Source organism: Nocardia sp. NPDC055053, assembly GCF_053608285.1.
This window is the reverse complement of the sequence record NZ_JBSGVD010000012.1, coordinates 111,307-168,561: the sequence shown is the minus strand read 5'-3', so window position 1 is coordinate 168,561 and position 57,255 is coordinate 111,307. Positions and strand designations below refer to the sequence as shown.

Here is a 57,255-nt window from a genome sequence, read left to right as displayed (position 1 = left end):
TCGTCGCGCTCAATCCCTCACCCGTGCAACCGCTGCCCGCCGCCTTGTGGGCCGACGTCGACCTCGCCATCGTGAATTCGCTGGAGTCCGAGCAATATTCGGCCGACCTCAACCAGGTACCGCATGTGGTGCGGACCCTCGGCGGCGACGGTGCGGTGTACCGATCCAGCGACGGCACCGAGTTCACGGTCGCCGGGCGCACGGTCGATGTCGTCGACACCACCGGCGCGGGCGACGCCTTCACCGGCGCCCTCGTCGCTACCTGGTCGACCGGGCCGCACGCCGCGGTGACCTGGTCCAATGCCGCGGGTGCGGTGGCGACCACCCGTCTCGGCGCGAGCTCCTCGATCCCCGGCCGCGCCCGGATCGAGGCCGCGCTCGCGACGGACTGATCGGTTCGGTCCTGCGGTTCGCGTAGCTCCCCTGCCGCGCGGTGAACGCAGTCCGATGCTCGGCGTCACCGGGCAAAATTCACGTGCGCGGCACGGTTCGCGGTCCTACCGTTGGTAGTACATCAAGGAAAGGACCGACCATGTTTCCCGTCGAGCTGCGCGGTACCAGGGCGCAGACGCTCATGTGGGCCAACGAGCACGAGATCGAGCAGTCTGCGCTGCGTCAGCTCCGCAATATCGCGGAGTTGAAATGGGTGTATGGACTGCGCGTGATGCCCGATGTGCACCTGGGTAAAGGCGCGACGGTGGGGTCGGTCATCGCCATGCGGGACGCGGTCGCGCCCGCTGCGGTCGGTGTCGATATCGGGTGCGGGATGGAGAGCGTGAAGACCGGGCTCACCGCCTCGGATCTGCCCGATGATCTGCGGTCGCTGCGGTCGCGGATCGAGCGGGCGGTGCCGGTGGGGTTCAACGCGCACAAGGAGGCGGTGAACGTCGGTGCGCTGCATGCCGGTTCGCACGGGCAGTCGGCTCGGACGAAGGGCTGGGATCGGTTCTGGCGTGGGTTCCGCGAGCTGCATCCGGGTGTGTCGTCGCTGGAGTCCAAGGCGCACAAGCAGATCGGTTCGCTGGGGTCGGGTAATCACTTCATCGAGGTCTGCCTCGATCAGGACGACGCCGTGTGGATCCTGTTGCACTCCGGGTCGCGCAATATCGGCAAGGAGCTGGCGGAGCGGCACATGGCGATTGCGCGGGGGCTGCCGCACAACCAGTCGCTGCCTGATCGCGATCTGGCGGTATTCCTCTCGGGTACACCGGAAATGGATGCCTACCGGCGTGATCTCACCTGGGCGCAGGAATACGCCGCGCGGAATCGCGCGGTGATGCTGTCGCTGGTGTGCCGGGCGGTGCGCGACGAATTCGCCGGCCGCGAGGTGCGTTTCGACGAGCCGATTTCGTGTCATCACAACTATGTGGCGGAGGAGATCATCGACGGCATGCCGATGCTGGTGACCCGCAAGGGTGCGGTGCGGGCGGGCGCGGGTGACCTCGCGTTGATTCCCGGATCGATGGGGACGCGGTCGTATGTGGTGCGTGGCAAGGGGAATCCGGCCTCGTTCCAGTCGGCGTCGCACGGTGCGGGGCGGCGGTTGAGCCGGACCGCGGCCAAGAAGCAGTTCACCGTCGCGGATCTGGTTGCCCAGACCGAGGGCGTGGAGTCGCGCAAGGACGCGGGTGTGGTCGACGAGATTCCGGCCGCGTACAAGGACATCGACGAGGTGATCGCGGCCCAGGCCGACCTGGTCGACGTGGTGGCGACGCTGCGTCAGGTCCTCTGCGTGAAGGGTTGAGTCATCGTCGGCGCAGGGTGCCCGCCACACCAGCGCCGACGAGCAACAGCCCGAGGACGAAGGTGAAGCCGCTGGTGATCCACGCGTTGAGCGCGATATGCAGCTCGTCGGTCATCAGCGGCAGATCCCCCACCAGCCGCCAGGTGCTCTCCGGCGACACGAAGTAGGTCAGCCCCGGCAGCACACCCCACACCAGCCCGGCCAGGATCGTCGCGATCGGCGTGAACCCCGACAGCGCGCTGACCAGCAACAACAGCACCGCACCCGCGATGATCTGCAGAGTCGAACCAAGCCGATCGGCAGCGTCACCGAGGATCACCCACCGGCTGGTGTCCAGCGCACCATGCGCGGCCAATGCCATCCCGACGGGTGTCACGACCAGCGCTAGAAAAGCACCTGCCACCGTGCGAGACGCACCGGAGTTCGTCCGGAACTGCGACCCGGGCGGCGTCCACCCGGCAGGCGGATCGAATCTATTCGCCATGGAGCCCCTCCGGCAATCCGGTAACTCGCCCTATTGTCCTCCCCTACCGGGCATTTCGCAGACCGAATGCCTATGGTCCGTATCCGGGGCGGGTCCGCACACGTGTGGACCGATTACACCAGCGACGACGAGTTGTCGACGGGCAAGTTCGCAGTCAAGCCCGTCCAACTGCCAGCAGCGGCGCTCGAGATCCTCGCCGCCCGCGTCCACCACATCAAAACGGTCCGCCTCGCACTGCCACCCAAACCCGACGATGCCGACTGGCCCGATGACTTGCTGTTCTTCGATCTCGACGACGGCGGGCCACGCAACCTCAAATCCATGAGCCGCCGGTGGCGACGCCTGGCTGCCGCGCTGGGTCTACCGGACGGGGTGACTCCATACAGTCTGCGTAAACACGTAGGAACCGAAGTCGTCGCGGCCGGGCTCGACGCCACCAAGGTCGCCGACCAGCTCGGCAACACCGACCGCGTTCTACGCAACGCCTACGTGCGACGGCACCAACCGCACGCCGACGTTACCGCGTTGATCGGGAACCGACTCGGACCAGCGTTGGAAGAGGTGGCCCGCCGCCGGGCCAGCTAGGCGGGGCTCCGGACTGGTCAGATTGCGTATCGACTGTCGCGAGTTCGTCGTCTTGGGGCAGGCATGCGGCTTCATGAGATCGTGAGCGAATTGGTGGGACACGTCGATGAACATGACCGCTTTCGCGAGAACGCGACTTCGTCGGAGCCCTGCCCGAACCCGAACATGCTGCGGCAGTTGACAATTGGATGCATCTCGATCAACATCAACGGCGACTTTGAGATAGCGACATGCTATCACCGGTTGGTTATGATCAGTCCCGCAACACCAGCCTCGAAGCAAGCTATCTGCGTCCAGTTTCCCAGGGGGAACCCAGGGAAACCTCAAATCCGCCGCTCGCTCAACACCAAGATTGAGGATCGCACATGAGTGCCTGGGATAGCTACATCGACAATCTCATCGCGCAGACCACAGACAGCAATGGGACTGCTCACTGCGACCGCGCCTGCATCGTCGGTTTGGACGGATCGCCCTGGACGAGCGCGGCCCATCCGAATGCCCTGAAGCTGCACGGCAATGAAGCGGCCACCATCGGGCGCGCCTTCAAGAGCAAGGACTTCTCAGCGCTCCAGGCATCCGGCATCGTCGCCGAGGGGCTGAAGTACCAATTTCTCCGCGAGGAGGACGGCGTGCTCGTCCTCGGCAAGAAGAAGGACAGCGGCGCGATCACGTGCCAGGCATCGAAGACCGCGATCGTATTCGGCCACACCAAGGAGGGTGCCGCGCAGGGGTACACGAACAAGGGTGTCGCCGTGATCGCGGAGTACCTCGAGTCGCTCGGCATGTAGGCCGCCCTATACCCCGCACGGCGCGAGCGTTGCGGGGTGGAGCCAAACGGTGTGCTGTCAGGAGTAGATCGGCCGTGCGGGAAGTGGATGCCACCCAACGCGCGGTTCTAGCATCTGAACACGAACTCCGAAGGTCACCCCAGCGCCATGGTGTGGCCGTCAAGGACTTCTCCCTCGAGGAAAGCGCGCCGGGGCTGTGGCCGACACGGCGAGGGAAAGGGCTGGCACCAACCGTGAACAACGGTAGTGCCAGCCCCTTACTCATGCCCCGCAGCGCGGTGCCCAGGTGCGCCTGGAGTTCTCTCCCAGTAGCCGCGCTGCGACATCGACCTCCACACACCCCACCCCGGACCCGCCGGGAACCTGTCGGCCCTGTACCGGTGATCGAACCTGTCGGTGGGGTCGGGCAGCATGGGGCGCATGACCTCAGCGACCGGCAACGACGTGCTCGATCTGACGGCTCCCGACCTGCGCGAACGCGCGGAGGAGTTGTTGCGTGAGCTGGCCGGATCCCAGGCGCGGTTGCGGGAGGACCAGTGGGTCGCGATCGAGGCGCTCGTGGTGCAGCGCAGGCGCGCGCTGGTGGTGCAGCGGACCGGCTGGGGCAAGTCGGCGGTGTACTTCATCGCGGCGAAGCTGCTGCGTCGCGCCGGGCGGGGGCCGACGGTGATCGTGTCGCCGCTGCTGGCGTTGATGCGTAACCAGGTGGCGGCCGCCGAGCGGGCCGGGGTGGTGGCGGACACGATCAACTCGGGCAATGTCACCGAGTGGGACGAGATCCATCAGCGGGTGGCCGATGGCGCGGTCGATGTGCTGCTGGTGAGCCCGGAGCGGTTGAACAACCCTGACTTTCGTGATCAGGTGCTGCCGCGCCTGGCCGCGGATGCCGGGCTGGTGGTGATCGACGAAGCGCACTGTGTGTCGGACTGGGGGCATGATTTCCGGCCCGACTATCGCCGTATCCGCACGCTGATCGCCGACCTCGGCTCCGACGTGCCGGTGCTGGCGACCACCGCGACCGCCAACGACCGCGTGGTCACCGATGTGGCGGGCCAGATCGGTACCGACACGCTGGTGTTGCGCGGCACGCTGGATCGTGAGTCGCTGCACCTGTCGGTGGTCCGGTTCGACGATGCCGTGCAGCGCACCGCCTGGCTGGGCGGCCAGCTCGACCGGTTGCCCGGCTCGGGCATCATCTACTGCCTCACCGTGGCCGCCGCGCACGATCTGGCCGACGTGCTGAATTCGCACGGTCACACCGTCGCCGCCTACACCGGCCAGACCGACCCGGCCGAACGCGAAGTGCTCGAGGGCGCTCTGCTGAACAACGAGGTCAAGGCGCTGATCGCGACCTCGGCGCTGGGTATGGGTTTCGACAAACCCGATCTCGGGTTCGTGGTGCATGTCGGCGCGCCGTCGTCCCCCATCGCCTACTACCAGCAGGTCGGACGCGCGGGCCGAGGTACCGAGCGGGCCGAGGTGGTGTTGCTGCCCGGGGCGGAAGACAGCCGGATCTGGAGTTACTTCGCCTCGGTGGCGTTCCCGCGCGAGCACATCGTGCGCGCGGTGCTGGCCGCCCTCGACACCGACCGGCCGATGTCGACGATCGCGCTGGAACCGCTCGTCGAGCTGAACCGGTCGCGGCTGGAGATGGTGCTGAAGGTGCTCGACGTCGACGGTGCGGTACGCCGGGTGCGCGGTGGCTGGCTGTCCACCGGCGAACCGTGGACCTACGACACCGAGCGCTACGAACGCCTCGCCGCCGCCCGCGACACCGAGCAGCAGGCGATGATCGACTACCAGGCGACCACCGCCTGCCGGATGACATTCCTGCGCCGCCAACTCGACGACCCCGGTCTCGGCGCGCTCGAGGCCGCGACCCCCGACTGCGGGCGCTGCGACAACTGCACCGGCACCCGCCCCGACACCACCGTCGACGCGGCCGCCGTCGCCGCCACCAGGGCCAGGCTGGACCGCCCCGGCCTCGACCTGGCGCCGCGCAAGCAGTGGCCCACCGGCATGGCGAAGCTGGGAATCCCGTTGTCCGGCAAGATCTCCGCGGGCGCCGACACCGGTCGTGTCCTCGGCAGGCTCACCGACCTCGGCTGGGGTCAGCGCCTACGCGCCCTGCTCGACGGTCCCGACGCCCCGGTGCCCGACGCCGTCTTCGACGCGTGCGTCGCCGTGCTGCGCGACTGGAACTGGGCCACCCGCCCGACCTCGGTCCTCGCCCTGGAATCGCCCCGCTACCCCCAGCTCACCGCCAGCCTGGCCGCCCGGCTCGCGCAGGTGGGCAGGCTCGACAACCTCGGCATCCTGCACACCAGACCGGACCGGCCACCGGTGTCGGCGGCGAACTCAGCGCACCGGGTGGCGGGCCTGTTCGACTCGTGGGAGGTGCCCGACCTCACCGGCGTCGACGGCCCGATCCTGCTGGTCGACACCCTCACCGACACCGGCTGGACCATGACCGTCGCCGCCGACGCCCTGCGCACCAGCGGCGCGGACGCCGTACTGCCGTTCGCCCTGGCCACCCCGACCTGATCCCCGTCCCGCACTCCGGTCGCCGCCGGTCGGCGGCACGCCGCACTCGAGATGAGGCCGCGGCACTTCGACAACGTCTCGCGCTACTGACGAAGTCCGCCGGTGCACGGCTGTCGGGCCGAGCTGCGACTGGCGGCGGCGGCGAGAATGTGTTCAATATTGCTGTCGGAGAAGAACTGTGCCGGTGAACTCGCTCCCCCGTAGACCCTCGCGAAGCTGTCCATTGCTTCCTGGTCGTCTTGCATTGCCTCCAGCAATTGCGTGAGTTGTGCTGACGGGGGGTCGAGGCGGGCCAGTTGGCAGGTGAATTCGTACATCGGTTGGGCGTGTGCGTCGCGCGCGATGTGGTAGGCGGCCATCGCGTCTTCGTAGGGGCGAGCGCCGGAAAGTGCCTCGTCCACGGCGGTCGCGCACAGTTCGGCGGAGTGAAAGGCATCGGTGATGCCCTGGGCCGTGATGGGGTCGCGGGTGTATCCGGCGTCTCCGACCAGCGCCCAGCCTGGGCCGAAGGGCTTGCGAAAGAAGTTCGGTAGGGTCGTGCCGACGAAACGCGCCTCCCGAGTGGCAGCACCGATCCGCTTGGCGAAGGATGGCGCCAGATCGAACATCAGGGAGAGGGTGCCTTCGATGTCGGTTCTGTTGACGTTGAACTCGGCGTAGGGCCAGCAGCCGACGACCAAAGTCAGGTCGTCGTGGGTGGGGATCGCGGTGAACGCGCGCCGGTCCCGGATGTAGGTCTCGACCCGGCCGTTCATCGGCAGCCCGCTCCAGTAGCTGTAATAGGCGGTCTGCAACCTCGGCTGGACATGATATCGCTCAGATCCCACGGCCTTGGCGATGGTCGAGTACACGCCGTCTGCTCCGATGGTCACCTGTGCCCGCTCGACGACAGGCGAGCCGTTTCTGCTCTGACCGCGGATCCCGGCGACCTGGGTGCCGTCGAAGTGAACGCCGGTGACGCTGAATCCCTCCCGGACTTCTGCTCCGGCTTCGGAGGCGGCGTCGACCAGGATCTTGTCCAGCACGGTTCGCCGGGGCGCGTACGCGACAGGTGCCTGCTCGATGCTGGGGGAGCCGCAGATGGTGAGGGGGCCGAAGTCGAAGGCATAGGTGGTAATCGGTGGGCATCTCGTAGCTTGCAGCCGTCCGAGCTGGCCCCATCGGTCCAGGGCCGCGACTCCCGGAGGGTGGATGGCTTGAGTAGAGATGGTGTCACTGGGAAAGTTGGTCCGGTCGACGAGGAGAACCTTGTACCCCTTGCGGGCGAGGAGCATCGCGGTCGGGGATCCGGCGCAACGCCCGCCCACAACGATCACGTCGTACTGATTCTTGGGCACCTTGATGACATACCTGCCGTTCGCTCGTTATCGGCTTATCGGGCGCGTCGCCTGGCGCAGTAGGTCGGCCAAGTGCTTCGAGCGCGTGGTGCTGCTCGAAGCACTTGGCCGGTGGCGTCTGGTGGTCAGATGCCCAGCAGTGAAGCGTTCAGCCTGCCTTCGCTGTACGCCTCCACCGCGGCGGACAGTTCATCGATGGAGAGGTACCCGTCACCGTCGGCGTCGATCTGGTTGAAAGTGTCCGCGGCATCGGTGTCGGCGCCGACCGCGTGCAACCACTTGGCGAACTCCGCTCGGGTGATCTGGCCGTCGCCGTCGGTATCGCAGAGCTGAACCATCGCGGTGATGTGGGGACGCACCACAGCTGCCCATTGCGCGGCGCCACCGGCGACGATGTCCGCTCCGACACGCTCGAACTGATCGCGTGATATCGAGCGGGTCCCACCGGCCTTGTCCGCGAGGTAGTTCCAGAGGTCGTTGTATCCATTCATGACGGCGTGACCGCGTGGTGAGTTTTCGGTCTCCCCGAACGCCTGGAGGACCCGGCGGCCCTCGGCTTCGAAGTCGCTGCGCTCGAGTTGGCCGTTGTGGTCGGTGTCCCAAAGGTTGAACCTGGCCGAAAGTCGATCCTGAACGGGTTGCGCTGCCATGTCACCACTCCCATGTGTCAGGTACCGCGAGCCGCGCGGTTGCGGTCGCTGGCGGTGATGATTCAACCCGAAGAGTTTTGCCTGGTCAAGGGCACTCCTGTGGTGTGGTGGGCGAACATTCCAACCTGGTCGGCGCTTGGACCCGGCGCTCGTCGTTGCCGGAATACAGGCCGAGAGCCGAGTACACGGCCGACGGAGCCCGCGACGGCGCGTTGATCCGAAAGCAGCTGGTCAGGCCGCTACGCTGGCTCGCGCACCGACCCGCTCGCGCGCCCGGCATCGGTGTCGGTGAATGCGCAACGACAGTCCATCGTGGCGCCGAGCGCCCCAGGAGAGCCGAAGCGAATGCCACAAGGGAAGGGACTTGGCCCATGCACGAGGTAATGGTCCTGCGTGACAGCCGGCAGGCGGCGATCGCGAAGCACGAGTTCTTCGAATGGCTGCACGGCAGCCCCGTGACAATCGAGGACCGGTTGAAATTCGCGCCGATGGCGGCGTTCTTTGTCATGCAGTTCCGGGATATGAACCGCTGGGTGCTGCGTTTTCCACAGGCACGCAACGAGTTCGAATGGGTAATCAACCTGGGAACACAGGAAGACGAGCGGCACTCGCGGATGTTTCTCGAGGACTGGCGCGAACTGAACCTCGACGATCATCTGGGCTGGACGGCAAGCGACACGCTGTGGTGGCTGTTCCTCTCACCCGATCAAGAGATCTTCCGCCGCAGCGGGATCGAGTTCACCTCGCTGGCAGTCGAAGACGGCGATGACGCCTTGATCCGGTTCGGGCACTCCGAGGCAGGCGAAGCCACCGGGCACGTCATGCTCAGCAACACCGCGACGATCGCCGCGACTCTCGCCGACAAGACCGGCCTGAACTACCGCTACTTCGGTCCCTACCACCTCGGCCTGGAGTCCGGGCATGTCGCCAACACCGAAGGCGTATTCGAGGGCGCCGTACTCGATCCGGACCGGCGTGCACGCGCCATCGAACTCTGCGACCGTATGTTCGATATTTTCGACCGCATCTTCGACGGATTCCTGCATTACGCCCGAACATACGTCGATGCCCAGACGGTTCCGGGCCGCCCAGCCGAACCCGCACGCGCGACGAGCGAGTGGAGCGCGCCACCGCTGATGATCAAACCGGGCAACCAGCGAGAGGCCGAGGTCGCCCGTCGGCTGTCGCAGCGAAAGGCTCAGGTCGCTGCCCACCCCTTCTACGGCTGGCTGCGCGAGGACAACGGCCTTTCCCCAGCGCAGAAGCTCCAGCGATTCATCCCGATGTGGGTGATGGACATCCTCGGGTACCGCGACCTGAACCGATACGCCATGACGTACCCGGACCCGCAGAACGCGGCCGAGGAGGCGATCAACGCATGGGCGAAGAGACTCTCCGCACACAGTGGCCTGTTCCTGTCCGACTGGGATGCCTTGGACCTCGATACGCTGCTCGGGCATTCCGCCAGCAATACGCTGGAGTTCCTCTTCCTCGACCAGGACATGGACCTGCACCGGGAGAACATGATCGAGTTCGTCAAGCTTGCCCAGCGCTACCGCGACCCGGCCGTCCGCTGGTGGATGATGGCCGCGCTGGAGTCGACCGGCGAGCAGTTCTTCGCGCACACCCAACCGCTCGCCGCCACCGTCGAAAACGAAACCGGCCTCCGTCTGGACTATCTCAGCGGCAGGCACGACGCCTCGGACATCGGCGCGAACACCGGTGGCGAAGTGGACGGAGCTGCGCCGGCGCGGCTCTCCGCGGAAGGACTTCACACCGCCCTCGCAGTGGTCGACCACGTGTTCGACTCGATGGAGGCCCAGCTCTGGCGTTCGCTGGCGGTGGCACGCGCCAACAAGTTCAACGTTGCCTGAGTGCCACCGGGTAGGTAGCCCGTCGCTTTCCGCGGCGGGTTGAGAATCATCGCCCCCCGACTCGGGGCTCGTCGGCCCACGCCGTCGAGCCCCGACGAGAAGGTCGGCACGTCGACTCCCCTCCTCGACACGCCGCCGTCGATTGTGGGTCCGACCCGCCAGCAGTGCTTCAATGCGGCTATGACCAGGACCTCATTCGCTCGATCTCTGATGGCCGTCGCCGCGGGCTGTGCGGCCGGATTCACGCTGCTGACCGTTCCCGCCCAGGCGTCGAACGAGAACCCGCTCGACTGCGCCGGTGTGCCGGGCGCCCGGGCCGCCGCCGACCGCGAGAGCGCGCGGCGCGGCATCGCGATCACCCCGCTGTGCTTCAGCGGCGGCCTCTACAGCAACATCCACGCGGGAATCCCGCTGATCGTGCTGAACCCGCTGACGATGCCGGGCACCGCGAGCGTGTGCGTCGACGAACGCGGAACCGTCGAGGCCGCAGCCAAATTCGAATGGACCGAGCGGGTCCACGTGATGCCGATGTGTATCCAGAACCGGGCGTTCGGGGTCTATGAGCTGTAGTTTCGCGCCGCGCGCGAGCGGTCCGCACGGAGTCGATCCGTGCGGACTTTTTTTGACTCTTGCCCTATACGTATACATCTACTTATAGTGGGACGGACGGGACGCGGAGTCGCCGCACAACCGCACATCGACCACGACGACGAGCCGAAGCAAGGGGCTCGCCGCTCGTACACCCATGCCCATATGCGCACGCACTTATCGAATTGGAGTGTTCAATGACCACCGAAACGCACACCGAGGCACCCGCGATCGTGGACACCGTCAAGCCCACCGCGGACGGATTCGGCCTGATCGACGTGAAGGTCGGCCCCGGTGGCGGGCGCACCCAGCGATTCACCGGCCGCAAGGTCGGCGAGTCACGGCAGGTGACCAAGAAGGCCGTCGAGGTCGTCCGGGTGTTCCTCACCCGCAAGGGCAACTTCGTGGTGCAGAAGCAGACCGCCGAGTGGTCGGCCTTCTCGCTGCCCGAGAACTGGACCAAGGACTGGAAGAACTGGCGCGCGATGGTCGGCATCGGGGAGCAGGACTGGGGCGACTTCACCGTCGAGGTGGTCGACTCGCTCGAGGCGCTGCGCGATCAGGTCCCGCCGAAGGTCTACCTGACCATCGTCGACCGCGTCAGCCACCCGCTGATCCAGGACCTCGACATCTGACTTCCAGGCCCGGAAAGGACCTCCCACCATGTTCGCCAGACTGGGGCGCGTCGTCGTCCACCATCCGTGGAAAGTGATCGGCCTGTGGGTGATCGCGATCGTCGCCGTGTTGTCGACGGCGCCCGCCCTCACCGCGACCACCGACCAATCCGAGTTCCTGCCTTCGCATTACGAGTCGATCCAGGCGATGAAGCTGCAGGAGCAGGCATTTCCGCAGCACGCCGCGCCCGCGGCACTCATCGTGGCGGTGCGGGCCGACGGCGCGGCGCTGACCGAGGCCGACTCGGCGACAGTGAGCGCCGCCGCGTCCGCGCTGACCGCGCAGAACATCAAGGGCGTCACCGGAATCCAGGTGACACCGCCGTCGGAGAACCGCCTGGTCCAGGTCATCGCGGTGCAGATGACCAAGCTGACCGACGCGGCCGACAAGACGCAGGGCGAGGCGGTGAAGAGCCTGCGCGAGCACCTGAAAGAGCAGGTGCGTGACACCGGATTGAAGGCTGGCATCACCGGCACGGCAGCGCAGACCCTCGACCAGACCGAGCAGGGCGAGAAGGGCATGGCGATCATCGGCATCGCCACGATCGTGCTGATCCTGGTGCTGCTGCTGATCATCTTCCGCAGCCCGGTCATCGCGCTACTGCCGGTGGTCACCATCGGTGCGATCTCGAGCACGGTCGGCGGCCTGATCGCCATGGCGGCCACAGCCTTCGACCTCGAGATCGATACCTCGGTGAACTCGATCCTGCTGGTCGTGCTGTTCGGTGTCGGCACCGACTACATCCTGTTCCTGATGTTCCGTTACCGGGAACGGCTGCGGGCAGGCGACGACCCGAAGACCGCGATGGTCAATGCCGTCGCCAAGGTCGGCGAGGCGATCACGTCGGCGGCGGCCGCGGTGATCATCGCGTTCATGGCGCTGACGCTGTCGAGCCTCGGGATGTTCCGTGCGCTCGGCCCCGCGCTGGCGATCGCGGTCGCGGTGGCACTGCTGGCCGGGCTCACGCTGGTGCCCGCGATCGTCTCGCTGCTCGGCACCAAGGTGTTCTGGCCGTCGAAGGCCTGGCAGATCGAGCCCAAGGGCGCCCGATTCGGCGCGATCGGCGCGGCGATGGGCAGGCGGCCCGGCGTGTTCGCCGTCGCCTCCGGTGGTGTGCTGGTGGCGCTCGGGGTGTTCGCGGTCGGCTTCAATCCGACCTTCGATCTGAGCTCGGGCTCCACCACCGACGCCTCCGAATCGGTGGCCTTCACCACCGAACTGCTCAAGGGGATGCCCGCGGGCGCGACGCAACCGTCGGATGTGTTGCTGCGGTCGACCGCTCCGCTGGCCGACGACCAGCTGGCGGCCTATCGCACGGCGCTGACCCAGGTCGACGGCGTCGGCCAGGTCGGGCAGCCGCAGCTCTCGACGGACCGGACGATCGCGAACTTCCAGGTCACCCTGGCCAACGCACCGGAATCCGATACCGCGCTGGATACGGTGGCAGGCCCGCTGCGCGAGGTCGCCCATCAGGCGGCGCCCGCGGGGGCGACGGCGGCGGTCGGTGGCATGACCGCGGTGTACGTCGACTTCGAGGACGCGATGAACCACGACTACCGGATCGTGTTCCCGGTGGCCGCGATCCTGATCATGCTCGTGCTGGCGCTGCTGCTGCGCAGCCTCGTCGCACCCTGGTACCTGATGGCCTCGGTATTCCTCGGTTTCGCCGCGACCCTCGGCGCGACGGTGCTGGTGTTCCAGCAGATCCAGGGCGAGCACGGGCTGATCTTCACGCTGCCGGTGATCATGTACCTGTTCGTCGTCGCGCTGGGCACCGACTACAACATCCTGATGGTCGCCCGGTTGCGGGAGGAAGCCCGCGAGGGGCACACGCCTCGCGAGGCGGCGGCGCTGGCCGTGCGGCACACCGGGCCTACGGTGGCCGCGGCCGGACTCATCCTGGCGGGCACCTTCGCCTCGATGATGCTGGCGGGCAACAGCAGTCTGTCGCAGATGGGCTTCGCCATCTCGGTGGGCATCGCGATCGCCGCGTTCGTGATGGCGCTGTTCTTCACCCCGGCGGTCACGGCACTGCTCGGGCGCCGCGCCTGGTGGCCGGGACACGGTGGCGACAGCGACGAGGAACGCTCGCCCCGCTGGGCGGAGTACTCCTACGCCGAGAGCTACTACACGCCCCCGGCAGAGAGCCGCCAGGGCTGACACACCCGCCCACCGCAGGTCCGCTCCCCCGCCGGGAGCGGACCTGCTCGTCTATCGTTGCGCAGGTGGCCAAGTCTGCGACACCGGCGGTCGAGCTGGCGGTGGGTGAGCACACGGTGCGGGTCAGCAACCCGGACCGGGTGTATTTCCCCGAGCTCGGCGCGACCAAGCTCGACCTGGTGCGGTACTACCTGAGCGTGGGCGACGGGATCGTGAACGCGCTGCGGGACCGGCCGTGCATGCTGCACCGGTTCCCGAAGGGCCTGCCCGGCGGGAAGATCCACCAGAAGCGGCTGCCCGGCGGCGCCCCCGACTGGATTTCGACTGTGCGCGTGTACTTTCCGCGCTACGGCAGACACGCCGACGAACTGTGCGTGCGGGAGCTCGCCGACGTGATCTGGGCGGTGCAGATGTCGACGGTCGAGTTCCATCCGTGGAATTCGCGGGCGAGCGACACCGAATCCCCCGACGAATGGCGCATCGACCTCGACCCCATGCCGGAGTGCCCGTGGCCGCGGGTGCAGCGGGTCGCCGGGGTGGTGCACGAGATCCTCGACGAGCTGGGCGCGGTCGGCTGGCCCAAGACCTCCGGCGGCTCCGGCCTGCACGTCTACGTGCGGATCGCCCCCGAGTACGGGTTCAAGCAGGTCCGCAGGGCCGCGCTGGCCTTCGCGCAGGAGGTGCAGCGCAGGGCACCCGATGACGTGACGACGGCCTGGTGGCGGCGCGATCGCGATCCGGCCCAGCTGTTCGTCGACTACAACCAGAACGCCCGCGACCACACCATCGCCGCCGCCTACTCGGTCCGCGGCGTGCCCGCGGCGACGGTGTCGACCCCGGTGCGCTGGACCGAGATCGACGACATCCATCCCCGCGACTTCACCATCGAGACCGTCCCCGCCCGCTACGCCGAACTCGGCGACATCCAGGCGGACATGGACGACGCCGTCTTCGACATCACGCCCCTGCTCGACCTGGCCGACCGCCACGGCATCGACGAGCCCGTCGACCTCGACGAATCGTGAGCGCGCCCGACGGGGAAGAATCGAGGCTCCGGGTCCGCGCACGCGCGGCGACGGCAGCAGTTCACTACACAGGAGGACCCGTGCAGGAATCCGCCACCACGATCGCGATCGGGCCGGACCGGCAGACACCGCGCCTGCTGGAGAAAGCCGTCGTCGGAGCGGGCGCGAAGGTCGGCGAGCTCACCGATGCCGACGCGCTGATCTGGACCGGCACAGCCGGCGACTTCCCCGCCACGCTGCCCGCCACGGTGCGCTGGGTACAACTGCCCGCCGCGGGTATCGAGGACTTCTTCGACGCGGACGTCTTCCGCGCGCACCCGGACGTGCTGTTCACCTCCGCGGCGGGCGCGTTCTCGCACAGCGTCGCCGAGCACGCGCTCATGCTGCTGCTGGCGGGCGTGCGCTATCTGCCCGAGCATCTGCGGGCGACGTCCTGGCAGCAGCGCGAGTTCTTCCCGCATGTCGGGTCGTTGCGCGGCAAGACGGTGACGATCGTCGGCGCGGGCGGGATCGGGCGCGCGCTGATTCCGATGCTGGCGCCGCTGGGTGCGCACGTGATCGCGGTGAACCGGTCGGGCAGGCCGGTGACGGGCACGGGTATTCCGGCCGATGTGGAGACGGTGCCCGCCGAGCAGCTGGGCCGGGTGTGGTCGCATACCGACCACGTGGTGGTCGCCGCGCCCGCGACGGCGCAGACCCGGCACCTGATCGGCGCGGACGAGCTGGCCAGGTTGCGGCCGTCGTCGTGGGTCGTCAATGTGGCTCGCGGCAGCCTGATCGATACCGACGCGCTGGTCAGCGCCCTGTCGCGGGGAGTGATCGGCGGCGCCGGCCTCGACGTGACCGAGCCGGAGCCGCTGCCGGACGGGCATCCGCTGTGGGCATTGCCGAACGCGATCATCACCCCGCACGATTCGAATCCGCCGCAGCTGCGGCTGGCGGCCTTCGCCGATCATGTCGGCGCGAATATCGCCCGGTTCGTGGCGGGCGAGCCGCTGCTCGCGATCGTCGAGCCGGAGCGGGGCTACTGAGCGATCCCGCCGCGGCCGCCCCGGGCAGCGAGCTGGCCGCGGGTGGCGAAGCCGAGTGAGGAAGGTTCCATTCGGCAGGTTTGGCGGGTGATCGATGCGCCGGAATCGGACACTGCGGTTAGGCTGTGCTCGTCCTGGTTCGGTAAGGATGGGATCGGCAATGGGATGGACCTTCAGCGCTGACGAATTCGCGCACGTGTGGCGGGAATTCGGTCAGGACCGAACGCCCTTCCCGATCCGGGTGCTCGAGTCGCCGCGCACCGAGTACGAGGCCGCCCGCCTGCGTGCCGGCCTCGATCACCGACTACCCGGCGGCGGCGACCCCGACCTCGCCGCCTGCCTGCGGATCATCGCCGCACCCCACGCCAGGATCGTGCTCGTCGGCGGCGCGCACACCCCAGGCAGCGAGATCCGGCTGCTCGCCTGCTCGGTCTTCGACCACGCGGTGCTCGTGCTCCAGGAACCCGGCACCCGCCCCGATTACGGTGGCAGCGTGCGTGTTTCGATCGGTCATACCGCGGGGATCGGCGCCAGGGTCGCGGCCTGCCTGCCCGACACACCGCCCGGACGCGAACCGGCGCGCGAGGCCGATGCCGACGCCGTCCGCGACGAGGAGACCGTGATCGCGGCCCATCCCGCCGTCCCCCGGATCCAGCGGCTGCTGCGCAAGCCGCACACCGCCGAAGGCCATATCCGCATCGAGACCGGGCTCGACCGGGACACCCCGGCGCCGCCGGTGCACTACAGCTGGATCGATGTGGCAGGCGACGGCCGCTACCTGCTGCGCGCGGGCGAGACCGTGCACGTCGTACCGGCGGCGGCCGGTCAGCTCGCCGCCCAACTGCAGCGCAGGCTCGCACCGGCGCACAGTTCGAACACCAGAAGGTCCGGCTAGCCTGGACGCCGAAGCACGATCTGGAGGGGACGCGATGACGATCGACAGCAGCAGAGCCGAGATCTCCCGGTTCCGCAGCGCCGCCGCGGCGGGGACCGTGAAGTTCGATCCCGATGCCGCGCGCCGGTGCGCCGACCTCTACGAACAGCAGGCCGATCGGCTCGCCCAGCTTCGGCAGCGGCTCGAATCCGCTTCCGAGGCAGAAGGCTTCGGTGGTTTCGTCTCCGCCAAGCAGCTGCAGGCCGGTTTCGCGCACAAGGCGCGTGACGCCGCCGACCTGATCGATCACTACATCGAAGCCGCCTACCGGATGAAGGAGGCGTTCCTGCTCAGCGGCGGTCTGCTGGACGAGGCCGATGCCGCCGCGGCCGCGGCACTGCGCGCCGTCGAGACGAGGCTGCGCTGATGAGCGGCACCGACCCCACCTACATCGGTGCGATGGAGCATTTCGAGTCCATGCCGCACGAGCAGATCTACGCGCGCACCCAGCAGATCGACGCGGCCGCCGTGCTCGGCGCGTCGATGGCCTGGATCGAGAGTGCCGCCGCCCTCACCACTTCCATGCCGCTGACCAGGTCCAATGCCGAGCGGGTCATCGAGGAGACCGGCTGGGAGGGCGCCGCCGCCGATGCCGCCTTCGCCAGTACCCGCAGCTTCGCGGCCGCGCTCGACGAGCTGGCCGGGGTGTTCGGCGAGGTCGGCGCCCGCCTCGGCGGGGTCGCTGCCGCCGCGGAAGCGGTGAAGCTCGCGGTGGTCGCGCCCGGCGGATCCGGGCCGATCGGGACCATCGCGCGGTTGCTCGAGGCCGCGCATGTCATCGACGCCCAGATGGCGGCCGAAGCGCTGCGCCAGGAGGCGGTGCTGGCGATGAACATGATCTACAAGCCCGCGTACACGCTGGCCGGGACCGGGGTGCCCGCGTTGCCCGCGGCGCCGGGGACCGCCCAGGGTTCGCCTGCGGGGCAGGGGGGTTCGCGCAACGGCTCGACGCCGGAAGGAGCCGTGGAATCCGGCGCACCGCAGGGTGAGCCGGCACAGGGCGGTACCTCGCAGACTCCCGGCGCGGCGGCACCTGGTACGCAGACTCCGCCGAGCGGGGAGAGTCCCGCACCGAGCCGGAGTCCGGAACCGACGACGACGCCCGCACCATCCGCCCCGAGCACCGAACCCACTCAGCCGGGAACCACCCCCGCGCCGTCGAGCCAGACCCCCGCTCCACCGGACTCGGGACAGTCACCGGCGCAACCGGACTCGGAGACGCCCGTCCCGAAGACGACGGAACAACCTGCCCCGACACCGGCACCGCCGACCACAGAACAACCGGCACCCGCCCCGACGACACCGGAGCAGCCGCCATCGCCCACCACCGGACAACCGGCACCGCAGACCCCCGCGCCGACCTCGGAACAGCCTGCGCCACAACCGGAACCATCAACACCGCAGCCCACACCGGCACCCCCGGAACCGGCGCCGCAGACTCTTCCGCCCACCTCGGAGCAGCCTGCACCGCAACCCGAAACATCAGCACCGCAGGCCCCCGAACCAGCGCCGCAAACCCCCGCACCCGCTTCGGAACAACCTGCGCCGCAGCCCGCACCACGAGCACCTGAACCGGCGCCGCAAGCTCCCGCACCCACTTCGGAACAGCCCGCGCCGCAACCGGAAACCTCTGCACCGCAGCCCGCACCGCGAGCACCTGAACCGGCGCCGCAAGCTCCCGCGCCCACCTCGGAACAGCCCGCGCCGGAACCACCCGCACCTGAGCCCGCACCCCGCGCGCCCGAGCCGCATGCGGTCAACCCGGCACCGCCGGTGCCCGGGGGCGCGGTCGATCCGGGTGGACAACCGGGTATCACCGGCCCCATTCCTGGTGCGAATGTCCCTGGCCCGCAACCGGTTACGCCGCCACCCGCACCACCGATCGATCTCGACCAGCCCGGCGTCATCCCGCCGCGGCGGTGATCACCGCCGGACAGGGAGGACGCAGCGGAGTACTTGCTGTTCTCGGTGACCTTCGCCGCGACCGTGATCGGACTCGACCAGCTCGCACTGTGGGCGGAGCGGCGAGGCTGGATCTACTGGCGCAAGATACGCAGAACCACCGGTGCCGCGCCCGGCATGCTGGGGGTGGTGGACGACCTGTTCGATCCGGCGTCCAAACACGTTGTCGAGGAACGTGAATCCAAGCAGTTGGTGCGTGTCGAGGCAGGCTCGGGCCGTGAGCTCGACCTCGACACGCGAACGGTCTACCTGCGTGGGGTGAATCCGTCCCCGGAGGACGAGACTGCGGGCGTCAGACCTTGACCAGGTCGTCGGCGTGGATGACCGGGCGCTGCATGGTGTCGGGGAGTTCGGTGGTGGAGCGGCCGAGCATGGTGGACAGTTCGGTGCTGTCGTATTCGACTACGCCGCGGGCTACCACGCGGTTGTCGGGGCTGACCAGGTCGACGACGTCGCCGCCGAAGAAGCGGCCGCGGACGCCGGTGATGCCCGCGGCGAGCAGGGAGCGGCGTTTGGCGACGGCTTCGACGGCGCCCGCGTCGATGAGGACCGAGCCGCGGGTGTCGGCGGCGTGGCGGACCCAGAACTTGCGGCCGGAGAGGCGAACCGGGCGGGCGGCGAAGGCGGTGCCGACGGTGCCGTCGGCGAGCGCGGTCGCGGCGTCGGCGGCCGAGGCGAGCAGGACGGGGATGCCCGCGTCGGCGGCGAGGCGGGCGGCGGACAGTTTCGAGGCCATGCCGCCGGTGCCGAGCGCGCCGCCGCTGCCCGCGATGACGCCGTCGAGGTCGGCGCTGCTGCGCACCTCGGGAATGAAGTTCGCGGCGCCCTTGCGGGGATCGCCGTCGTAGAGGCCCGAGACGTCCGACAGCAGGATCAGGGCGTCGGCGCCGACCAGGTGCGCCACCAGGGCGGCGAGGCGGTCGTTGTCGCCGAAGCGGATCTCTTCCGTCGCCACGGTGTCGTTCTCGTTGACCACCGCGATCGCGCCGAGCGAACGCAACCGGTCGAGGGTGCGCTGGGCGTTGCGGTGGTGCTCGCGACGGGCGAAGTCGTCGGCGGAGAGCAGGACCTGACCGACGGTGCGGTCGTAGCGGGCGAACGAGGTACCCCAGGCGTGTGCCAGGGCCAGCTGGCCGACGCTGGCAGCGGCCTGCTTGGTCGCCAGATCCTTGGGCCTGCGGGACAATCCGAGCGGCGCGATGCCCGCGCCGATCGCGCCCGAGGACACGACAACCACGTCCGACCCGGCACGCATGCGCGCTTCGACGGCATCGGCCAGCCGGTCGAGCCGATCGGTGTCGAGACCGCCCTCGAGGCTGGTCAGCGCCGACGAACCGATCTTCACCACGACCGCGCGCGCCGACACGATGGCCTGGCGCGCCGCACTCAACTCCGAACTCACCTGCATTGCCTTACTCCCTGCACCGCGATCACCGTCGTCGACGGTCCCAGCTCATGCCGGTGACCCACCGCAGTATGCCGATCGAACGGCCGCGCGCGACACCGGTTTTCGGCCGGCGCCGACGCGGCCGGACCCCTACTTCCCGTCTTCGTCGAGCAAGCCGCGACGCGCACGCGAGGCGAGCTTGCGCTCGGCAGCGCCGACGCGGTCGTTGTTCTCCAGTCGCAGGTCGGTACCACGGCCGGTCGGCACGATGTCGACACCGGCGGACACCTGCGGCTCCCACTCGAACGACACGTCGCCGATCGTCACCGAGCAACCCGGCTCGGCGCCCTGCTTGACCAGCGCGGCCTCGACGCCGAGGCGGGCCAGGCGGTCGGCCAGGTAGCCGACGGCTTCGTCGTTGTCGAACTGGGTCTGGCGCACCCAGCGCTCCGGGCGGGTACCGCGCACGATGAAGCCACCGGGCTCCTGCGGGTCGGCGATGACGCTGAAACCGGACTCGTCGGTCGCGATCGGGCGGATCACCGCGCGCTTCGGGGCGGCCTTCGGGTGATCTTCGCGATACTGGCGGACCATGTCGGCCAGCGCGAAGGTCAGCGGACGCAGACCGGCGCGGCTCACCGCGGAGATCTCGAACACCGGCCAGCCGCGTTCGGTGAACTCGGAGGTCACCATCTCGGCCAGTTCGGCGGCGTCGGGGACGTCGGTCTTGTTGAGGATGACAACGCGGGGGCGGTCGGCCAGGTCGCCCAGGCTGGCGTCACCGGCCAGGGCTGGCTTGTAGGCGGCCAGCTCGGCCTCGAGCGCGTCGACGTCGGAGACCGGATCGCGGCCCGGTTCCAGGGTCGCGCAGTCGACGACGTGCGCGAGCACCGCGCAGCGCTCGAGGTGGCGCAGGAAGTCCAGGCCGAGGCCACGGCCGTCGCTGGCGCCGGGAATCAGACCCGGCACGTCGGCGACGGTGAACGTCGTATCGCCACTGGCGACAACGCCCAGGTTCGGGACCAGCGTGGTGAACGGGTAGTCGGCGATCTTCGGCTTGGCCGCGGAGAGCACCGAGACCAGCGAGGACTTGCCCGCCGACGGGAACCCGACCAGGCCGACGTCGGCGACCGACTTCAGCTCCAGGACCAGGTCGAGCTCTTCGCCCTCTTCACCGAGCAGCGCGAAACCGGGGGCCTTGCGCGCCTTGGAAGCCAGCGAGGCGTTGCCGAGACCACCTCGGCCGCCCTTGGCGACGACGAACCGGTTGCCGACACCGACGAGGTCGACAACGACCTCCCCGTCCTTGTCGACGACGACGGTGCCGTCGGGCACCTTCAGCACCAGATCGGTGCCCATCTTGCCGTCACGGTTGCCGCCCTCGCCGGGCTTGCCGCTGCCCGCCTTGGCGTGCGGGTGGAAATGGAAATCGAGCAGGGTGTGGACGTTGCCGTCGACTTCGAGGATCACGTCCCCGCCGTTGCCGCCGTTGCCGCCGTCGGGTCCACCCAACGGCTTGAACTTCTCACGATGCACCGAGGCGCAACCGTGTCCACCTCTACCGGCACGAACATGCAGCACGACGCGGTCGATGAATTTGGACATGGGTTGATCCTCCTCCTTCTGACTGGTCGATTGCGGTAAGGGTGGGCGAACACGACGGAGCGGGTCAGGGAAACAACCCTGACCCGCTCCGGTGTCCGTGGGGAGCTGACGCTCCAGGCGGTCAGGCCTGGACCGGCTCCGGGACGACGATGTTGACGGTCTTGCGGCCACGCTTGGTGCCGAACTCGACCGCGCCCGCCGCGAGGGCGAACAGGGTGTCGTCGCCGCCACGACCGACGTTCACGCCGGGGTGGAAGTGGGTTCCGCGCTGACGGACGAGGATCTCGCCCGCGCTGACCTTCTGGCCACCGAAGCGCTTCACGCCGAGGCGCTGGGCGTTCGAATCACGACCGTTCCGGGAGCTGGATGCACCCTTCTTATGTGCCATTGCTTCGTCTCCTCGGGATGTCTTACTTGATGCCGGTGACCTTGATGACCGTCAGCGGCTGACGGTGACCCTGGCGCTTGTGGTAGCCGGTCTTGTTCTTGAACTTGTGGATCCGGATCTTCGGACCCTTGGTCTGGTCGACGACCTCGGCGGCCACGGAGATCTTGGCCAGCTTGTCGGCGTCGGTGGTCAGATCGGCGCCGTCGACGACGAGAACCGGGGTCAGGGCCACGGCGGTGCCGGGCTCGCCCTCGATCTTCTCGACCTTCACCAGGTCACCGACCGCGACCTTGTACTGCTTTCCGCCGGTCTTGACGATTGCGTACGCTGCCATCGGTCGGCTTCCTCCACTCACGTTGGTCCTGCACATGTCCACGCCACAGCTGCGACGTGTATTTCTGGGCTCATCCCCGCAGAGCGGGGGAAGAACTGTTGGCTGCCTGCGGAATCATCCGGCCGTTCGGCCAGATGCCCAATCGCGGGGCAGCGACCGACCTAGGTTACCAGAATGGCAACCCCTCCCCCAATTCGGCCGGTCAGGGCCGAATCGGGGGCCTGCGGTTACTTCGTTTCGGCGGCAGGCGCGCCCGCGGGACGCGCCACCGCGCGACGGCGCGGCTTCCGTTCCGGGACGATCACCGGCTCGGCGGCGAAGTCCACCACGGCTGCCGCCGGCGGCTGTTCGTTCGCTGAGAGCACGAACACCGCGCCCGCACTGTCGGCTGCCGGAGCGGCCGTCGACCGGGCCACGCGACGCCTGCGGGGCGCGCGCGGAGCGGGCTCCTCGGCGACGGGGGCCTGCTCGGCCTCTTCCGGTTCGGGCTCGGCCGGTGCGGCCTCGGGCTCGACCTCGGCGGCCGCCGGTTCGGTGGCCACCTCCGCCGGCTCGACCGGTGCCGCGGGCTCCTCGACCGGGGCTTCCGCCTCGGCCGGGATGACCCCGGTCAGCGCCTGGCTCTCGGCGGCCTGCTCACTGGCCGCCGCACTCCGGCTCGACCGGCGCGACCGCGACCGCGAACGCCGGGTGGGCTCGGCGGCGACGGTCTCCTCGACCGCGACCTCCCCGGCCGGGGCCGTCGTCGCCTCGTCGGCGTCCTCACCGTGGTGGGCGGCCATCGCGAGCGCGACCGGATGGGCCCGCTTGACCGCGATGTCCTCCTCACCGTGCTCGGCGGCGGGTGCGGTGCCGTTGGTCGACGGCGCGGCGGACGCGGCCTGCTTGTCCTGGCCCTTGTCCTTGCCGCGGCGACGGCGCGAACCGCCCTCCTTGGCCCGGCCCGCCTGCTCGTCGGTACCCGACCCGGCGTCCACCGGGTAGGAGTGCACGAGGATGCCGCGACCGTGGCAGTGCTCACAGGTGGTGGAGAACGCCTCGACCAGTCCGGTGCCCAGCTTCTTGCGGGTCATCTGGACCAGGCCGAGCGAGGTCACCTCCGAGACCTGGTGGCGGGTGCGATCCCGGCCCAGTGCCTCGGTGAGGCGGCGCAGCACCAGGTCACGGTTGGATTCGAGCACCATGTCGATGAAGTCGACGACGATCATGCCGCCGATGTCGCGCAGCCGCATCTGGCGCACGATCTCCTCGGCCGCCTCCAGGTTGTTCCTGGTGACGGTCTCCTCCAGGTTGCTCGACCCCGAACCGGTGAACTTGCCGGTGTTGACGTCGACGACGGTCATCGCCTCGGTGCGATCGATCACCAGGGTGCCGCCCGAGGGCAGCCACACCTTGCGGTCGAGCGCCTTGGCCAGCTGCTCGTCGATGCGCAGGGTCTCGAACACGTCGACACCGTTGTTCTCGTGCCGGTTCACCCGCGGCAGCAGGTCCGGCGCGACGGTGCGCACGTAGTTCTCGACGGTGCTCCACGCGCGCTCACCTTCGATGACCAGCTTGGAGAAGTCCTCGTTGAACAGGTCGCGGATGACCTTGACCAGCAGGTCCGGCTCCTCGTAGAGGGCCTTGGGCGCGTTGGACTCCTTGGCCGCTGCCTCTTCGATGGTGCGCCAGGTGGCCTGCAGCCGCTCGACGTCGCGCGCCAGCTCGGGCTCGCTGACACCCTCGGACGCGGTCCGGATGATCACACCGGCGTCGGCGGGCACGATTTCGCGCAGGATCTCCTTGAGCCGCTTGCGCTCGGTGTCGGGCAGCTTGCGGCTGATCCCGGTGGAGGTACCGCCCGGCACGTACACCAGGAAGCGACCCGCGAGGGAGATCTGAGTGGTGAGGCGGGCGCCCTTGTGACCGACCGGGTCCTTGGACACCTGCACCAGCACCTGATCGCCGGGCTTGAGCGCCTGCTCGATCTTGCGTTCCTTGCCGCCGAGACCGGCGGCGTCCCAGTTCACCTCACCGGCGTAGAGCACGCCGTTGCGGCCACGGCCGATGTCGATGAACGCCGCCTCCATGCTGGGCAGCACGTTCTGCACCTTGCCGAGGTAGACGTTGCCCACCATCGACGCCTGGCCGGAACTGGTCACGAAGTGCTCGACGAGGATGTTGTCCTCGAGCACCGCCACCTGGGTGGTGATCTGGTGCCCCGGCGCGTGCTCGGCGGCGTCGAACGCCTTCTCCCGCACGACCATCACCCGGTCGACCGCCTCGCGACGGGCCAGGAACTCCGACTCGGTCAGGATCGGCGGACGACGGCGCCCGGCCTCGCGGCCGTCGCGGCGGCGCTGGCGCTTGGCCTCGAGCCGGGTGGAACCGGAGATGCCCTGCACCTCGTCGGACCCGGACCGGCTACGGCTCTTGTTGCGCGGCTCGCGCTCGTGCACGACGGTGTTCGGCGGATCGTCCTCCGAGGACGTGTCGGCCTCGCCGGATTCCCCGCCGACCTTGCGGCGGCGGCGACGGCGACGGCGACGGCTCGCGCCATCGGGCTGCGCGTCGTCCTCGTCCTCGGTGTCGGTCTCGACGTCTTCGGCCTGCTCGACCTCGTCGGTGGCGGCTTCGGCTGCCGGGGCGGTGTCGTCCTCGGTGTCGTCGGTATCGGTGTCCTCGCCGTCGGCGGACTGCTCGCCACGACCACGGCCGCGACCACGACGGCCACGACGACGGCGCCGCGGCTGACCGTCGGCATCGTGGTCACCGGCGGCATCGACGTCGGCGGACTCGTCCTCGACCGTGTCGGTCTCGGGCTCGGCCTCCTCGACGGGCTCCTCGGCGCGCTTGACGGTCCGCTCGGCGCGGCGGCGCTTGCGGGCCTCCTCGGCGGCGGTGGCGTCCGGCGGCAGGAACAGCGGCGCCGTGAAGGCGGGCGCCTCGAAGGTCACCGGCTCGGCCGGGGCCGGGGCAGGCGCCTCGGTGGTCCGGTGGGTGAACAGGCCGGTGTGCGCGTCGTCGGCCATCGCGGCGAACACTTCGTCGGTGCGCGCGACCTCGGGTGCCGAGAACATCGGCGCGGGGGCGGTGGTCGTGTCGGCCGGCTGCTCGGCGACGGGGGCGGTCGACGGCTTGTCAGCCGCCGCGGTGGTGGATGCCGGGGATTCGCCGGTGTCGGCGTCAGCGGCGGCGATCGCGTCGCGCACCGTCTCGGCGACGGCGCGATCCACATTCGATTGAACGCTGCGGGCCTCGGCCCCCAGCTCGGCCAGTTTGGCCAGGATGCGTTTGCTGGTCACTCCCAACCGCTTGGCCAGTGCATGAACTCGAATTCGCTCCGGCAATTGATCGGCATCCTGTTGTGTTGTGTCCAGCGGCTCTGTATCGGCCACGAAGTCTCCTCGGGCCCCCGGGCGCGTCCATCCCCGGTACGGGAGTGACGCGGCCGACGCGGGGGCATCGTCCGTGCACCTCGTACCCGATGGTACGAGGGTCATCTGGTCTCGCCCCGCGTGTCCGGTCTCACCTCGATCGATCTGGCGGGCCAACCGGTCACGCGGCGCCTGGCTGTGCGGCGTGACGCCACGCTCCGAGCGCTCATCCAGCGTGCCTGCGCGGGCAACCCCAGCAACAGGGTCGTCCGTGGCAGCGATGATCGGCATCCAACCGCGGTGTCATCCGGTCATGTCCGGCACCGCTGTCGCGTACCTGCGCGACAAGCTGTCACCAACCGCCCTGTTTGAGCATCGGCGTCGAACACATCCGTAGTCAGTATCCCATACGGTTCGCGCGGGGATCGCCATCGGCGCAACTCACGCGAACCTCGCACCGCTTGAGCCCGTCGCGCCCGCACCGGACGCGACGAGCGAGTACAGCGCGAATCAGGCAGGAAATTCGGGGAACCAGAGCGCGATCTCGCGCTTGGCGGACTCGGGCGAGTCGGAACCGTGAACGAGGTTGAACTGGGTCTCCAGCCCGAAGTCACCGCGGATGGTGCCCGGAGTGGCCTTCTCGACCGGGTCGGTGCCACCGGCGAGCTGACGGAACGCCGCGATCGCGCGGGGGCCCGACAGCACGGCCGCGACGACGGGGCCCGAGGTGATGAACTCGATCAGGGATCCGAAGAACGGGCGCTCGGCGTGCTCGGCGTAGTGCTCTTCGGCGAGCTCGGTCGACACGTTCTTCAGCTCCAGCGCCTCGAGGGTCAGGCCCTTGCGCTCGATGCGGGCGAGCACCTCACCGACGAGGCCACGGGAGACGCCGTCCGGCTTGATGAGTACCAAAGTCTGCTCAGTCACGGCGCCACTCTAACCGGCGTCGCCGCCCTGAGCCGAACTCGTATCAGTTCGGCCCATCCGCTGACTGGGCAGCAGGCCCGCGTCCATCCGGCGCTGCACGTCCGAGCGCAGGACGAGGATGAACGCCCACACCGCGGCGAACACCAGGCCGATGATCCCGATCGAGAGGTGGATGAACGTGCCTGCCAGCAGCAGCACCTGCAGGCCGAGGTTGAACGGGATCGCCCACGGCTTCCGCTGCACGCCGGCGCCGAGGATCATCAGCACCGCCAGCACCACGAGATAGGTGCCGGAGAACCAGGTGATCCCGCCGCCGACGTCGGCGACCACCGGCAGCGCCAGCAGCACCACGATGGCCTCGAGGACCAGGGTGCCCGCCATGACCCCGCGCAGACCCTTCCACGGGTCGGTAGCAGGGGGTGGAACCTCACTCATGCCGGACCCTTTCCGAAGAGAGCGCGCGCGGCGCCCGCGGTCACCACCGAACCGGTGACGACGACACCGGCGCCGGAGATCACGTCACCGTCGTCGCCCGCCTGCTCGGCCAGCGCGATCGCCGATTCCAGGGCATCGGGCAGGGTGTCGGCGGTGATCACCCGCTCGTCGCCGAAGCGCTGTACGGCCAGGTCGGCGAGCGCGTCGACCTCCATGGACCGCGGCGAACCGTTGCTGGTGACCACGATCTCGTCGAACACCGGCTCCAGCGCGTCGAGGATGCCCGCCGCGTCCTTGTCCGCGAGCACGGCGACGACGCCGACCAGCTTGCGGAAGTCGAACTCGCTGGTGAGGGTGTTCGCGAGCGCCTGCGCGCCGGCGGGATTGTGCGCCGCGTCGATGAAGATGGTCGGCGCGTTGCGCATCCGTTCCATCCGGCCGGGGCTGGCCGCGCTCGCGAAACCGGCGCGCACCGCCTCGATGTCGAGCTGCCGATCCGCGCCCGCGCCGAAGAACGCCTCCACCGCGGCCAGCGCGAGCGAGGCGTTGCGGGCCTGATGCTCGCCGTGCAGCGGCAGGAAGATCTCGTCGTAGACGCCGCCGAGTCCCTGCAGGGTCAGCAGCTGACCGCCGACGGCGACGGCCCGCTCCAGCACCCGGAACTCCGCGCCCTCGCGGGCCACCGCGGCGTCGACCTCGACGGCCCTGCGCAGCAGCACGTCCATCACCTCGGGCTCCTGCTCGGCGATCACCGCGACGGTGTCGACGGGGATCAGCGCCTCGGGCGCGCGCTTGATGATCCCGGCCTTCTCCCCGGCGATCGAGGCCAGGTCGGGGCCGAGGTACTCGGTGTGGTCGAGGCCGATCGGGGTGATCACCGCGACCTGCCCGTCGATCACATTGGTGGCGTCCCAGGTGCCGCCCATGCCGGTCTCCACGACGGCCACGTCGACCGGCGCCTCGGCGAACGCGGCGTACGCCATGCCGGTGAGCACCTCGAACTTGCTCATCGCCGGGCCGCCTGCCGCCGCGGACTGCTGATCGATCATCCCGATGTAGGGCTCGAGTTCGCGGAAGGTCTCCACGTAGCGGGCCGGGCTGATCGGGGCGTTGTCGATGCTGATCCGCTCGGTCGCCAGCTGCAGGTGCGGGCTGGTGATCCGGCCGGTGCGCCGGTGCAGCGCGGTGAGCAGGGCGTCGATCATCCTGGTCACCGACGTCTTGCCGTTGGTGCCCGCGACGTGGATCGCCGGGTAGCTGCGCTGCGGGTTGCCGAGCAGGTCCATCAGCGTGGCGATCCGGGTCAGCGACGGCTCGATCTTGGTCTCCGGCCAGCGCTTGTCCAGCTCGGCCTCGACCAGCGCCATCTCGGCCAGGTCGACCGGCGACGGCCCGGCGCCGAGTGGAGCCGGGCGGTGGTCGTCGGCTTCGTACTGCGGCTCCGGCTCGTCGTTCACTTGCCGCTCAGCTCCGCCAGGCGGGCGCCGATGCGCGCGACTTCGGCCGCGGCCACATCCCGACGGCCGGTGATCTTGTCGACGACCTGCTGCGGGGCCTTGGCCAGGAACGCCTCGTTGCCCAGCTTGGCCGTTGTGGTGTCGAGGTCCTTCTGCGCGACCGCGAGATCCTTTTCCAGCCTGCGGCGTTCGGCGTCGAGGTCGATCGCGCCGGAGGTGTCGAGCTGCACGGTGACCGTCGCGCCGGACAGGCGGACCTGCACCTCGGCGGTGGTGGCGAAGTCGTCACCCGGTTCGGTCAGCCGGGCCAGGTTGGCCACCGGGCCGGCGAACGCGCCGAGCCCGGCCTCGTCCAGGCCGACCAGTGTGGCCTTCACCTTCTGCTTGTCGGCCAGGCCCTGGTCGCTGCGGAAGCGGCGGATCTCGGTGATCAGGCGCTGCGTGTCGGCGACGCGCTGCGCGGCGACGGTGTCGGTGGCGATGCCGCTCGCGGCGGGCCACGGGGCGACGACCACCGATTCACCGCCGGTCAGCGCCTTCCACAGGGTCTCGGTGACGAACGGGATCACCGGGTGCAGCAGGCGCAGCACCGCGTCGAGGACCGTGCCGAGCACCACCGCGGTGCTCTCGGCGCGCGCGTCGGACTCGGCGAACTGCACCTTCGACAGCTCCAGGTACCAGTCGCACAGTTCGTCCCAGGCGAAGTGGTACAGCGCCTCGCAGGCCTTGCCGAACTCGTAGGCGTCGAACGCGGCGTCGACCTCGGCGCGCACCTCGTCGAGCCGGTCGACGATCCAGCGATCGGTGTCGGTGAGGGTCTCGCGGGGCGGCAGCTCGCCGGAGCGCGCGCCGTTCATCAGCGCGAACTTGGTGGCGTTGAACAGCTTGGTGACGAAGCTGCGCGAGGCCAGCGCGTGCGGTTCGCCGACCGAGAGGTCGCCGCCGGGCTGGGCGCCGCGGGCCAGGGTGAAGCGCAGCGCGTCGGCGCCGTAGGAGTTGATCCAGTCCAGCGGGTCGATGCCGTTGCCGCGCGACTTCGACATCTTCTTGCCGTACTGGTCGCGGATCAGGCCGTGCAGGAAGACGTCCTCGAACGGCACCTGCTTCTGCCCGCCCTTGCCGACCGTGAGCGCCGGGTCGTCGCTGACGAACATGCCGAACATCATCATCCTGGCCACCCAGAAGAACAGGATGTCGTAGCCGGTGACGAGCACGCTGGTCGGATAGAACTTCGCCAGTTCCGGGGTGGCCTCGGGCCAGCCCATCGTGGAGAACGGCCACAGGCCGGAGGAGAACCAGGTGTCGAGCACGTCCGGGTCCTGCACCCAGCCCTCGGGCGCTTCCTCGTCCGGGCCCAGGCACACGATCTCGCCCTCGGGGCCGTACCAGATCGGGATGCGGTGACCCCACCACAGCTGGCGCGAGATGCACCAGTCGTGCATGTTGTCGACCCAGTCGAACCAGCGCGGTTCCTGGCTGGCGGGGTGGATCTTCACGTCACCGTCGCGGACGGCGTCGCCGGCGGCCTTGGCCAGCGACTCCACCTTGACCCACCACTGCATCGACAGGCGCGGCTCGATCGGCTCGCCGGAGCGCTCGGAGTGGCCGACGCTGTGCGTGTACGGCCGCTTCTGCGCGACGACGCGACCCTCGGCCGCGAGGCGCTCGCGCACCTTCACGCGTGCCTCGAAGCGGTCCATGCCGTCGAATTCGGTTCCGGTGCCGGTGATCCGGCCGCCCTCGTCCATGATCGTCGGCATCGGCAGGTTGTGCCGCAGGCCCATCTCGAAGTCGTTGGGGTCGTGCGCGGGGGTGATCTTCACCGCGCCGGTACCGAACTCCGGGTCGACGTAGTCGTCGGCGATGACCGGGATCTGGGTGCCGGTGATCGGGTGGTAGACGGTCGAGCCGATCATCGCGGCGTAGCGCGGATCGTCGGGGTGCACGGCCACCGCGGTGTCACCGAGCATCGTCTCGACGCGCGTGGTGGCGACGACGACGTGCGGTTCGTTGTCGTCGAGCGAGCCGTAGCGCAGCGAGACCAGCTCGCCCTCGACGTCCTTGTAGTCGACCTCGAGGTCGGAGATGCCGGTCTTCAGCACCGGCGACCAGTTCACCAGGCGCTCGGCCCGGTAGATCAGGCCGGCGTCGTACATGCGCTTGAAGATGGTGCGGACGGCGCGCGAGAGGCCCTCGTCCATGGTGAAGCGGTCGCGGCTCCAGTCGACGCCGTCGCCGAGCGCGCGCATCTGCCACTGGATGGCGCCACCGGACTCGCGCTTCCAGTCCCACACCTTGTCGATGAACAGCTCGCGGCCGAAGTCCTCTTTGGTCTTGCCGTCGGCGGCGAGCTGCTTCTCCACCACGGTCTGGGTCGCGATGCCCGCGTGATCCATGCCGGGCAGCCACAGCACCTCGTAGCCCTGCATCCGCTTGCGGCGGGTGAGGGTGTCCATGAGGGTGTGGTCGAGGGCGTGGCCCATGTGCAGGGTGCCGGTGACGTTCGGCGGCGGCAGCACGATCGAGTAGGCGGGCTTGCCGCTGGTCGCGTCGGCGCCGAAGTATCCGGCATCTACCCAGCCCTCGTACAGGTCGGCCTCTACCTCGCTGGGGTTCCAGCTCTTGGGCAGGGCATCGGCACGATTACGCGAGTTGTCTGGGGCTGCGCTGGTCACGCCCCAATCCTAAGGGGCGCTACCAACGCGACTTACCACCACCTCCGGCGGGAAGACCCGAAGAAAAACAGAGACGGAATCTTCGGTGGATGAGGGACACCGAAGACTCCGTCTACCCCTGTGATACTACCGGCGATTCACCACGACCCGGAGGATCCATAGGCAATTCTCAGCTTCTCCCAATGACCGGGCGGCAATTTGTCACCTGGGCACAACGACACGCGGAAGTTGTTGTGAGCCAGGCGTCTCCGCCGCACATCCGGGTAATCCCGGATTGCCGAATTGTCCGCTTTCCCGGAGTCTGGAGAGGGTGACGCCCCCGCTCGATTCCGCCGCGACTCCCCCGCCCCGATCCGCGCCGCCGCGGATCATCGCTCCCCACGCACTGGTGGACCTACGCGCGGGCGAAGTCGACCAGCTCCACTACCCCGCCGCCAGCGTGCTGGTCTTCGCCGGCGTGCCCGGCGCGGGCAAATCCACTGCGCTACATCGCTTCTTCGCCGCCGGTCCCGACGCCGAGGAGCCGGTGCGCACGGCTTCGGGTGCGCTGGTGCTCGATTCGAATCACACCCGCAACCGGTTGCGGCACCGGCTCGGCCTGCTGCCGTATCCGCTGTGGCGGCCGCTGGTGCACCTGGCGCACTACCGCGCGATCCGCGACGCGCTGCGCGCCGCCGACGGCCCGGTGGCTATCCACGACTGCGCGACGTTCGCCTGGAGCCGCCGGATGATCGCCCGCTGGGCGGAGGCCGGGCGCCGCGAACTGCACATGGTGCTGATCGATGTGCCGCCGACGCAGGCCAGGCACGGGCAGGTCACCCGGGGCAGGCGGGTCAACAGCGTGGCGTTCTCCGCGCACTGCCGCCGATGGGAGCGGATGATGCAGTCCCTTGGCGCGCGCGGCCCGGTATCGACGGTCCCGGAGTCGCTGGACTCGGCGTCGGTGGTGATCGTCGACCGGCCGACTCTCAGCGCGGTCACCCGCATCACCTTCGACGCCGCCTAGGGCACCACCGCGCTGAACATTCACCATCCCGCCGTCGGCCGGAATCGGGACCGCCCGAGCGATCGGTGCATGTTCAGCGCGGGCGGTCCGCGCCGGCTCTACGGCACCAGCACCGTCAGCGCGCCCGGCATCGCCTGCACGGTGACCGGCAGCATCCCTGCCGGTTCGCCGTCGGCCGTGGCGTAGCCGCCATCGGCGGTGACGGTGATCCGCCGCGCCCGGTAGCGCTTGGTCGACGGATGGTCGATGCGCTTGCCCGCCGACAGCGCGGGCAGCAGCCGCGCCATCTCGAGCCGGGAAACCGCGCCGACCACGGTGATGTCGAGGTAGCCGTCGTCGGCGAGCGCCTCCGGGCAGACCAGCATGCCGCCGCCATAGGTGCGGGTGTTGCCGATCGGGGCCATCACGGCATCGGTGTGGATCACCGCCTGTTCGCCGTCGGGGTTGTCGAGCGCGCCGGGCGCGAGGCCCGACAGCTCGATGGTGAACGGCAGCGTGTAGCCGCGCATCAACTCGGCCACCGCGGCGACGGTGTAGCGCAGCGGGCCGCGCGGGTAACGCATCTTGTTGGCGCGCAGGGTGACCCGCGCGTCGAAGCCGGTGCCGACGACGGTGGCGAACCAGGTTGGTGTCGCGTACGTCGACTCGATCCGGCCGAGATCGATGTGGCGAACCCGGCCGCGCAGCACGATGTCGGTGGCCGCCTCCGGGTTGCCGGTCGGGATGCCGAGCTCCCTGGCCAGGTCGTTGCCGGTGCCGGCGGGCACCAGACCGAGCGGCACGGTGCTGTGCGCGACCGCGGCCAGCAGCACGTTCATCAGCCCGTCACCGCCGACGCAGATCACCGCGTCGGGCCGCCTGAGCTCACTCTGGACGGCCGCCCTGACCTGCTCGACCGATTCGGCCGCGCTGGGCGCCCGCACCTCGGCCACCTCGACACCCTGGGCCAGCAGCCGCTCCAGCACCGCCTCGGCGACGCCGTCACCACGCCCCGCACCCGAATGCGGATTCGTGACGACGAGGACCCGCCGCACCGATAGTTCGCTCACGACTCCACCTCGCCGGCGCTCGGCTCCGTCGTGCGCGAACGCGCGCTGTGCATCCGGTTCACTCGCCAAAGCTCCCTCACGGCACCAGCTTTCCAGGATTGAGCACCCCGGCGGGGTCGAGTTCGCGTTTCACCGCGCGCAAGACGCGAACGCCCAGGTCGCCGACCTCGGCCGACATCCACGGACGATGGTCGGCGCCGACGGCGTGGTGATGGGTGATGGTGCCGCCCGCGGCGATGATCGCGTCACCGACCGCGGACTTGGCGATGTGCCACTGCGCGATCGGGTCGTCGAGCTGCTTGGCGACGACGGTGAAGTACAGCGAGGCGCCGGTCGGGTAGGTGTGCGAGATGTGGCACATCACCAGCGCGGGCGTGCCCTGCGCGCCGAGCGAATCCATCAGCGCGCCGGTGACCTTGGTCTTCAGGTTCGACAGGTTCGCCCAGGTGGTCGCGGTTTCCAGGGTCTCGCACAGCACGCCGACGTCGAGCAGCGCGTCACGCAGGTACGGCGCGGCGAAGCGGCCGTGCTCCCACTGCTGGGCGGGCGCCGCACCGAGCGCGGTGCCGCCCGCGGCGGTCAGCAGCCCGCTCGCCTCCAGCGCGCGGGCGGCGACGTGCTCCTCGGTGCCCTCGTAGGTGGTGATGGCCAGGCAGCCCGCGACTGAGGCGCCGCCGACGTCGCCGGAGCGGGCGAGGTTCAGCCCGGTCTCGGCTTCGTCGGACAGCCGCAGCACCGTCGGCGCCGCGCCGGTCTGCACCAGCGAGCGCAGCGCGGCCGCGCCGGTGGCGAAGTCGGGGAACGACCAGGCCTGGTAGGCAGTGGTTTCCGGGACCGGATGCACGCGCAGCGTCACCGAGGTGATGATGCCGAGGGTGCCCTCGGAGCCGACGAACAACTCACGCAGGTCAGGTCCGGCGGCCGAGGCGGGTGCCCGCCCGAGTTCGACGGTGCCCTGCGGGGTGGCGACGACCAGTCGCTCGACCATGTCGTCGAAGCGGCCGTAGCCCGCCGAGGCCTGACCCGACGACCTGGTCGCCGCGAACCCACCGATGGTCGCGAACTCGAAGCTCTGCGGGAAGTGCCCGAGCGAGAGCCCGTGCTCGCCGAGCAGCGCCTCCGCCCGCGGCCCGGCGAGACCGGCGCCCAGGGTCGCCAGGCCGCTGACCGGGTCGACGCCGGTGACGGTGTCGAGCCTGCGCAGATCCAGCGCGACGACGGTCGCGAACCGCCCGCGCACCGGATCAACACCGCCGACCACGCTGGTGCCGCCGCCGAACGGGACGACGGCGATGCCGTGCTCGGAGCAATAAGTCAGCAATGCCAGGACCTGGGCGTGATCGGCGGGGAAAAGGATCGCGTCGGGCGCGTCCTGCGGGCCGTCGGCCCGGCGGCGCAACAGATCCGGGGTGCTCTTGCCGCCCGCGTGGCGCAGCCGGACGACATCGGCGGTGCTGAGATGTTCGTCACCGACAATGGCCGTGAGCCCGGCCCGATCGTCGGCCGTGAGAGTGGCGGGGCGCAGCGGCACGTCGCCCTCGTCGCGACGCGCCACCGGCTCGCCCGAGATACCGAACACCTGCGCGAGCAGGCCGCGGATCTGCGCCGACAGGGGCTGGTGTCCAGCGGGGACACCCCAGGCGTCCCACACCATACTCGGCTGCAGGGTGGTGGCACCGGGATTTTCGGGTTGCGTCTCGACCATGCGTTACATTCTGACATATAGTGTCAAGCAGTAACCAGTACGATAAGTCCTCGAGCCGGCATCCGACCGCTGTCGGATGTCACTGCCCCGCATTCACGACACCGACCCCGCTGGTCCGCTCGATACCCTTGAGCGTTCCAGCTCGACCACGGCACCGGATCCGGCGCCGCCGAACACACCGGGGTGAAGCACGATGATCGAAATCGCGACCAACGCGGACGAGCAACTCTCGCCCACCGACGTGGCGATTCTCGATGCCACGCGGGCCTGCGTCGTCGACTTCGGTGTCCGTCGCACCACCCTCACCGAGGTGGCGCGCCGCGCCGGGGTCAGCAGGCCGACGGTGTACCGGCGCTGGCCCGACACCGGGTCGCTGATCGCCGAACTGCTCGTGCGCGAGCTACGCACGATCGTCGGCGAGACCATGCCCGATGTCGGCCTCGGCCGGGACCGGCTGGTCCGTGGCATCGTCGCCGGTGCGGCGGCGATCCGGGCGAACGCGGTGTTCGCCAAGATCTTCCGCACCGACACCGATCTGATGCTCACCTATGTGTTCGGACGGTTGGGGCGCAACCAGCGCACGCTGATCGAGCTGTTCGCGACCGCGATCCGGCTCGGCCACGACGACGGATCGATCCGTGCGGGCGATGCCGAGCAGATGGCGGCCATGCTGCTGCTCATCACCCAGTCCGCGGTGCAGTCCGCGGGCACGGTGGAGCCGCTGCTGGCCGGTGCGCAGTTCGACGCGGAGCTGTCGAGGGCGATCGAGGGTTACCTGCTCCCGCCACGCGACAAGGACTGTGATGACTCCTGATTCGACGTTCGCCCTCAACGCGACCCGCCGCACCGCCGACCTGACCGCCCTCGGCGATCGACCCGAAGTCGACGTCCTGGTGATCGGCGGTGGCGTGACCGGCGCCGGTGTCGCCCTCGACGCCGCGTCCCGTGGCCTGCGCACCCTGCTGGTCGAGCGCGCCGACTTCGCGTTCGGCACCAGCCGCTGGAGTTCGAAGCTGGTGCACGGGGGCCTGCGGTACCTGGCGAGCGGGCGGGTCGGCATCGCGCACGAGAGCGCGGTCGAGCGCGGCATCCTGCTGCGGACCACCGCGCCGCACCTGGTGCGCCCGCTCCCCCAGCTGGTGCCGCTGCTGCCGGGCATCAAGACGGCCCAGAGTTCGCTCATCCGTGCGGGTTTCGCCGCCGGTGACGCCCTGCGCGTCGCCGCCCGCACCTCCGCCGACACCCTGCCGCGCTCGCGCCGGGTCGCCGCCGCCGAGGCGCTGCGGCTGGCACCGACCGTGCGCCGCGAGGGGCTGCGCGGTGGTCTGCAGGCCTGGGACGGTCAGCTCGTCGACGACGCGCGCCTGGTCGTCGCGCTGGCCCGCACCGCGGCCGCCGCGGGCGCGACGGTGCTCACCCGGATGGAAGCCGTTGCCGCGACCGGCGATTCGGTCCAGCTGCGCGACACCCGCACCGGCGAGACGCTGACCGTGCGGGCGCGCGCGGTGATCAACGCGACCGGCGTGTGGGCGGGCGAGGTCGACCACAGCATCGAACTGCGGCCGAGCCGCGGCACCCACCTGGTGTTCGACGCCGCCGCGTTCGGCGGTCTGAGCGCGGCGCTGACGGTGCCGGTCCCCGGCAGCATCAGCCGCTTCGTCTTCGCGCTCCCGGCCGCGCACGGCCGCGTCTACCTCGGTCTCACCGACGAGGACGCGCCCGGCCCGATCCCCGACGAGCCGCAGCCCACCGAAGCCGAGATCGACTTCCTGCTCGACACCATCAACACCGCGCTGCGCGAACCGCTGACCCGCGCCGACATCCGCGGCCGCTTCGCCGGCCTGCGCCCGCTGCTGAAGACCGCCGACGACAGCACCGCCGACATCTCCCGCGAGCACGCGGTCCTCACCTCCCCCGACGGTCTCATCACCGTCGTCGGCGGCAAGCTCACCACCTACCGCCAGATGGCCCAGGACGCCGTCGACGCCGCCGTCGCCCACGCCGCACTGCCCGCCTCGCCCTGCCGCACGACCCGCCTTCCCCTGGTCGGCGCGGTCGCGGGCGCGGCCCGCGACCGCATCGACGCGCCCCCGGTACTCATCGAGCGCTACGGCAGCGAGGCGGGCCAGATCGTCTCGGCCTGGCTGGCCGACCCCGCCCTGCGCGTACCGGTCGCGCCCGGAATCGACGTCACCGCCGCCGAATTCGACTTCGCCATCAGCCAGGAGGGCGCCCTCACCGTCGACGACCTACTCGACCGGCGCTCCCGCATCGGCCTTGTCCCGTCCGACCGCGCCGCCGCCCTCCCCGCCGCGGAAGCCGCCTTCGCCCGGGCTGTCGTCGGCAGCTGACCGGCACGATCACCCGTCGGCGACCGGTCAGCCGTCGACCCACGTGCCCAAGTCTGCGCGCATGCAGGCGCGCGGCCATTCGTCGAGGCCGTGGGCGATCTCGGCGGCGCGGATGGCCCGCAGCTCCGGTGTCTCGTCGGCGGCGGGGATGTAGGTGAAGCCGAGGCGCTCGTAGTACGGGCCGTTCCACGGCACCTCGGTGAAGGTGGTGAGGGTGATCTCGTGCAGCCCACGGTCTTTCGCCCAGCGGACCGCGTGGTCGATGAGGCGTTTGCCGAGGCGGAGGCCCGCGTAGGCCGGGTCGACCGACACCTGGTCGATGTGCGGCTGTCCGTCGACGAAGCCGAGCACCAGGTAGCCGATCGGGCGGCCGGTGTCGTCGGGCCACACCCACGCGCGCTCGGCGGCGATGTATTCGCGCAGGGTGTCGGCCTGCGGCGGCTCGTCCTCGGCGACCGCGGTCATGCCCACCTCGGCGAACGGCGCACCGGCACGTTGCTCGATCTCCTGCAGCACCGGGATCTCGGACTCGCCCGCGGGCCGGATCGGGCCGCCGACCGCCGGTCGCCGCTCGGCGGTCCCTGGCTGATCGACGCCGGTCACCGCGCGTCCGCCGGGGTGGCGATGATGCCGTTGAGCAGGGCGCGCAGGGCCCACCGGGCGCGGACGTCGCCGCGCGCCGTCAGCTGCGCACGCAGCGCGACGATGGTCGGGTAGCGCTCGGCGGGCAGTTCGGCGATGTACTCCGCCTCGGTCCCGGCCTTGACGTTGGAGGCAGCCCGCTCGGCGGCTTCGGCGGTGATGTGCCGGTGGACCAGGTCGACGGCCCAGGTGGCGGTCGCCGGATCGAGGCCGCCTTCGCGGAGCAGGGCGAGCAATTGTTCGATCAGGACGAGCCCGTGTTCGGTGGCCGGGAGCCTGCCGAAGGCGTGCGGCGCGAGACCCACGTGCCCGCCGAGCGCCTCGATCGTGTCCTCGACGAGGGCGGTCAGGCGCTGCCGCCAGTCACCATCGGTGGGCGTGGTCACGGTGGACAGGACGTGGTCGAGCATGCCGGTCATCAGGTCGTCGCGATGGGCGACGTAGACGTAGAGCGAGGCTGCGCCGGTGTCGAGTTCCTGGGCGACCCGGCGCATGGTCAGCGCGGCCGGGCCGTCGGTATCGAGGATGCGCAATCCGGTCCGAATGACCACCTCGCGGCTGAGCGGGGCTTTCGCCGGTCTGGCCCGGCGACTGACGGGTGCGGCGTTCATGCGCCGATCCTACGCGGCGCACGAACGACGTTTGGCACGAACAACGTTCGCACCTCGCACCGAAATCCTCGGCATGGCCCGCGCTTCGCCCAGACTGTTCGAGAGCGCGCTCGGCCGAACCGGCAGTGTCAGTGGCGCACTGCCGCCGTGCGGCAGCAGGCCGACGCGACCGGGGCGCCGCCGCCGTGGCCACAACCCCCGACCCCCGCGCGTCAGTCGATCTATGCTGACAAAGGCCAGTCCGACAAGGAGGCATTGATGCGCGCGCATTCGTCCACCGTGGCCATCGTGCCCGGTACCGGGATCGTCGCCCGATTCGGCGACGTCGTCGTCTATCTGGCAGGTGAGACCCCATCCACCGACCGGCTACTCGGCGCGGTCGAAACCGTCGCGATGAGCACCGCGGCCTCCGCGCCCGGTGCGGCGCTGGCCCAGCGACTAGCCGGTGTCGTCTTCGGTGGCGCCTCCGCACCGCCGCCGTTCGGCGTGCTTGCGCCCACCGCCGACGGGACGCTGATCCTGTTGCGCGGCGCGGTGATCGCCGAGATCTCCGGCGCCGAGGGCAACCGCCGCCTCGCCGGCGACCGCGCCTTCACCTGGGTCGACGAGATCATCCGCGAACCGGTCCGGCGGATCGCGGTCGGCGCCGAGATGGCCGACCCGACCAGCGCCAATCCGCGCACCGATCTGCGGGCCGGCATCGTCAACGGCAACGGTTTCGTGCTCACCCTCGGCCGTCGCCGCAATCCGGCGCCGCGCCGCGTCGAGGCGATAGACGAGCCGCCGGCGACCGAGGCCACCGGGTTCCGGGCATTGCGCGAGCCGTCCGGCCACGCCGAGAACGGCGAGGCAAGGCCCGCCACGGCTGGTTTCGCCCTGCCCGGCGAGGCAAGGCCCGCCACCGCGGGTTTCGCCCTGCCCGGCGAGGCAAGGCCCGCCACCGCGGGTTTCGCCCTGCCCGGCGAGTCCGCGCCCGGATCCGCTGGTCCGGCAACCGGTTTCGTGCCCGACGCGGGCAGCGCCGACGGCGAGACGGTGAGCACGGGCTCGCGGCCGAACACCGGTGACGGCGTCACCGTCAGCACCGGACCGCGCAACACCCCGGCCACCAGCGCTCCCCTGGCCTGGTCGCAGGCCCTGGATGCGGCGAAGCGGGCCGAGCCCGTCGCGCTGGGAAAGTCCGGGCCGCAGCCGAGCAGTCCGCGCGGTGCCCTGGTCACCGAGGACGGGCTCAGCTACCCGCTGGACCGGCCCTATGTCCTTGGCCGTAACCCCTCCGGCGACGAATCGGTCCGGGCCGCCGCCGCCACCCCCATCCTGATCGAACGCGACCGGCTCGTCTCCCGGGTCCATGCCTTCGTCGCCCCCGACCGTGGCAAGGTGTTCGTCCGGGAAGCCCCCGCCACCTCCGGTACGTTCTTCGCCGCCCCCGACTCCGATCGCTGGTCCCGCGTCGGCACCCTGCCCATCGAGCTACAGCCGGGCTGGCGCCTGCGAATCAACGATTTCCTGCTGACCTACTGCGTCTGAGAAACCTCGTCAGGACGAACTATCCCGACGCCCGTGGTGTGCACGCTGTGCGTCCACGGGCGTCGGATCACTGTTCGGCTCAGGCCTCGAGGGCGTCGAGCAGCGCCGCGCGCTGGCGAGCACCGAGCCCGCCGATGCGGCGATCCTCGGGGATCTCGGCCTGATCCATCAGCTTGGCCGCCTTCACCGGGCCGACACCCGGCAGCGCCTTGATCACCGCAGCGACCTTTGTCTTCTTGACCAGGTCGTCGCTGTCGGCCTTCTTGAGCAGATCGGCGACGGTGACCTTGCCCTCCTTCACCTTGCCGATCAGTTCCGAGCGCGCCTTGCGCACGGCAGCCGCTTTGGCCAACGCCTCGGTGCGCTGTTCGGCGGTCATCGTAGGCAGTGCCATGTCTCCTCCGCTTCCACTCGTCACTCGAACAACTCGAACATCTGATTGACGGACCGAGTAAACAGCAACCGAACGGCAGCACCAGTCCGACACACCGCGAGGATACGCCGATGAGTTTTGCGTCGTGAGCCCGTCGTAATGGGTGAACGACCAGCAAGACGGACTAAACGGACGAAAGACGCGCGTAACACCACACCGGCCTGCGCCGAAAAAATCAACAGAAGCACCGAACGGGATCAAGGTTCAACGGCGAACCACGGAGGATCAACGAAGCTCCTCGGTCCCGGGCGCGACCGGTTCCCCGGTCGTCACCGTCTCCCCGTGACAGTGCGGTTCCAGCTACACAGTTGTGCGCCAGACTATTTCCGGCCTCCGCGGGCCGACCCTAACCGGCCCGCGGTTGTGCTCTCCGCCACCTTATGCGCAAGAATGACGCGACCCGGCGAAACCTTTTGCTAACTGGAGTTGCGATGCGCGAGGAACACCCGCTCGATGACGAGGTCGTTGCGTTGCCGGTCCGGGTCGAACGGGCCAGGCGGCGCATCGCCTACCAGTCCGATCCGGCCCTGACCGACGCGCTGTCCGAGGACGAGCTGCGCGCCGAGCGCGAACTCGCCGAGAAGATCCGCACCTACGAGCGCGACCAGCGCTGGAAGCAGATCAAGTCGGCCTCCATGCACGCCGACCGGCTGCGCGAGACCACCGCCGAGATGGAGCGGGCGGAAATGGCCGACGTGATGCTGGCCCGCAAGGCCATCGCCGCGCAGCGCCGCGAATCCAACCCACGTGCCCGGCTGGCCTCGCTCTACCAGCACCGCACCTGGTCGCTGCGCGCGCTGGCGGGCGTGGTGATCGCGGGCATGCTGTGGTCGGCGGTCAACGTCCAGCACAACATCGCCCCCGGCGGGCCGGGTGACCCGCTCTACTGGGCCAGCTTCGGCCTGGAGGCGATGATCAGCGTCTGCCTGATCATCATCATGATCGGCACCACCCGCGTGGCCGAGTGGGGCGTGATGGGCAACCGCACCCAGGTCCTGGTCGCCGAGCTGTTCCTGCTCACCCTCACCATCGCCCTCAACACCTACCCGCACCTGAGCGCCGGGCACTGGTACGACGCCGCGGTGCACGCCGTGGCCCCGGTGATGATCGGTGTCGCCCTGATGATCCACAACGCCGCCAGCGCCCGCTACAGCACCGCCATCGCCCGCGCCTCGGCCGAGATCCCCAACGACGACGCCGAAGACCTCCTGTCGGCGGCTCCGGCCTTCCGCGAGAGCTAGCAGTACGCAAAGAGGGCCCGCACTCCGGATCGGAGTACGGGCCCTTCTTTCGTGGCTCTAGGCCGACTTCTCGCGGCGCTCGGTGCGCTGGGTCTTGCGCGGCACGATCGTCGGGAGAACGTTCTCGGTGACCGTGTCGGCGTCGACGACCACCTTGGCGACGTCGTCGCGGCCGGGGATGTCGTACATCACCGGAAGCAGGACTTCCTCCATGATGGCGCGCAGGCCACGGGCGCCGGTGCCGCGCAGGATCGCCTGATCGGCAACGGCTTCGAGGGCGTCGGTGGTGAACTCGAGGTCGACGCCGTCCATCTCGAAGAGCCGGACGTACTGCTTGACCAGCGCGTTCTTCGGCTCGGAGAGGATCTTGACCAGCGATTCCTTGTCCAGGTTCGTCACCGAGGCGACGACCGGCAGGCGGCCGATGAACTCGGGGATCAGACCGAACTTGATCAGGTCCTCCGGCATCACGTCGGCGAAGTGGTCGTCGGTGTCGACCTCGGCCTTGGAACGGACCTCGGCGCCGAAGCCGATGCCGCGGTGACCGGTGCGGTCGGAGATGATCTTCTCCAGGCCCGCGAACGCGCCTGCCACGATGAACAGCACGTTGGTGGTGTCGATCTGGATGAACTCCTGGTGCGGGTGCTTGCGACCGCCCTGCGGCGGCACACTCGCCTGGGTGCCCTCCAGGATCTTCAGCAGCGCCTGCTGCACGCCCTCGCCGGAGACGTCGCGGGTGATCGAGGGGTTCTCGCTCTTGCGGGCGATCTTGTCGACCTCGTCGATGTAGATGATGCCGGTCTCGGCGCGCTTGACGTCGTAGTCGGCGGCCTGGATCAGCTTCAGCAGGATGTTCTCGACATCCTCACCGACGTAGCCCGCCTCGGTGAGCGCGGTGGCGTCGGCGATGGCGAACGGCACGTTCAGCATCTTCGCCAGCGTCTGCGCGAGGTAGGTCTTACCGCAGCCGGTGGGGCCGAGCATCAGAATGTTCGACTTGGCCAGCTCGACGGACTCGCCGCGGCTGTCGCGGCCCTTGTCGCCCGCCTGGATGCGCTTGTAGTGGTTGTACACCGCGACCGCGAGGGTGCGCTTGGCCGTGTCCTGGCCGATGACGTAGTTCTCCAGGAAGTCCCGGATCTCCGAGGGCTTGGGCAGCTCGTCGAGCTTGACCTCGCTCGACTCGGCCAGCTCTTCCTCGATGATCTCGTTGCAGAGGTCGATGCACTCGTCGCAGATATAGACCCCGGGGCCCGCAATGAGCTTCTTGACCTGCTTCTGGCTCTTTCCGCAGAACGAGCACTTGAGCAGATCGCCGCCGTCTCCGATGCGCGCCATCTCGTAGGTCCCTACTTCCTTGTCCGAGTGCGACCGTCGTCCCCCGATTGGGCCGGAAATACGTTTCGGTGCCGTCAATCAGAGCAATGGTCCCTGAGTCGACCGTACCTGGTGTGCGCGAATGAGGTCGACAACTCGCGCATGTTTCTGTTCAGGGTTGTGCGGGTTCTCACCATTGTGGGCCAACCCGCGCGAAATTGGCGGACCCGCCGCCGAAACTGCGGCGACGGGCCCGGGCGTGTCACTTCTGTCCGCTGAGCTTCCGGTAGTCGAAGACCTGGTCGACGATGCCGTATTCCTTGGCCTCCTCGGCCGTCAGGATCTTGTCGCGGTCGGTGTCCTTGCGGACCTGCTCCTCGGACTTGCCGGTGTGGCGCGAGATGGTGACCTCCATCAGGCGGCGCATCCGCTCGATCTCGGCCGCGGCGATCTCGAGGTCCGACACCTGGCCCTGCACGCCACCCGAGGACGGCTGGTGAATCAGGATGCGCGCGTTGGGCAGCGCGGCGCGCTTGCCGGGGGCACCCGCGGCCAGCAGCACCGCGGCGGCCGAGGCGGCCTGGCCGAGGCACACCGTCACCACGTCGGGGCGCACGTACTGCATGGTGTCGTAGATGGCCATCAGCGCGGTGAACGAGCCACCGGGCGAGTTGATGTACATCGTGATGTCACGATCGGGGTCCTGGGACTCCAGCACCAGCAGCTGCGCCATGATGTCGTTCGCCGAGACGTCGTCGACCTGGTTGCCCAGGAAGATGATGCGCTCCTCGAACAGCTTGTTGTACGGGTCGGAAGTCTTGACGCCGAACGAAGTCTGCTCGGTGAACTGCGGCAGGATGTAGCGCGCCTGCGGGAGGCCCGCAGCGGAGCCGCCATGTCCGGCGCGCGGGTCGAAGAGGTTGGCCATCGTTATCTCCAAGCTTGTCTCGAGTGAGGGGGGACGGCGGCGTTACTTCGCCTGGTTCGCGTGGCTGACCACGTGGTCGATGAAGCCGTATTCGAGGGCTTCCTTCGCCGTGAACCAGCGGTCGCGATCCGCGTCCTCGGTCACCTGTTCCACCGACTTGCCGGTGTGCAGCGACTGCAGCTCGTTGAGCTCCCGCTTGGTGTGCGCGAACTGCTCGGCCATGATGGCGATGTCGGCCGCCGAACCACCGATGCCCGCCGACGGCTGGTGCATCATGATCCGGGTGTGCGGCAGCGCGAAACGCTTGCCCTTGGTGCCCGCGGTCAGCAGGAACTGCCCCATCGACGCGGCCAGGCCCATCGCGACGGTCTTGATGTCGCACTCGGCGAACTGCATGGTGTCGTAGATCGCCATGCCCGCGGTGACCGAGCCACCAGGGGAGTTGATGTAGAGCGAGATGTCCTTGGTCGGATCCTCCGCGTCGAGCAGCAGGATCTGCGCGCACAGCTTGTTGGCGATGTCGTCGTCGACCTGGGTGCCGAGGAAGATGATGCGCTCGCGCAGCAGCCGCTCGTACACCGAATCACTGAGGTTGAGACCAGCAGTAGCGGCTGTCATGACCCCTGCCTGGTTGATTGTCACGGATACCTGCCTTCTCTTCTCACCGATTGCTACGGCCATACGGTTCGTCGTCACAAACAGTAACGAAGCAGGGCGGCACCGAACTCCCGGTACCGCCCTTCTTCGCTCACAGCGCAATCCAAGCACCCCGGGTGGGGTACCGGTCACACCGGCATCACAAAACCTATTCGGCGGCGGCCTCGACCTGCTCGGTCTCGTCGGAATCCGCCGGGTCACCGAACATTTCGGCGGTGTCGACCACGTTGCCCTCGGAGTCGGTGACCTTCACCTGGCCGACGACGCCGGCCAGCGCCTTGCCGCGACGGACGTCGGCGAACACCGCGCCCAGCTGACCGGCCTGCTGCACCTGCTGGATGAACTGCTCCGGCGACATGCCGTAACGCTGGGCCTGGAACAGGATTCGCTCGGTGAGCTCCTGCTGACCGACCTGGGTGTTCTCGGCCTCGGCGATGGCGTCGAGCAGCAGCTGGGTCTTGACCGACTTCTCGGCGGCTTCCTGGGTGTCCTTGTCGAACTCCTCGCGGGAGGAGCCCTGCGCCTCGAGCGCCTCGGCCAGCTTGGCCTCGTCGTGGTCGAAGCCGTGGACGGCGTCGTGCAGCACCGCGTCGACCTCGGCCTTGACGACGGCCTCGGGCAGCGGAACCTCGACGGTCTCGAGCAGGGTGTCGAGCACCTTGTCACGGATCTGACCGGCCTGCTCGACCTTCTTGACGCGCTCGACGCGACCCTTCAGGTCTTCCTTGAGCTCGTCGATGGTGTCGAATTCGCTGGCCAGCTGGGCGAACTCGTCGTCGGCCTCGGGCAGCTCGCGCTCCTTCACCGACTGCACGGTGACGGTGATCACGGCTTCCTTACCGGCGTGCTCGCCGGCGACCAGGGTGGAGGTGAACTCCTTCGACTCGCCGGCCGACAGACCGGTGATCGCCTCGTCGAGGCCCTCGATCAGCTGACCCGAACCGACCTCGTGCGACAGACCGGTGGTGGCCGCCTCCGGGACGTCTTCGCCGTCGACGGTGGCCGAGAGGTCGATCGACACGAAGTCGCCGTCCTGCACGGCGCGCTCGACACCGGTCAGGGTGCCGAAGCGCTGACGCAGCGAGGTGAGCTGCTGCTCGATGTCGGCGTCTTCGATGGTGAAGGAGTCGACGGTGACCTCGATGCCCGAGTAGTCCGGCAGCGCGATCTCGGGGCGCACGTCGACCTCGGCGGTGAACGCCAGCTCTTCGCCGTCCTCGATCTTGGTGATCTCGATCTCGGGCTGGCCGATGACCTTCACCTCGGCGGACTGCACGGCCTCGGCGTAGCGGCCCGGCAGCGCGTCGTTGACGACCTGCTCCAGCACGGCGCCACGGCCGACGCGGGTCTCGATCAGCTTGGCCGGAGCCTTACCCGGACGGAAGCCGGGGATGCGGACCTGCTGGGCCAGCGCCTTGTACGCCTTGTCGAAGTCGGGCTTCAGCTCCTCGAAGGGCACCTCGACGTTGATCCGGACCCGGGTCGGGCTCAGCTGCTCGACGGTGCTCTTCACGGACATGCTCCTTGGTTCGTAGTTCATGTGGTGTCCCCGCATGGGGCGTCGCACCCTGGGGCGCGTACGCATCCCGACCAGGGTAGTTGACCGCCGTCGCGGCCGTGCAATCGGCAGTTGTTTGGGCGGTGGCTAGCGGCCGACCTGCACCGCGTCGGTGACGAAGACCAGCGTCTCGTTCGGCGCGACGCCGTTGCCGCCGTCGCCGTAGCCGAGGTTCGGCGGCACGATCAGCAGCCTGCGCGCGCCCTGCTGGACCCCGAGCAGACCCTGGTCCCAGCCCTCGATGACCTGGCCGGCGCCGAGGGTCAGCTGGAACGGCTTGCCGCGCTTGAAGGAACTGTCGAGGGTCTGCTTGTCCGACCAGGTGACCAGCGCGTAGTTCATGGTCAGCGGCTGACCCGCGACCGCGCCGGGGCCATTGCCCGCGACCAGGTCCTTGACGATCAGTGTCGTGGGCGGGTCGCACGAGTCGGGGATGGTGATCTCCGGTGCGTCGCCGTAGCCACCGCTGACCTTCACGTCGTCGGCGGTGCACTCGCGGCCCTTGCTCGCCGTCGGCGCGCCCGCGGCGGCGCTGGTGGTCGACGTCGTGCCGGAGGACTCCGTGTCCGAGCCGCACGCCGCTGTCGCGATCGCGGCGGCCGCGACGAGTCCGATGCCGATGATCCTGCCGAGAGAATGCATGGCCCGCACAGTAATAGACCGCTGCTCCGGCCCCGGGAACCGGCACGGCGGTAGGCTCGGCGGTGCGTTTCTCCACCGGTGTCGCCGAGTGCCGAATCGGCGCAACGGACAGGTCCCGCGGCGCACGACGCCGCAGCTCACCCAGTGCGAGGAGAGTCCGCGATGACCCGGACCAGCGATATCGAGCACGACACCGCGGCCGACAACGTGGGCGGCGGCGACGGCGAGACCATCGCCCCGAAGCCCTATGCCCTCACCGACGCCCCCGGCCCGCTGACCCGTGACGAGCTGGTCGCGGTGGACACCTGGTGGCGGGCCTCGAACTATCTGGCGGTCGGTCAGATCTATCTGATGGGCAATGCGCTGCTGCGCGAGCCGCTGCGGCCCGAGGACATCAAGCCGCGCCTGCTCGGCCATTTCGGCACCGTGCCGGGCCTGAATCTGGTGTGGGCGCACGCGAATCGGGTGATCAGGGAACGCGACCTGAACGCCGTCTACGTGGCTGGCCCCGGCCACGGCGGACCCGGCCCCAACGCCTGCGCCTGGCTGGAGGGCGCCTACGCCGAGCTCTACCCCGATATTCCGCGCGACGGCGACGGCATGCGCAGGCTGTTCCACCAGTTCTCCTTCCCCGGCGGCGTGCCGAGTCACTGCGCGCCGGAGACGCCCGGCTCGTTCCACGAAGGCGGCGAACTCGGCTACAGCCTGCTGCACGCCTACGGCGCCGCGCTCGACCATCCCGATCTGACGGTGTTCTGCGTGATCGGCGACGGCGAGGCCGAGACCGGTCCGCTCGCGGGCAGCTGGCACGCGAACAAGTTCCTCAACGCGGGCCGCGACGGCGCGGTGCTGCCGATCCTGGCGCTCAACGAGTACAAGATCGCCAATCCGACGATCTTCGCCCGCATCCCCGAGGCGGAACTGGTCGCGCTGCTGCGCGGGTACGGCTACGAGCCGATCATCGTCTCCGGCGACGATCCGGCGCCGGTGCACCAGGCGATGGCCGCCGCGATGGACACCTGCCTCGACCTGATCGCCGGGTTCCAGCGCGCGGCCCGCGAGGACGGTGTCAGCACCCGGCCGCGCTGGCCGATGATCGTGCTGCACACGCCGAAGGGCTGGACCTGTCCCCCGGTGGTCGACGGCGAGCGGGTCGAGGGCACCTTCCGCGCCCATCAGGTGCCGCTGCCGGCGGCCCGCACCAACCCGCGGCATCGGCGCGTGCTGGAGCAATGGCTGCGGTCGTATCGGCCCGACGAGCTGTTCGACGAGGACGGCACGCCGGTATCCGCCCTGCTCGAGCAGATCCCGGACCGGCCGATGAGTCTCAATCCGGTGGCCAACGGCGGGCTGCTGGTGCGTGACCTGGACCTGCCCGACTGGCGCGAGTACGGCGTCGAGGTCGAGCAGCCGGGTGCGGGGCAGCACGAGGCGACCAGGGTGCTCGGCGGCTGGCTGCGCGATGTCACCGCGCGCAACCCGCACAATTTCCTCACCCTCGCCCCCGACGAACTGGTCAGCAACCGATTGCAGGACATCCTCGAGGTGACCGGGCGCGACTGGCAGGCCGAGGTCGGCCGCTGGGACGTCGACCTGTCACCGACCGGCCGAGCCGTCGAAGTGCTCTCCGAGCACATGTGCCAGGGCCTGCTGGAGGGCTATCTGCTGACCGGCCGCCACGGCGTGTTCACCTGCTACGAGGCGTTCATCCACATCGTCGACGCCATGTTCAACCAGCACGCCAAATGGCTCGACGCCAGCCTGGCGGTGCCGTGGCGGCGCAAGATCCCCAGCCTGAACTACCTGCTCACCTCGCATGTGTGGCGCCAGGACCACAACGGATTCACCCACCAGGACCCGGGTTTCCTCGATGTCGTGGCGAACAAGAGTCCCGAGATCGTGCGGGTGTATCTGCCGCCGGACGCCAATACCCTGCTGTCCACCTACGATCACTGCCTGCGTTCGCTGCACTACGCGAATGTGGTCGTCGCGGGCAAACAGCCGGGGCCCGACTGGCTTTCGGTGTCCGAGGCGGCCGTGCACTGCGCTCGCGGGGCCGGCATCTGGGAGTGGGCTTGCCACAACGACGAGCTGGGCGCCACGCCCGATGTGGTGCTCGGCTGCGCGGGTGACATCCCCACCCTGGAAACCCTGGCCGCCGCGGCGATCCTGCGTGATCGGCTGCCCGACCTGCGGATCCGGGTGGTCAATGTCGTCGATCTGATGCGCATGCTGCCCGCCGACGAGCATCCGCACGGCCTGTCCGATCCCGAGTTCGACGCGCTGTTCACCACCGACCGCCCGGTGATCTTCGCCTTCCACGGCTACCCGTGGCTGGTGCACCGGCTCACCTACCGCCGCACCAATCACGCCAACCTGCACGTGCGCGGATATAAGGAGAAGGGCACGACCACCACCCCGTTCGACATGGTCATGCTCAACGACCTCGACCGCTTCCACCTGGTGCTCGACGTGATCGACCGGGTCCCGGGCTTACGGGAGCGGGCAGCGGGATTGCGCCAGGAGATGGTCGACGCGAGGTTGACCGCGCGCCGGTGGACCAGGCAGCACGGCGAGGACATCCCGGTCGTCGCGAACTGGGTCTGGCCCGCCGCCGCCATCCCCACTGTGACGTAACGCGCTTGCGGCCCGGGCCGCGCCTGCACGACCATGGAGGCGATGACCGAGTCCCACCGCACCGACCACACCCTGCCCCGCGACCGCCGCGACCTCACCGGACCGTTCGACGTGATCGGCGACGTACACGGCTGCCGCGGCGAGCTCGAGACCCTGCTCGGCGAACTCGGCTACCTGATCGACCGCGACGAGCGCGGCCGGGCGATCGGCGCCGCCCATCCGGACGGGCGCACCGTGGTCTTCGTCGGCGACCTGGTCGACCGCGGCCCCGACACCCCCGGCGTGCTGCGTCTGGCGATGGGCATGGTCGCCGCGCGCACCGCCCTGTGCGTCACCGGCAACCACGACTACAAACTGGTGCGCGCCCTCGACGGCCGCAATGTCCGGATCGCGCACGGCCTGGACCGCTCACTGGCCCAGCTCGCCGACGAGGACCTCGAATTCCGCACCGCCGCACACACTTTCCTGCGCGAGCTGCCCAGCCACTACCTGCTCGACCACGGCAAGCTGGTCGTCGCACACGCGGGTCTGCCGGAAAGCCTGCACGGCAGCACCTCCGGCCGGGCCCGCTCGTTCGCCCTCTACGGCTCCCCCACCGGCGAATACGACGAATACGGCCTGCCCATCCGCTACGACTGGGCCAGGGACTACCGCGGCACCGCCACCGTTCTCTACGGCCACACCCCCGTCACCAAGCTGACCTGGGTCAACAACACCCTGTGCCTGGACACCGGCGCCGTCTTCGGCGGCAGCCTCTCGGCGGTGCGCTACCCCGAGCTGACCACGATCTCCGTGCCCGCCGAACAGATCTGGGCCGAACGCGCGGGCATCACCCCCGCCCGTTAGGCCCCGCCGCGGTCTTTCTCGATCTGGCGTCGCGCCATCGTCGCCGAATCGTCAACTCGACATCCCGCGCCGGTCGGCCACGACCAGGTGAATCGGGCTTACCATCAGCGGCGGACGACCCGACTCACTGCCGAGGAGAGGTTCATGCGCCGAACGTTGCTCGCCCTGTCCGTGCTCTGCCCACTGGTCGGCGCCGGACTGGCGGCCGCCGATCCCGCGCCGCCCGGCACGAGTAGCGCGGGAACGCTGACCGTCCGGGCCATCACCGGCCGGGAACCGATTCCCGTCAACCGCGCCGAGATCACGCTGACCCGCTGCGGCGAGAGCACGGTCGTCACGACCCTGACCAGCGGCGCCGACGGACGCGCCACCGCGGCCCTGCCCGACGGTTGCTACGAGGCGAAGGTGATCACCGTTCCCGGCGGCTGCGCACTGGCCGACAACGTGAAACCGGTCCGGCTCGAGGTCACCAGGGGCACCAAGGTCGGCACGCAGTTCCGCTTCCACTGCGCCTGACGCGAAAATTCTTCGCGCGCAACGGGCCGGCGGATCAGTCCTTCGGCCCGCCCGCGACGTAGATGACCTGACCGGACACGAACCCGGCGCCCTCGCTCGCGAAGAACGACGCGGTGTTGGCGATGTCCTCGGGCTTGCCGACCCGGTTGACCGGGATCTGCGCCGCGGCCGCCTGTTTGAACGCCTCGAAGTCGACGCCGACACGCGCCGCGGTGGCCGCGGTCATCTCGGTCTCGATGAAACCGGGCGCGATCGCGTTCGCGGTGACACCGAACTTGCCCAGCTCGAAGGCCAGCGTCTTGGTGAAGCCCTGCATGCCGGCCTTGGCGGCGGAGTAGTTGGCCTGACCGCGGTTACCGAGCGCGGAGGTGCTCGACAGGTTCACGATGCGCCCGAACTTGGCGTCCACCATGTACTTCTGCACGGCGCGGGTCATCAGGAAGGCGCCACGCAGGTGCACGTTCATGACGGTGTCCCAGTCGTCGACCGACATCTTGAACAGCAGGTTGTCGCGCAGCACGCCCGCGTTGTTGACCAGGACCGTTGGCGCGCCGAGTTCGGTGGCGATCCGCTCGACCGCCGCGGCGACAGCGGCTTCGTCGGCGACATCGGCGCCCACCGCGAGGGCACTGCCCCCGGCGGCTTCGATGGCGGCGACGGTGTCGGCGCAGGCTGCGGCGTCGAGATCGAGGACGGCGACGGCATATCCGTCGGCGGCGAGCTTGGCGGCGACGGCGGCGCCGATACCCCGTGCGGCACCGGTGACGATGGCGACCCTGCGTTCCGTGGACATGAGCCCTCCTACCGAAATGGTGATGGTCGGGGTGACAGGATTTGAACCTGCGACCCTCCGCTCCCAAAGCGGATGCGCTACCAAGCTGCGCTACACCCCGAGGCCTCGGAGGCTGCGACGCCGTCGAGGGAATTCATGTTTGAGCGGGTGACGGGAATCGAACCCGCACCATCAGCTTGGAAGGCTGAGGTTCTACCATTGAACTACACCCGCAGGCATACGACATCGATGGGATCGCCACGATGTCGTGTGCGCCATGACTGTACCGAATCCCGCGCGACAAATGCCAATCCGCCCCCTGGCGAGCACGGCGACGCGCCCTCCCCCGCGGTGCTGTCACCCGCCGGCGCAGTGCCCGATTAGGGCCTAACGGCCCTATCCGTGGAAACCCTTCGGACGACACCATTGTTGATGCGCGCTTATGGGGACCGGCGCCTGCTCCACCGGGGGAATAAACAGGAGAATTTTCCTAAAAAACCTGGCACGTGGGCGGCGAGTAGGCCACCATGAGATGGCGCGTGACGGCTCCTTGTCGGGGGGAGTCGTGGTCACTCGGCCGCTGTGTCACGACTCGCCCCTTTGCCAGGAGGAACCCATTGGCGACCCAACGTCCACCACCTCGGGATGGGCAACACGCTGCACGTTTCGGTGCTCCCGAAATTTCTTCGGGAAGTGTGTAACACCCGAGCGCCCGCAGCGATGTCATACCCGATCGCCATTCGCGAGAGACCTGCAACGTGTTCTACTACGCGGCTTTTAGGTCTCGGGTGGCTTGCTAGGATCCTTTTTGCCGGACGGGGGTATCTGGAAAGGGGGCGGTGAGCGTGTACCGAACTCGGTGGACTCAACCGCGTAGCAGTGCGAACGATCGAGGTGGCAAGACCGTCGCCACCTTCCACCGGTGATATCGATGACTGTCCACATCGAGCCACCGGTCGCCGCGATGGCCCGCGCCTGGGCCCGCGCGGTGTGCGCCGAACCGGGATCGTCCACGGCGCCGCACCAGCTGGAGCCGGTGCTCGTCGAGATCGTCGAGCGGCTGCTGCATCTGGCTCGGACCGAACCGTTCCCGGTGCCACAGGCGCGGATGCTGGGCGCCCGGCTGGCCGAGGCGCCGTTCGAACGCACCAGGATGCTGGCGCATGCCACCCGCTGGCTGCTCGGCTTCCCCTCCGGCGTACCCGGATCGCTGGTGGCCACCCGCTGGCCGCTGGTCGCCAGCCAGGCCATCGACAGCTACGCGCAGGCGTTGCAGGAACGCGCGCTCGCGCAACAGGAACAGAACATCTCGGCGAAAGTGTCACTGCGCGTACAGGAGATCGCCGCGCTGCAGCACCGCTTGCGCCACGAAGCAACCCACGACGCGCTCACCGATCTGGCCAACCGCACGCTGCTGCAGGAACGAGTACGGGCCTTCGCGGCCGACCCGACCCGCGGCGTCGGCGTGCTGGTGGTCGACCTCGATCGGTTCAAGCAGATCAACGACGGCTACGGACACGCGATCGGCGACGAGGTACTGGTCGAACTGGCCAACCGGCTGCGCGAGGTGTGCCCGCCCGACACGGTGATCTGCCGGTACGGCGGCGACGAGTTCGTTGTCGCGGCCAATCCGCGCCGCGACACCCTCGGCGAGCTGGCGCACCGCGTGGTGGCGGCGCTGCGCGACCCGGTGTGGTCGAGCGCGGGGCCGGTACCGGTCTCGGCCAGCGTGGGCACGGCGTTCTGCGCGCCGGGAAAGACGTGCGATTTCACCGATCTGCTACGTCGCGCCGACCGCGCGATGTACTCGGCGAAATCCGCGGGCGGGCGGCGTTTCGCGCTCGCCGAATCGGGCGACCCGGAACTGGGAACCGCGGTCGCGGGCTGAGTCGGATCGCGAAGCCTGCACTTCGCGCTCCGGCTCAACCCCTGTCAGTGTTCGATGTAGCCTGCGTCGGCGACCGGCGGTTTCGCGATGATGTCGCACCGGCGGACCACGACGATCAGCGGTGCGCATTGCTGGACGCCACCGAGCCGGAACACGGTGCGGTGCCGCAAGGTCGCCCGCCTCATGTCACGTGCGCTCGGCTTGCTGCCGTCGGTGCCACGAATCCACGCCAGGCCGGTCAGGAGCTGACCGACGGTCGCGCCTACGACGGCCGGAAGCACAATGGCGTCGGCCACCACCATGACCAGCACGAAGATCGTGCATACGAGCATCACCGGGGTGTGATCGTCCATGTCGAGGATCCGCTCGTGGCCGACGAGCAGCACAACGCCCAGGAACGCGGCTATGAGCACGCCGTAGGGGAGCACGAGATCGGCGACGTTGGCCACCGCGTTGCGAAGCCTGCGCGGTGATGGATAGCGCGGATCACCTTCTGCGCCATAATATTCCGCGTCTACCTGCTGCGAATCCGTTCCGGCCGTTCCCCCGAGTCGCGTCACCGGCCTATGGTCGCACACCCGCGCGGGCCGGACCGGCCGTAAGTCAGCGCGGCTGACAGGTCGGGCACCAGAACAGATTTCGCCCATCCATGCCCTTGTACGCGATCGGTGTCGCGCACACCCGGCACGGCTCACCCTGGCGGCGGTAGACGTAGGTGCGCGGCCGGTCCTTGGCGTACGACGGTGCGCCGGTGTCGTGTTCGGACCGGACGACATGCATGCGGCCGGTGGCGACGCCGACCGGCATCAGGTCGACGAGATCGGTCCACAGCGCGTCCCATTCGGCCGCGCTCACCGACGTGCCAGGCCGGAACGGTGAGATGCCGTGCCGGAACAGCACTTCCGCGCGGTAGACATTGCCGACGCCGGCGATCAACGCCTGGTCCATCAGCAGCGCGCCGATCGCCCTGCGGGAGCGCCGGATTCGCGCGCCGGCACGGCCATGATCGGCATCGGGCCGCAGCGGGTCGGCGCCCAGTCGCGCCACCAGGGCGTCCACCTCGGCGGGGTCGAGCACCTCGCACGCGGTCGGCCCGCGCAGATCGGTTCCGAATTCCGTTGCGGCGCCGATCATCCGCATACGAACCTGCCCGACAGGCTGCACCATCGGCAGCCCGGCCTCGCTGAACGTGCCGTACAACCCGAGGTGCACGTGCACGGTCAGCCCGGACTCGTAGTGGTGCAGCAGATGCTTACCGACGGCCTCGGCCCGCTCCAGCACCCGCCCGTCCACCAGCGCGGCGCCCTCGGCGAAGCGCCCCTGCGGACTCGAAACCCGCACAGCGCCACCGGAAAACCGCTCCTGGTGCAGGCGGGCAATGCGATGAAGGGTGTGCCCCTCAGGCAAGAAACACACCCTTCTCGAAACTCATCCGCCTATCTCAGTACGCCGGGACCTCGGGGGCCTCGCCGGACTTCTCGTAGTCGGCGAGGATGTCGATGCGACGCTGGTGACGGGCCTCTTCCGACCACGGCTGCGCGATGAACGCGTCGACGATAGCCAGTGCTTCCTCGGTGGTGTGCATGCGGCCACCGATGCCGATCAGCTGGGCGTTGTTGTGTTCGCGGGCCAGCTTGGCGGTTTCGACGCTCCAGGCCAGGGCGCAGCGGGCGCCGGGGACCTTGTTGGCGGCGATCTGCTCGCCGTTGCCGCTGCCACCGAAGACCAGGCCGAGCGAGCCGGGGTCGGCGACGGTGCGGCGGGCCGCCTCGATGCAGAAGGCGGGGTAGTCGTCGAGAGCGTCGTATTCGAGGGCGCCACAGTCGACGACCTCGTGTCCGGCCTCCTGCAGATGGGCCTTGACGTGATTCTTCAGTTCGAAACCGGCATGGTCGGCACCCAGGTAAACGCGCATGGCTGCGATTGTGTCAGGCCGCTTAGAGTCGTTTTCATGCACCCGCACGAACCGCATTCTCCGCCTTCGGCAGGTCCCCCACCCGCTCAGCCTGGGCCGTCTGCCGACCAGCCGGGGACCGCGCCGCCGTCGCCGTGGCAGCAGCCGGGCGCGCAGACCGGTGGGTTTCCCGCACCGCAGACCGGAGCGTTTCCGCAGACCCAGCCTTTTCCCGGCGCGTATCCGCCCCCACCCCTTCCGCCGCAGTACCAGCCGCGGGGCCTGTCACCGTTAGGGATGCCCGCCCGGCATCCGTGGGAGATCCCGCTGCTGGTGGTGGTCATCATGATCACCTCGGTCGCGTATCTGCTCGCACTGCTGATGCTGGTGGTCGAGGTGGTGGCCGATCCCGTGGTCGACGAGCACGGGGAAGAGGTCAGCGGTTCGATTCTGACCAGCCCGTATGTGCTGCTGCTGTTGTTCGCGCCGGTGCTGCTGTGGGCGGGCCGAGGCATGAACTACGCGCGGATGCGGATCAACGGCGTCAAGATGTCGCCGACGCAGTTCCCCGAGGGCTACCGGTTGGTGCAGGAGGCCGCGGCGCGATTCGGGATGCCGAAGGTGCCCGACGCGTATGTGGTGCTCGGCAACGGCCAGATCAACGCGTTCGCGTCCGGGCACGGGTTCCGCCGGTTCGTCGTGGTCTACAGCGATCTGTTCGAGATCGGCGGCGCCGCCCGCGAACCCGACGCGCTGGCCTTCATCATCGGGCACGAGGTCGGCCATATCGCCGCCGGGCACGTGTCGTATTGGCGTCAGCTCGGCATGTTCGTCGCGCCGTGGCTGCCGCTGCTCGGGTCGTCGCTGATCCGGGCGCAGGAGTACACCGCCGACAATCACGGCTTCTGCAACCGGCATCTGGGCGCGCCCGGCGCGATGGCCACCCTCGCCGCGGGCAAGTACCTCAATACCGCCGTCGGGTTCGACGAGATGGCCGACCGGGCGGCGCGGGAGAAGGGCGGCTTCGTACTGCTGGTCAACGCGATGTCGAGTCATCCGGTGCTGACCTGGCGGATGTGGGCGCTGCGCGACCGGAGCAAGCCGGGCCCGATGTTCTGGCGTCCGAGCACACCGCAGCCCGGCATGCTCCCGCCGCCCGGCGGCTATCCACTCAACGCGGCGCCGCCCGCGCTACCGCCGAAGCCGGTGTGACGGGGTGGGGTGCCGGCCGGGCACCCCACCTTTTCATTCTTCAGTCGAACACCGGGTCTTCGGTGCGGGTGCGCTTGAGTTCGAAGAAGTGCGGGTAGGAAGCCAGCGCGACCACGCCGTCCCACACGCGGCCAGCGTCATCGCCGCGCGGGATGCGCGAGAGCACGGGACCGAAGAACGCGACCCCGTTGACGTGGATCGTCGGCGTGCCGACATCGGGGCCGACCTTGTCCATCCCCGCGTGGTGGCTCTCCCGCAGCGCCTCGTCGAACTCGGTGCTGGTGGCGGCATCGGCGAGTTCGGCGGGCAGGTCGAGCTCGGCGAGGGCGTCGGCCACGATCGCGGCGAAGGTTTCCTGGGCGGTCTCGCGCTCGAATTCGTCCCTGCGCTCGTGGATGCGGGTGCCCAGCGCGGTGTAGAGCGGCGAGAGGACCTCCTGGCCCGCCTTCTCGGCGGCGGCGATCGCGACCCGGACCGGGCCCCAGCCCGCGGCCATCAGGTCGACGTAACGTTCGGGCAGATCGTCCTTGTCCTCGTTGAGCACCGACAGGCTCATCACGTGGAAGCGCGCCTCGATGTCGCGCACCTTCTCCACTTCCAGAATCCAGCGGGACGTGATCCAGCACCAGGGGCACAGCGGGTCGAACCAGAAATCGACGACGTCCTTCGTGGCTTGATCGCTCACGGAGCCTTCCTCTCGAGTCACAGTGGGCAGGTCGCAACGCCCCGCCGGTTGGTGCAACCGCGCCACGCCCGGAATCGTTCCCTCGCGGTGATCTCGCGCACTAGGCTCGACGGCGAGGAGTCCCGGTCGTCCGCGAGAAGGAGTCCGTTCATGAGCTCGAATCAGCATTTCGTCGTCATCGGCGGCGGAC

The 57,255-nt window shown here is 69.2% G+C and carries 52 protein-coding genes, 2 tRNA genes and 1 pseudogene (2 of these 55 cut by a window edge); 26 read left to right on the top strand and 29 right to left on the bottom strand.

The window, feature by feature from the left end; translation table 11 throughout:
* Both ACWF82_RS15645 and ACWF82_RS15640 read left to right on the top strand, forming a co-directional pair.
* Window positions 1–392, top strand: the 3' portion of a protein-coding gene (locus ACWF82_RS15645) for a ribokinase (RefSeq protein WP_452501686.1). It extends 481 nt beyond the left edge of the window; only the last 392 of its 873 coding nucleotides appear in the window; the start codon falls outside the window, past its left edge; the stop codon is at window positions 390–392.
* A gap of 140 nt (window positions 393–532) precedes the next feature.
* The gene (locus ACWF82_RS15640) at window positions 533–1,744 is read left to right on the top strand and encodes an RtcB family protein (protein ID WP_452501684.1); all 1,212 of its coding nucleotides are present in this window, start codon (window positions 533–535) and stop codon (window positions 1,742–1,744) included.
* A gap of 1 nt (window position 1,745) precedes the next feature.
* On the opposite strand, the gene ACWF82_RS15635 is transcribed toward ACWF82_RS15640, so the two are convergent.
* Window positions 1,746–2,105 (bottom strand): hypothetical protein, encoded by a 360-nt coding sequence (locus tag ACWF82_RS15635; protein WP_452501682.1) that lies wholly within the window; start codon window positions 2,103–2,105, stop codon window positions 1,746–1,748.
* A 225-nt stretch (window positions 2,106–2,330) separates the two neighbouring features.
* On the opposite strand from ACWF82_RS15635, the gene ACWF82_RS15630 reads away from it, so the two are divergent.
* From ACWF82_RS15630 to ACWF82_RS15620, 3 genes are all read left to right on the top strand, one after another.
* On the top strand, window positions 2,331–2,813 hold the full coding sequence (locus ACWF82_RS15630; protein ID WP_452501680.1) for a hypothetical protein: 483 nt from the start codon (window positions 2,331–2,333) through the stop codon (window positions 2,811–2,813).
* Window positions 2,814–3,178: 365 nt separating this feature from the next.
* On the top strand, window positions 3,179–3,601 hold the full coding sequence (locus ACWF82_RS15625) for a profilin (RefSeq protein WP_452501678.1): 423 nt from the start codon (window positions 3,179–3,181) through the stop codon (window positions 3,599–3,601).
* Window positions 3,602–4,021: 420 nt separating this feature from the next.
* Window positions 4,022–6,145, top strand: a complete 2,124-nt coding sequence (locus ACWF82_RS15620) for a RecQ family ATP-dependent DNA helicase (RefSeq protein ID WP_452501676.1) — start codon at window positions 4,022–4,024, stop codon at window positions 6,143–6,145.
* An 83-nt stretch (window positions 6,146–6,228) separates the two neighbouring features.
* Here ACWF82_RS15620 and ACWF82_RS15615 read toward each other — a convergent pair whose 3' ends face one another.
* Both ACWF82_RS15615 and ACWF82_RS15610 read right to left on the bottom strand, forming a co-directional pair.
* Window positions 6,229–7,482 (bottom strand): NAD(P)/FAD-dependent oxidoreductase, encoded by a 1,254-nt coding sequence (locus ACWF82_RS15615; RefSeq protein WP_452501675.1) that lies wholly within the window; start codon window positions 7,480–7,482, stop codon window positions 6,229–6,231.
* Window positions 7,483–7,607: 125 nt separating this feature from the next.
* Complete coding sequence (locus ACWF82_RS15610; RefSeq protein ID WP_452501673.1) at window positions 7,608–8,132, bottom strand: EF-hand domain-containing protein; 525 nt, start codon at window positions 8,130–8,132, stop codon at window positions 7,608–7,610.
* Window positions 8,133–8,239: 107 nt separating this feature from the next.
* Here ACWF82_RS15610 and ACWF82_RS15605 point away from each other — a divergent pair, with 107 nt between their 5' ends.
* From ACWF82_RS15605 to ACWF82_RS15560, 10 genes are all read left to right on the top strand, one after another.
* Window positions 8,240–10,006 carry a hypothetical protein gene (locus ACWF82_RS15605; protein ID WP_452501671.1) on the top strand — a complete coding sequence of 589 codons (1,767 nt, stop codon included), beginning with the start codon at window positions 8,240–8,242 and terminating at the stop codon, window positions 10,004–10,006.
* Between the two features lie 180 nt (window positions 10,007–10,186).
* The gene (locus ACWF82_RS15600) at window positions 10,187–10,576 is read left to right on the top strand and encodes a hypothetical protein (RefSeq protein ID WP_452501669.1); all 390 of its coding nucleotides are present in this window, start codon (window positions 10,187–10,189) and stop codon (window positions 10,574–10,576) included.
* Window positions 10,577–10,791: 215 nt separating this feature from the next.
* Complete coding sequence (locus tag ACWF82_RS15595) at window positions 10,792–11,229, top strand: EXLDI protein (RefSeq protein ID WP_452501667.1); 438 nt, start codon at window positions 10,792–10,794, stop codon at window positions 11,227–11,229.
* Window positions 11,230–11,257: 28 nt separating this feature from the next.
* The gene (locus tag ACWF82_RS15590; RefSeq protein ID WP_452501665.1) at window positions 11,258–13,429 is read left to right on the top strand and encodes an MMPL family transporter; all 2,172 of its coding nucleotides are present in this window, start codon (window positions 11,258–11,260) and stop codon (window positions 13,427–13,429) included.
* A gap of 65 nt (window positions 13,430–13,494) precedes the next feature.
* Window positions 13,495–14,454, top strand: a complete 960-nt coding sequence (gene ligD / locus ACWF82_RS15585; protein ID WP_452501663.1) for a non-homologous end-joining DNA ligase — start codon at window positions 13,495–13,497, stop codon at window positions 14,452–14,454.
* Between the two features lie 80 nt (window positions 14,455–14,534).
* Window positions 14,535–15,485 (top strand): D-isomer specific 2-hydroxyacid dehydrogenase family protein, encoded by a 951-nt coding sequence (locus ACWF82_RS15580; protein WP_452501661.1) that lies wholly within the window; start codon window positions 14,535–14,537, stop codon window positions 15,483–15,485.
* 160 nt (window positions 15,486–15,645) lie between these two features.
* On the top strand, window positions 15,646–16,380 hold the full coding sequence (locus tag ACWF82_RS15575) for an ESX secretion-associated protein EspG (RefSeq protein ID WP_452501659.1): 735 nt from the start codon (window positions 15,646–15,648) through the stop codon (window positions 16,378–16,380).
* Between the two features lie 34 nt (window positions 16,381–16,414).
* Window positions 16,415–16,786, top strand: coding sequence for a hypothetical protein (locus tag ACWF82_RS15570; RefSeq protein WP_452501657.1), 372 nt, complete (start codon window positions 16,415–16,417; stop codon window positions 16,784–16,786).
* Entirely contained in the window at window positions 16,786–18,342 is a 1,557-nt protein-coding gene (locus ACWF82_RS15565; RefSeq protein WP_452501655.1) for a hypothetical protein, read from the top strand. Before ACWF82_RS15570 ends, ACWF82_RS15565 begins: the two co-directional genes overlap by 1 nt.
* A gap of 33 nt (window positions 18,343–18,375) precedes the next feature.
* Entirely contained in the window at window positions 18,376–18,684 is a 309-nt protein-coding gene (locus ACWF82_RS15560) for a DUF6191 domain-containing protein (protein ID WP_452501654.1), read from the top strand.
* Here the strand turns inward: ACWF82_RS15560 and proB are convergent.
* The 9 genes from proB to ACWF82_RS15515 form a co-directional block, all read right to left on the bottom strand.
* Window positions 18,674–19,789: a glutamate 5-kinase gene (gene proB, locus ACWF82_RS15555; protein WP_444543807.1), complete on the bottom strand. Its 1,116-nt coding sequence runs from the start codon at window positions 19,787–19,789 to the stop codon at window positions 18,674–18,676. The two genes, ACWF82_RS15560 and proB, sit on opposite strands and share 11 nt — an antisense overlap.
* Window positions 19,790–19,918: 129 nt before the next feature.
* Window positions 19,919–21,373 (bottom strand): GTPase ObgE, encoded by a 1,455-nt coding sequence (gene obgE, locus ACWF82_RS15550; protein WP_452501651.1) that lies wholly within the window; start codon window positions 21,371–21,373, stop codon window positions 19,919–19,921.
* 121 nt (window positions 21,374–21,494) lie between these two features.
* A complete protein-coding gene (rpmA, locus tag ACWF82_RS15545; RefSeq protein WP_067486232.1) occupies window positions 21,495–21,761 on the bottom strand; it encodes a 50S ribosomal protein L27 in 267 nt (88 codons plus the stop codon).
* A 22-nt stretch (window positions 21,762–21,783) separates the two neighbouring features.
* The gene (gene rplU, locus ACWF82_RS15540; RefSeq protein WP_110039506.1) at window positions 21,784–22,095 is read right to left on the bottom strand and encodes a 50S ribosomal protein L21; all 312 of its coding nucleotides are present in this window, start codon (window positions 22,093–22,095) and stop codon (window positions 21,784–21,786) included.
* A 227-nt stretch (window positions 22,096–22,322) separates the two neighbouring features.
* A complete protein-coding gene (locus ACWF82_RS15535) occupies window positions 22,323–25,472 on the bottom strand; it encodes a translation initiation factor IF-2 N-terminal domain-containing protein (protein WP_452501650.1) in 3,150 nt (1,049 codons plus the stop codon).
* A 489-nt stretch (window positions 25,473–25,961) separates the two neighbouring features.
* Entirely contained in the window at window positions 25,962–26,378 is a 417-nt protein-coding gene (ndk, locus tag ACWF82_RS15530; protein ID WP_218721467.1) for a nucleoside-diphosphate kinase, read from the bottom strand.
* 9 nt (window positions 26,379–26,387) lie between these two features.
* Window positions 26,388–26,813 (bottom strand): DUF4233 domain-containing protein, encoded by a 426-nt coding sequence (locus ACWF82_RS15525; RefSeq protein ID WP_452501648.1) that lies wholly within the window; start codon window positions 26,811–26,813, stop codon window positions 26,388–26,390.
* The gene (gene folC / locus ACWF82_RS15520; RefSeq protein ID WP_452501742.1) at window positions 26,810–28,180 is read right to left on the bottom strand and encodes a bifunctional tetrahydrofolate synthase/dihydrofolate synthase; all 1,371 of its coding nucleotides are present in this window, start codon (window positions 28,178–28,180) and stop codon (window positions 26,810–26,812) included. The genes ACWF82_RS15525 and folC overlap by 4 nt, the downstream gene beginning before the upstream one ends.
* An 86-nt stretch (window positions 28,181–28,266) precedes the next feature.
* Window positions 28,267–30,945: a valine--tRNA ligase gene (locus ACWF82_RS15515; protein ID WP_452501646.1), complete on the bottom strand. Its 2,679-nt coding sequence runs from the start codon at window positions 30,943–30,945 to the stop codon at window positions 28,267–28,269.
* 310 nt (window positions 30,946–31,255) lie between these two features.
* Between ACWF82_RS15515 and ACWF82_RS15510 the strand changes: the two genes are divergently transcribed.
* Window positions 31,256–31,951, top strand: a complete 696-nt coding sequence (locus tag ACWF82_RS15510; RefSeq protein WP_452501644.1) for an AAA family ATPase — start codon at window positions 31,256–31,258, stop codon at window positions 31,949–31,951.
* A 98-nt stretch (window positions 31,952–32,049) separates the two neighbouring features.
* Here ACWF82_RS15510 and ACWF82_RS15505 read toward each other — a convergent pair whose 3' ends face one another.
* The gene (locus tag ACWF82_RS15505) at window positions 32,050–33,000 is read right to left on the bottom strand and encodes a YegS/Rv2252/BmrU family lipid kinase (RefSeq protein ID WP_452501642.1); all 951 of its coding nucleotides are present in this window, start codon (window positions 32,998–33,000) and stop codon (window positions 32,050–32,052) included.
* A gap of 76 nt (window positions 33,001–33,076) precedes the next feature.
* Entirely contained in the window at window positions 33,077–34,705 is a 1,629-nt protein-coding gene (locus ACWF82_RS15500) for an FAD-binding oxidoreductase (protein ID WP_452501640.1), read from the bottom strand.
* A gap of 193 nt (window positions 34,706–34,898) precedes the next feature.
* On the opposite strand from ACWF82_RS15500, the gene ACWF82_RS15495 reads away from it, so the two are divergent.
* Both ACWF82_RS15495 and ACWF82_RS15490 read left to right on the top strand, forming a co-directional pair.
* Window positions 34,899–35,519: a TetR/AcrR family transcriptional regulator gene (locus tag ACWF82_RS15495; protein WP_452501638.1), complete on the top strand. Its 621-nt coding sequence runs from the start codon at window positions 34,899–34,901 to the stop codon at window positions 35,517–35,519.
* Window positions 35,509–37,056: a glycerol-3-phosphate dehydrogenase/oxidase gene (locus ACWF82_RS15490; protein WP_452501636.1), complete on the top strand. Its 1,548-nt coding sequence runs from the start codon at window positions 35,509–35,511 to the stop codon at window positions 37,054–37,056. Before ACWF82_RS15495 ends, ACWF82_RS15490 begins: the two co-directional genes overlap by 11 nt.
* 27 nt (window positions 37,057–37,083) lie before the next feature.
* On the opposite strand, the gene ACWF82_RS15485 is transcribed toward ACWF82_RS15490, so the two are convergent.
* Both ACWF82_RS15485 and ACWF82_RS15480 read right to left on the bottom strand, forming a co-directional pair.
* On the bottom strand, window positions 37,084–37,659 hold the full coding sequence (locus ACWF82_RS15485) for a GNAT family N-acetyltransferase (protein ID WP_452501634.1): 576 nt from the start codon (window positions 37,657–37,659) through the stop codon (window positions 37,084–37,086).
* Window positions 37,656–38,309, bottom strand: coding sequence for a TetR/AcrR family transcriptional regulator (locus ACWF82_RS15480; protein WP_452501632.1), 654 nt, complete (start codon window positions 38,307–38,309; stop codon window positions 37,656–37,658). Before ACWF82_RS15480 ends, ACWF82_RS15485 begins: the two co-directional genes overlap by 4 nt.
* 258 nt (window positions 38,310–38,567) lie before the next feature.
* On the opposite strand from ACWF82_RS15480, the gene ACWF82_RS15475 reads away from it, so the two are divergent.
* Window positions 38,568–39,839 carry a hypothetical protein gene (locus tag ACWF82_RS15475; protein WP_452501630.1) on the top strand — a complete coding sequence of 424 codons (1,272 nt, stop codon included), beginning with the start codon at window positions 38,568–38,570 and terminating at the stop codon, window positions 39,837–39,839.
* 79 nt (window positions 39,840–39,918) lie between these two features.
* Here the strand turns inward: ACWF82_RS15475 and mihF are convergent, their stop codons facing one another.
* Entirely contained in the window at window positions 39,919–40,233 is a 315-nt protein-coding gene (gene mihF, locus ACWF82_RS15470) for an integration host factor, actinobacterial type (RefSeq protein WP_019045768.1), read from the bottom strand.
* 470 nt (window positions 40,234–40,703) lie between these two features.
* On the opposite strand from mihF, the gene ACWF82_RS15465 reads away from it, so the two are divergent.
* On the top strand, window positions 40,704–41,513 hold the full coding sequence (locus tag ACWF82_RS15465; RefSeq protein WP_452501628.1) for a hypothetical protein: 810 nt from the start codon (window positions 40,704–40,706) through the stop codon (window positions 41,511–41,513).
* A gap of 57 nt (window positions 41,514–41,570) precedes the next feature.
* On the opposite strand, the gene clpX is transcribed toward ACWF82_RS15465, so the two are convergent.
* The 5 genes from clpX to ACWF82_RS15440 all read right to left on the bottom strand — a co-directional run bounded on the left by clpX (window position 41,571) and on the right by ACWF82_RS15440 (window position 46,615).
* A complete protein-coding gene (gene clpX, locus ACWF82_RS15460) occupies window positions 41,571–42,851 on the bottom strand; it encodes an ATP-dependent Clp protease ATP-binding subunit ClpX (protein ID WP_189032986.1) in 1,281 nt (426 codons plus the stop codon).
* 241 nt (window positions 42,852–43,092) lie between these two features.
* Window positions 43,093–43,758, bottom strand: a complete 666-nt coding sequence (locus ACWF82_RS15455; protein WP_218721479.1) for an ATP-dependent Clp protease proteolytic subunit — start codon at window positions 43,756–43,758, stop codon at window positions 43,093–43,095.
* A gap of 42 nt (window positions 43,759–43,800) precedes the next feature.
* Entirely contained in the window at window positions 43,801–44,376 is a 576-nt protein-coding gene (locus ACWF82_RS15450) for an ATP-dependent Clp protease proteolytic subunit (protein ID WP_379030323.1), read from the bottom strand.
* Window positions 44,377–44,563: 187 nt separating this feature from the next.
* A complete protein-coding gene (gene tig / locus ACWF82_RS15445; RefSeq protein ID WP_452501627.1) occupies window positions 44,564–45,928 on the bottom strand; it encodes a trigger factor in 1,365 nt (454 codons plus the stop codon).
* 132 nt (window positions 45,929–46,060) lie between these two features.
* Window positions 46,061–46,615 (bottom strand): FKBP-type peptidyl-prolyl cis-trans isomerase, encoded by a 555-nt coding sequence (locus ACWF82_RS15440; protein ID WP_452501625.1) that lies wholly within the window; start codon window positions 46,613–46,615, stop codon window positions 46,061–46,063.
* 162 nt (window positions 46,616–46,777) lie between these two features.
* Between ACWF82_RS15440 and ACWF82_RS15435 the strand changes: the two genes are divergently transcribed.
* The 3 genes and pseudogenes from ACWF82_RS15435 (at window position 46,778) to ACWF82_RS15425 (ending at window position 50,614) form a co-directional block, all read left to right on the top strand.
* Window positions 46,778–49,252 carry a phosphoketolase family protein gene (locus ACWF82_RS15435; RefSeq protein ID WP_452501623.1) on the top strand — a complete coding sequence of 825 codons (2,475 nt, stop codon included), beginning with the start codon at window positions 46,778–46,780 and terminating at the stop codon, window positions 49,250–49,252.
* A 72-nt stretch (window positions 49,253–49,324) separates the two neighbouring features.
* Window positions 49,325–50,071, top strand: a pseudogene (locus ACWF82_RS15430) (metallophosphoesterase); the annotation flags it as partial.
* 171 nt (window positions 50,072–50,242) lie between these two features.
* Complete coding sequence (locus tag ACWF82_RS15425) at window positions 50,243–50,614, top strand: hypothetical protein (protein WP_452501621.1); 372 nt, start codon at window positions 50,243–50,245, stop codon at window positions 50,612–50,614.
* A 34-nt stretch (window positions 50,615–50,648) separates the two neighbouring features.
* Here ACWF82_RS15425 and fabG read toward each other — a convergent pair whose 3' ends face one another.
* The 3 genes from fabG to ACWF82_RS15410 form a co-directional block, all read right to left on the bottom strand.
* Window positions 50,649–51,407 (bottom strand): 3-oxoacyl-ACP reductase FabG, encoded by a 759-nt coding sequence (gene fabG / locus ACWF82_RS15420; RefSeq protein WP_452501619.1) that lies wholly within the window; start codon window positions 51,405–51,407, stop codon window positions 50,649–50,651.
* 23 nt (window positions 51,408–51,430) lie between these two features.
* A tRNA-Pro gene (locus ACWF82_RS15415) sits at window positions 51,431–51,507 on the bottom strand.
* A 42-nt stretch (window positions 51,508–51,549) separates the two neighbouring features.
* Window positions 51,550–51,620 (bottom strand) — tRNA-Gly (locus ACWF82_RS15410).
* A gap of 697 nt (window positions 51,621–52,317) precedes the next feature.
* Between ACWF82_RS15410 and ACWF82_RS15405 the strand changes: the two genes are divergently transcribed.
* Window positions 52,318–53,274, top strand: a complete 957-nt coding sequence (locus tag ACWF82_RS15405) for a GGDEF domain-containing protein (protein ID WP_110039617.1) — start codon at window positions 52,318–52,320, stop codon at window positions 53,272–53,274.
* 44 nt (window positions 53,275–53,318) lie between these two features.
* On the opposite strand, the gene ACWF82_RS15400 is transcribed toward ACWF82_RS15405, so the two are convergent.
* The 3 genes from ACWF82_RS15400 to ACWF82_RS15390 are packed head-to-tail and all read right to left on the bottom strand — an operon-like array spanning window position 53,319 to window position 55,189.
* Complete coding sequence (locus ACWF82_RS15400; protein ID WP_452501617.1) at window positions 53,319–53,834, bottom strand: hypothetical protein; 516 nt, start codon at window positions 53,832–53,834, stop codon at window positions 53,319–53,321.
* Window positions 53,835–53,877: 43 nt separating this feature from the next.
* Entirely contained in the window at window positions 53,878–54,681 is an 804-nt protein-coding gene (locus ACWF82_RS15395; RefSeq protein WP_452501615.1) for an Fpg/Nei family DNA glycosylase, read from the bottom strand.
* 34 nt (window positions 54,682–54,715) lie between these two features.
* A complete protein-coding gene (locus ACWF82_RS15390) occupies window positions 54,716–55,189 on the bottom strand; it encodes a ribose-5-phosphate isomerase (RefSeq protein WP_452501613.1) in 474 nt (157 codons plus the stop codon).
* A 276-nt stretch (window positions 55,190–55,465) separates the two neighbouring features.
* Here ACWF82_RS15390 and ACWF82_RS15385 point away from each other — a divergent pair, with 276 nt between their 5' ends.
* Entirely contained in the window at window positions 55,466–56,380 is a 915-nt protein-coding gene (locus tag ACWF82_RS15385; RefSeq protein ID WP_452501611.1) for a M48 family metallopeptidase, read from the top strand.
* A 40-nt stretch (window positions 56,381–56,420) separates the two neighbouring features.
* On the opposite strand, the gene ACWF82_RS15380 is transcribed toward ACWF82_RS15385, so the two are convergent.
* The gene (locus ACWF82_RS15380) at window positions 56,421–57,065 is read right to left on the bottom strand and encodes a mycothiol-dependent nitroreductase Rv2466c family protein (protein ID WP_452501609.1); all 645 of its coding nucleotides are present in this window, start codon (window positions 57,063–57,065) and stop codon (window positions 56,421–56,423) included.
* Window positions 57,066–57,215: 150 nt separating this feature from the next.
* Here ACWF82_RS15380 and ACWF82_RS15375 point away from each other — a divergent pair, with 150 nt between their 5' ends.
* Window positions 57,216–57,255, top strand: the beginning of a protein-coding gene (locus ACWF82_RS15375) for an NAD(P)/FAD-dependent oxidoreductase (RefSeq protein ID WP_452501607.1). The gene runs 1,181 nt beyond the window's last position; the window shows 40 of its 1,221 coding nt (coding positions 1–40); it begins with the start codon at window positions 57,216–57,218; the stop codon falls past the right edge of the window.

Coding starts and splice junctions, on each gene's coding strand:
- ACWF82_RS15640 (WP_452501684.1), top strand. CDS start 533: ATGTTTCCCGTCGAGCTGCGCGGTACCAGGGCGCAGACGCTCATGTGG.
- ACWF82_RS15635 (WP_452501682.1), bottom strand. CDS start 2,105: ATGGCATTGGCCGCGCATGGTGCGCTGGACACCAGCCGGTGGGTGATC.
- ACWF82_RS15625 (WP_452501678.1), top strand. CDS start 3,179: ATGAGTGCCTGGGATAGCTACATCGACAATCTCATCGCGCAGACCACA.
- ACWF82_RS15620 (WP_452501676.1), top strand. CDS start 4,022: ATGACCTCAGCGACCGGCAACGACGTGCTCGATCTGACGGCTCCCGAC.
- ACWF82_RS15610 (WP_452501673.1), bottom strand. CDS start 8,132: ATGGCAGCGCAACCCGTTCAGGATCGACTTTCGGCCAGGTTCAACCTT.
- ACWF82_RS15600 (WP_452501669.1), top strand. CDS start 10,187: ATGACCAGGACCTCATTCGCTCGATCTCTGATGGCCGTCGCCGCGGGC.
- ACWF82_RS15595 (WP_452501667.1), top strand. CDS start 10,792: ATGACCACCGAAACGCACACCGAGGCACCCGCGATCGTGGACACCGTC.
- ACWF82_RS15590 (WP_452501665.1), top strand. CDS start 11,258: ATGTTCGCCAGACTGGGGCGCGTCGTCGTCCACCATCCGTGGAAAGTG.
- ACWF82_RS15575 (WP_452501659.1), top strand. CDS start 15,646: ATGGGATGGACCTTCAGCGCTGACGAATTCGCGCACGTGTGGCGGGAA.
- ACWF82_RS15570 (WP_452501657.1), top strand. CDS start 16,415: ATGACGATCGACAGCAGCAGAGCCGAGATCTCCCGGTTCCGCAGCGCC.
- ACWF82_RS15565 (WP_452501655.1), top strand. CDS start 16,786: ATGAGCGGCACCGACCCCACCTACATCGGTGCGATGGAGCATTTCGAG.
- proB (WP_444543807.1), bottom strand. CDS start 19,789: ATGCAGGTGAGTTCGGAGTTGAGTGCGGCGCGCCAGGCCATCGTGTCG.
- obgE (WP_452501651.1), bottom strand. CDS start 21,373: ATGTCCAAATTCATCGACCGCGTCGTGCTGCATGTTCGTGCCGGTAGA.
- rpmA (WP_067486232.1), bottom strand. CDS start 21,761: ATGGCACATAAGAAGGGTGCATCCAGCTCCCGGAACGGTCGTGATTCG.
- rplU (WP_110039506.1), bottom strand. CDS start 22,095: ATGGCAGCGTACGCAATCGTCAAGACCGGCGGAAAGCAGTACAAGGTC.
- ACWF82_RS15525 (WP_452501648.1), bottom strand. CDS start 26,813: ATGAGTGAGGTTCCACCCCCTGCTACCGACCCGTGGAAGGGTCTGCGC.
- folC (WP_452501742.1), bottom strand. CDS start 28,180: ATGGCGCTGGTCGAGGCCGAGCTGGACAAGCGCTGGCCGGAGACCAAG.
- ACWF82_RS15500 (WP_452501640.1), bottom strand. CDS start 34,705: ATGGTCGAGACGCAACCCGAAAATCCCGGTGCCACCACCCTGCAGCCG.
- ACWF82_RS15495 (WP_452501638.1), top strand. CDS start 34,899: ATGATCGAAATCGCGACCAACGCGGACGAGCAACTCTCGCCCACCGAC.
- ACWF82_RS15490 (WP_452501636.1), top strand. CDS start 35,509: ATGACTCCTGATTCGACGTTCGCCCTCAACGCGACCCGCCGCACCGCC.
- ACWF82_RS15480 (WP_452501632.1), bottom strand. CDS start 38,309: ATGAACGCCGCACCCGTCAGTCGCCGGGCCAGACCGGCGAAAGCCCCG.
- ACWF82_RS15475 (WP_452501630.1), top strand. CDS start 38,568: ATGCGCGCGCATTCGTCCACCGTGGCCATCGTGCCCGGTACCGGGATC.
- mihF (WP_019045768.1), bottom strand. CDS start 40,233: ATGGCACTGCCTACGATGACCGCCGAACAGCGCACCGAGGCGTTGGCC.
- ACWF82_RS15465 (WP_452501628.1), top strand. CDS start 40,704: ATGCGCGAGGAACACCCGCTCGATGACGAGGTCGTTGCGTTGCCGGTC.
- clpX (WP_189032986.1), bottom strand. CDS start 42,851: ATGGCGCGCATCGGAGACGGCGGCGATCTGCTCAAGTGCTCGTTCTGC.
- ACWF82_RS15455 (WP_218721479.1), bottom strand. CDS start 43,758: ATGGCCAACCTCTTCGACCCGCGCGCCGGACATGGCGGCTCCGCTGCG.
- ACWF82_RS15450 (WP_379030323.1), bottom strand. CDS start 44,376: ATGACAGCCGCTACTGCTGGTCTCAACCTCAGTGATTCGGTGTACGAG.
- ACWF82_RS15440 (WP_452501625.1), bottom strand. CDS start 46,615: ATGCATTCTCTCGGCAGGATCATCGGCATCGGACTCGTCGCGGCCGCC.
- ACWF82_RS15435 (WP_452501623.1), top strand. CDS start 46,778: ATGACCCGGACCAGCGATATCGAGCACGACACCGCGGCCGACAACGTG.
- ACWF82_RS15425 (WP_452501621.1), top strand. CDS start 50,243: ATGCGCCGAACGTTGCTCGCCCTGTCCGTGCTCTGCCCACTGGTCGGC.
- fabG (WP_452501619.1), bottom strand. CDS start 51,407: ATGTCCACGGAACGCAGGGTCGCCATCGTCACCGGTGCCGCACGGGGT.
- ACWF82_RS15405 (WP_110039617.1), top strand. CDS start 52,318: ATGACTGTCCACATCGAGCCACCGGTCGCCGCGATGGCCCGCGCCTGG.
- ACWF82_RS15390 (WP_452501613.1), bottom strand. CDS start 55,189: ATGCGCGTTTACCTGGGTGCCGACCATGCCGGTTTCGAACTGAAGAAT.
- ACWF82_RS15385 (WP_452501611.1), top strand. CDS start 55,466: ATGCCCGCCCGGCATCCGTGGGAGATCCCGCTGCTGGTGGTGGTCATC.